Genomic DNA, 57536 nt, shown 5'->3' on the forward strand with positions numbered 1-57536 from the left:
AGTTGGAAGTTGGAAGTTGGAAGTTGGAAGTTGGAAGTTGGAAGTTGGAAGTTGGAAGTTGGAAGTTGGAAGTTGGAAGTTGGAAGTTGGAAGTTTAAAAAAATGAAAAAATCTAACAAAAATGTCATTTCAAAATGAGTTATTTTTAAACAATTGAGAAATCTCAACTAAGAAAACTTTGTACCTTTGATACTTTAAAAACTTTGCAACCACCAAACAATGCAACTATTTTATAATTCAGAAATATCTACAGAAACTTCACAAATTACTTTCGATAAAATTGAAAGTAAGCACATTGTGCGCGTTTTACGTAAAAAAGAAAACGATATTCTTAAAATTACAAATGGAAAAGGTTTTTTGTTTGATGTAAAAATTATAGTTCCAAGTGATAAAAAATGTTTAGCAGAAGTAATTCATTTTGAAGAAAAACCAAAACCTTGGAATTACTACTTACATATTGCAATTGCTCCTACAAAACTGAATGACAGATTAGAATGGTTTTTAGAAAAAGCAACAGAAATTGGTATAGATGAAATTACGCCCATTATTTGCGCTAATTCTGAACGTAGAGTTGTAAAATTAGAACGATTTGAAAAGATTATTCAATCTGCAATGAAACAATCTTTAAAGTTTACATTGCCTAAATTGAATGAACCTATAAAACTAAATCAGTTTGTCAATCAAGAATTTGAAGGGAAAGTTTGTATTGCGCATTGTGAAGAACAAGAAAAGACATTGTTACAATCTGTTGTAAAACCATCAGAGAGAACAACTGTTTTAATTGGACCTGAAGGTGATTTTTCTACTCAAGAAATTGAAAAATGTTTAGAAAAAGGGTTTACTCCAATTTCTTTAGGAGAAAGCAGATTACGTACAGAAACTGCTGCTTTAGTTGCTGTTAATACAGTTTCGTTTATCAATCAGTAAGTTTTTCTTATATTGCTTATTATTCTCTTACCAAAAACAATGAATGAAGTATAATTTATTCCTTTTTATTTCTTTTTTATTTTTTTCTGCTAACGCCCAAGATGTAGTAATTTTAAAATATAATGGTGGTGGAGATTGGTATGCAAACCCAACTGCAATACCAAATTTAATACAATTTACAAACGAGAATATTAAAACTAATATTGCTAAAAATCCGCAAACGGTTTCCGTAAATAGTGAAGAATTATTCAATTATCCAATTCTATTTATGACTGGTCATGGTAATATTTTATTTTCTGATGACGATGCTAATAATCTTAGAAATTATTTAATTTCTGGCGGATTTTTGCACATTTCAGACAATTATGGGTTTGATAAATTTATAAGAAGAGAACTTAAAAAAGTTTTTCCAGAATTAGAATTTTTAGAGATTCCAAATAATCATCCTATTTACAATCAGACTTATAAATTTGAAAATGGAATTCCTAAAATTCATGAACATGACAAAAAACCAGCACAAGGTTTTGGTCTTTTTTATGAAGGCAGATTAGTTGTTTTTTACGATTATGAAACCGATTTAAGTGATGGTTGGGAAGATGAAATTATACACAACAACCCTAAAAGTGTTAGAGAAAAAGCACTTAAAATGGGAGCAAATATTATAGAATATGCTTTTAAAAATTAGTCCGTATTTAGACATTGATGACATTAAAATAAATTTTGATACAGAAGGTCTTTGGGTTTTAAATATTGCCATTGGTATTATAATGTTTGGGGTTGCTTTGGGTATTACTATTGATGATTTTAAACGATTATTTAAAAATCCTAAAATAGTTTTTGTTGGAGTTTTGTCTCAATTTTTCTTATTACCTGCTGCAACTTTTTTAGCAATTTTAGTTTTAAAACCTCATCCTAGTTTTGCTTTAGGTATGATGATGATTGCTGCTTGTCCTGGTGGAAATGTATCTAACTTTTTTAGCAAAATGGCTGGTGGTAATGCAGCTTTATCTGTTAGTTTAACCGCTTTTGCAACCTTAATATGTATTTTTATGACTCCATTTAATTTACAGTTTTGGGGAAGTTTATACGAGCCTACCAACGAAATTTTAAAAACTGTTTCTTTAAATCCTATAGATTTATTCAAGTTAGTTTCTCTTATTTTAGGTATCCCTTTAATTTTAGGAATGTTGATTAAACATTATCACTCTGAAATGGCTGGTAAAATAGAAAAGGTTTTAAAACCTTTGTCTATGTTGGTTTTTATTGCATTAATATTCATTGCATTTTCACAAAACTTAGATGTATTTGTTAACCATATACACCATGTTTTATTTTTAGTAATATTTCATAATATTTTTGCCTTTTTCTTAGGGTTTTATACTGCTAAAGCATTTAAATTAAATCATAAAGACAGAAAAACAATTGCTATGGAAACAGGCATACAAAATGGTGGCTTAGGTTTGTTATTAATTTTTGGCTTTTTTGATGGTTTAGGTGGTATGGCTTTATTAGCAGCATTTTGGGGTATTTGGGATGTGTTTTCTGGAATGGCATTAGCTACATTTTGGGGCAATAGAGCAAAGAAAAAATTAGCAGAAAGTAATTAAGTTATGATTCAGAAAATTTGGTTTACACTAGTTTGGTCTTTTATTAAATTAGGATTGTATTTTTACAGTAATAAAATTACTGTTTTAGGCAGAAAAAACATTCCTAAAAAAGGTGCAGTTTTATTTGCTGTGAATCACCCAAATGGATTAATTGACCCATTGTTTGTTACTACAACAAACAGCAGACAAAATCATTTTTTGGTAAGAGCTGCTTCTTTTAAAAACCCTACTATTAAAAAGATTTTAGAGTCTTTGTACTTAATGCCAATTTATAGAATTAGAGATGGTATTAAACAGTTATCTAACAATCAAGAAATTTTTGAAAAGTGTTATAAAATCTTACATAAAGGTGAAACTTTAATGATTTTTCCTGAAGGAAGTCATGATAAAAAAAGAAGTATTAGACCTCTAAGTAAAGGATTTACAAGAATTGTTTTTGGTGCTTTAGAAAAACACAAAGATTTAGAAATTAAAGTTGTTCCTGTAGGTATTACATACCAACATCCTTCTGATTTCCCTACAAAAGTTACCATAAATTATGGAAAACCAATTGGTACAAGAGAAATTTTTGAAACCAATTCTGGTGCAAAATCTATTAATATTTTAAAAGCAAAAGTTAGTGAACAATTGGAAAAGTTAAGTGTTCATATTACAGATGATGATAATTATGAAACTACTTTACAAAAATTAACAGACGCTCAAGTAGATTTTACAAAAGTTAATGAAGTTAATAAAATGATTCAATCTGAATCGATACCTAATAGTAAAAATGCAAAAACAAACTTTGTAAAACCATTATTGTACCTCATCATTATAAATAGTATCATTCCGTTTTTTATATGGAAAATTGTAAGAAATAAAATTGATGAAATTGAATTTATAGATACTTTTCGTTTTGCTTTAAATTGGTTTTTATGTAGTTTCTTTTATAGCTTACAAGCATATATTGTAAGTCTTTATTTTGGTAAAACTATAGGTTTATTTTACTTTACTATTTCTGCTTTTATAGTATTAGTATATGCTAAATTAACTCCTACAAATGCAAAAAAGCATAAGGAATTCAATGAATTTGGCAAACAGATTTAGCCCTGATTAACTCTGCTTTAATATTTTTATCGAATCGTTGAATGCGAAGCATTTGAAACGGTTTGTTTGAGCTCTTTTTTATTGTCAGTTCGAGTGAATTTGTAAAGAATGAACAAATTTGTATCGAGAACTAGCAATAAAAAAAGCGAGTAGTGTAAAGTAAGAAATAGCTACTAATCTATAATAGCATCTTGTATAACTTGCTGAATTTCTGTACGCATATTACTTTTTACTAATCCGCGATTTTCCATTGTTGGATACACTCTGTTTGATAAAAACACATACACAATTCCGCTTTTTGGATCTGCCCAAGTATAAGTACCTGTAAAACCAGAATGCCCAAAACTTTCATCGGAAACACAACCACAAGTTGCTTTTACTTTTGGGTTTAATTGAGGTTTATCAAACCCTAAACCTCTTCGTACTTTTTTATCTGAAAAATAACGATGATTAAACTTATCTAAAGTGGTACTTTTTAAATAACGTTTACCTCCATAATAACCTTTTTGCAAATACATTTGCATAATTTTTGCAACATCGTTTGCATTTGCAAATAAACCTGCATGCCCACCTACACCACCTAACATTGCTGCACCCATATCATGCACATAACCTTGCAATAGTTGATTTCTATAATAATCGTCTTTTTCTGTTGGAATGATTACTTTCTTAGAAAATTTTTGAAGTGGTAAATAACTTGTTCTATTTGCTCCTAAAGATTGATAAAACTCTTCATCTACCAATGTATTTAAAGGTTTTTCGTAAGTGTTTTCTAAAGCTTTTTTAAAGATATAATATCCTAAATCGCTGTATTTATAACCATCTCTTTCTCTTTGGTCTACTTCTCTAATATATTTATAAATACTGTCTTTATAATTTTTATTTAAATACAGGTTTTTAGCAACTTTAATATTGAATTTTTTTGACTTTTTAGGTCTGTAAAATTCAGATAAATTTTTGTGTGTAATACTATCTTGAGTTTCTCTATAAAAAGGAATCCACGCTTTTAATTTACCATAATGAGACAGTATTTCTCTTACAGAAACAGTTGCTTTATTGGTACCTTTAAAACTTGGTAAAATATCTTGTAAATTAGCATTTAAAGATATTTTTTTTTCTTCTTCTGCCTTCATTATTAAAGGTAAAGAAGCTAAAATTTTAGTTAAAGAAGCTAAGTCATACACATCAGAGTTTTTAACTTTTAGTGTTTTTTTATCTGTATGATATCCATAGCTTTTATTATAAATAACCTTTCCTTTTCTGGCTACTAGTACCTGAAAACCTGGAGCCATTTTTTTTTCTAAAATTATATTTGCTAAAGAATCTATTTTTTGCAATTTTACAGAAGACATTTTTACAGCTTCTGGTATGGTATACTCAAATCTACTAAGGTTGGATGTTATAAATCCATGACCTGCAGTAAATTCATTTTTTATAGAAACTGGTAATTTTCCATTTGCCCCAAATGCTCCAAAAATTAATTGAGCAGATAATTCTTGAGCCAATTTACTATTTTGATAAGAAACAATTATTCCTTCTATATTGGTAAAAGTTTTAATTTTCAACAAACTATATGGACTTGCAAAAACATCTAAAATTACATTTTTTTCTCTTGCAATTTCTTGTAACCAAACCAAATCTTTGTTGCTAAACTTATAGCTTTTCCAAGGATGTAAATTAGATTTATGAAACCCAACTATTACCATATTATAAGGTTTTAGTTTTCTCATCATTCCATCTAAATTCTTATCAGAAACTACATCTACTTGCCCATAATTTTTTAACATTTTTACAAAATGATTTCCAGAATCATCACCTAAATTTACATATGCAATTTTGCGTTTTTCTAAATTTCTTATTGGCAAATCTCCTTTAACATCTTTAATTATTGTTAAAGAATTTTTAATTAATTCTCTGTGTAATAACTCATCTTCAATAGTATTTAAATCTTCTTGTAGGTTTTCTATTTCTATAGGTTTATAATTGTGTAAACCTGCCCAATATTTAGCTTTTAATATTTTTCTTACAGAAATATCTATTCTTTCTTCTGTTAAGGTTTTTAATTCTATTGCTTTTTTAATTAAGTTAACAGTTGCTGGTACATCTTGTGGTATTAACAACATATCATTTCCTGCTTGTATTGCTGCTAAATCTATTTCTGCAGAAGAAGAATAATTTGCTGCACCTTTCATATTTAAACCATCTGTAATTATCAATCCTAAAAAACCTAATTTTTGTTGTAATAAATTAGTTACAACATTTTTAGACAAAGAAGTTGGTAATCTTGGATCAGATTCTAAACTTGGTATGCTTAAATGCGCAGTCATAACACTTGTAATACCAGCATCAAAAACTTTTTTATAAGGATACAGTTCTATAGAATCTAAACGATTCATATCAAAATTTAAAACAGGTAATGTATGATGAGAATCTGTAGCTGTATCTCCATGACCTGGAAAATGTTTTGCATTTGCTAACACACCTTTACTTTGCATCCCTTGCGTAAATGCAATTGCTTTTTGTGTTACGTTTTCTTTCTTTTCTCCAAAAGAACGATTTCCTATAATAGGATTATCAGGATTTGTATTAATATCTACAACAGGTGCAAAATTTACATGAATTCCTAAACGATTGCAATGTTTCCCTAAATGTTCTCCAAATTGTTTTACCAAAGAATCGTTTCTAATTGCTCCCAAAGTCATGTTCCAAGGAAAACGATACGTATTTTTTAAACGCATATCTAAACCCCATTCACCATCAAAACCAATTAGCAAAGGTACTTTTGCAGTATCTTGATAAATGTTGTTTAATTCTGCTTGTTTTTCTGGAGTTCCTTGCATAAAAATTAAATTACCTACATGATATTTTGTAATCATTTCTGTAATAAAATCTTTGTGCTTTTTGTCTTTATTAGAATATGCTTGCACCATAAAAAGCTGACCAATTTTTTCATCTATGGTCATGTTTTTCATGATACTATCTACCCAAATAGTTTGCGCTTCTGCATCTTTAGTTCTTAACGGATCTACACTTTGAGCAGATAAATTAAAAACAAATCCTATTAATAAAACTACGAGTAACTCTTTCTTCATTTTTTCACTATTTTTTTGGGCGTTTTAACAGGCTTTCCATTATATCTTTTTAGTTTCTGTTCTCGATACAAATTTGTTCATTCTTCTCAAATTCACTCAAACTGACAACTAAAAAGGATGCCATTACAATCCTTAACGCAACTAATTAAAGAAGTTTAGTCAATTAAAATAAGCAACTTTTATACCAAAAAGCGCTTGTGCCAACTATCTTTAGCTTTAATTTCCCAATTATTTTCAAAATCGGCTTTTGTAGCCACCATATTATTAAAAACAATGGTTTCTGCAGTTACTTTTTGCTCTTTAGCAAATCTTTGAAAATCAGATAATTTTACTAAATTAATATTGTTATTATCTTTAAAAGTAACATTCATTTTATTCATTAAATCTAATTTCAATTCGTTTTCTATTTTTTGAATAAAACGAACAGAACTATCAATAGAACAACCAGAAACGTTGTTAAAACTCTCATCTACAGCTAAAACCAAAAATTGATTGTATTTTATTGTAAAAGATCCTTTTAAATCGTCTCCATGACGTGTCCATTGATTTATAAAATCTACTGATTTAGAAGAAATAAACTCAATTTCTTTTTCTGTAAACTCTCTATCAGATTGGTATATCCAAACACGAGATGTATTTGGTAAATTGTTATATTCTGTAAACATTTTTTTTAATTATTAGCTCATTGGATTATTAGATGATTGGAATTTTAGATTTTCTAAAAATCTAACGCAAATTAAACTTTTGTTGCAATGCTTGTAATTTTTCAGCATCAGACATTTTCTTTTTAGGAGGTGCCATTCTTTCTTTAATTTCTCTCAACACCTTTTTTGTGTATAATGGAAAATCAGCATTTTGCATCCAATTATTATAACCAGGATTTTCTTTAAAAACCTCTTCTACAGTTCTACCTTTGTATTTTCCGAAAGAAAAAATTTCTTGATCGTCTTCATTCATTAAAATAAAACCAGCAAAATCTGCTCTTTTACCATGTGTAGAATAATCGCTTAAGGCATCAACTGTATTTTCTATATCATCATATTTATCTAATTGTGCTAGTAAAATTTCATAAGTTGCATTTGTATCTGCTTCTGCTCCATGTGCGCCTTCTAATTCTTTACCACAATAAAATTGATAACCTGCACTTAACGTTCTTTGTTCTTTTTTATGAAAAATAACTTGCACGTCTATGGCTTTTCTATTTTTCATGTCAAAATCAATTCCTGCACGCATTAATTCTTCTGCTAATAACGGAATATCAAATCTATTAGAATTAAAACCCGCTAAATCAGCATCACCAATCATTTCATTTACTTTTGGAGCCAATTCTTTAAACGTTGGTTCTGTTACAACCTTTTCATTTGTAATTCCATGAACATCTATTGATTCTTGTGGTATTTCTATTTCTGGATTTACCAACCAAGTTTTACTTTCTTTATTTCCATTAGGAAATACTTTTAAAATTGATATTTCTACAATTTTATCAGTTGCTATATTAACACCAGTTGTTTCTAAATCGAAAAATACAATTGGTTTTTTTAAATCTAAATTCATTTGTTTATTCGTTATTCAATTGATTTTTAAACTCTTCTACTTGTGCCTGAATTTTAGCAGGCAATGTAGGTTCTTTAAAATTATACTTTTTTAATTCTGCTATAACAATATCTGCTAATATTAATCTTGCTGTTGGTTTATCATCTGCAGGAATTACATACCAAGGTGCATTTTCTTTAGAAGTTCTGTTTAATAAATCTTCATAACAAAACTGATATTTATCCCACAATTTACGTTCTTTTAAATCTCCTGCAGAAAATTTCCAGTTCTTTTCTGGCAAATTCAATCTACGTAAAAGTCTGTTTTTTTGTTCTTCTTTAGATAAATTTAAAAAGAATTTTAAAACAATGGTTCCACTGTCTGTTAAATGTTTTTCAAATGCGTTAATTCTATCCATTCTATTATGGTAAAAATCATCATTTAAATCTTCTAAAGTTTTTACAGACGGTATATTTTCTCCAAAAACATAATTTGGATGTACTCTAGTAACCAACACGTTTTCATAATGAGTTCTATTAAAAACACCAATTTTTCCTTTTGCTGGTAGTGCAATATAATGACGCCATAAAAAATCGTGTTTCAACTCTAATTCTGTAGGCACTTTAAAACTATGCACCTCTACTCCACGTGCATTTACATTTTTAAAAACCTCTCTAATCAAGCTATCTTTACCAGAAGTATCCATTCCTTGTAAGCAAATTAGCATACTATATTTGCCCTCTGCATACATAGTATCTTGAATTTTACTAAGTTTTTTACTTATCTTTTTTAACTTCTTTTCTGCATCATCAACAACTTCTTCTGTCTCAAAATCAGAAAGTTGAATTTTACTTTCTATTTTATATTTACCTTTACTCATCTTCATATTAAATATTTTTTAAAGATAGAAAAAAAACTTTTGGTTTACATTGATTTTCTCTTCTCATAAATAGATAATTACTATACTTTTTTAAACAGTTTTATTAATAAAAAACTGAAATTTATATCATGAAAAACAAGGTAATAATACAAGCAAGTGCAAATAGTTTTGGAAACACACATAAAATAATAAACTTTTTAAATAGTGATAATAGCTTTGATGTTATCGATTTAAAAACAAAAAATATAGGTTGTTTTGAATATGATTTTTCAAATGCTAATGATGATTTTCTTCCATTAATGGAACATATTATTAAAAACTACGATACAATTGTTTTTGCTACTCCTGTTTATTGGTATTCTATGAGCGGAATTTTAAAAGATTTTTTTGATAGAATGTCTGATTTACTTCACTTTAAAAAAGAATTGGGCAGAAAACTAAGAGGTAAAAACATGGCTATGATTAGCAATTCTGGAGAAAATGATTTAAGAAATGGTTTTGAAATGCCTTTTGTAGAAAGTGCAAAATACCTTGGTATGAATTACAAAGGAAATATACATACTTGGTTTAATGGTGATGAAATAGCTACAGAAGCAAAAGACAAAATTAGTGCTTTTAGAAAGTTGATATAGTTAAAAAACAACTACAAAGTTTTCCATACTTTTGCAATATGGTAAAAGAAATTCAGCTTCGAGTAAATTTAATTGAAGAACGTAAAGAAAATACACTTTTATACAAAGCCTCTAAACAATTAGGCATTGATAAAAATGAAATTTCTGCTGTAAAAGTTTTACGAAAATCTATTGATGCTCGTAAAAAAGACATCATTTTTAATTATAAAGTTGCTGTTTATATTAATGAAACTGTTCCAGAAAAATCTGATTATCAGTTTGAATATAAAGATGTTTCTAATGCCAAAGAAATACATATAGTTGGTTTTGGACCTGCAGGTATGTATGCTGCATTACGTTGTATAGAGTTAGGTTACAAACCCATTGTTTTAGAACGTGGTAAAAATGTACAAGACAGAAGAAGAGATTTAAAAGCCATAAATCAAGATCATTTTGTAAACGAAGATTCTAATTATTGTTTTGGAGAAGGTGGTGCAGGCACGTATTCTGATGGAAAATTGTATACCCGAAGTTTAAAACGTGGAGATGTAAGAAGAATTTTTGAAAACCTTGTTTTTCACGGAGCTACAGAGCAAATTTTAATTGATGCTCATCCTCATATTGGAACCAATAAATTGCCTAAAATCATTCAGAATATTCGTGAGAATATTATAAAATTTGGTGGTGAAGTTCATTTTGAAACTAGAGTTACCGATTTTATTGTTAAAAACAATAAACTACAAGCTATTCAATTACAAAATGGACAAGAATTGTCTGTAAATTCTGTAATTTTAGCTACAGGTCATTCTGCAAGAGATATTTATGAATTGCTAGACAAAAAGAAAATTGCTTTAAAAGCAAAGTCTTTTGCAATGGGAGTTCGTGTAGAACATCCACAAGAAATAATAGACCAAATTCAATATCATTGTTCTGGAGAAAGAGACGAATTGTTACCTGCTGCTGCTTATAGTTTAGTACACCAAGTTAATAATAGAGGTGTGTATTCTTTTTGTATGTGTCCTGGTGGATTTATTGTACCTGCAGCCACTGCAAATGGCGAAGTTGTTGTAAACGGAATGTCTCCAAGTAGAAGAAATAACAAGTTTGCTAATTCTGGAATTGTAGTAGAATTAGATATTGATAGAGACTTTAAAAAGTACGAACATTTAGGGGCTTTAAAAGGATTACAATTTCAAAAAGATTTAGAAAAAATTGCTTTTTATGCAGGTGGAAGAACGCAAACAGCACCTGCTCAAAGATTAGGCGATTTTATTGATGGAAAATTATCTACAGATTTAAATGATTGTTCATATCAACCAGGATTAAAATCTGCTCCATTACACTCTTTATTACCAAAAATAATTGGTAGTAGATTACGAAAAGGTTTTGCTGCTTTTGGGCAAAAAATGCATGGATATCATACAAACGAAGCAAATATAATTGGTGTAGAATCTAGAACCTCTTCACCTGTAAACATACCTAGAAAAGAAAACTTAGAACATATAGAAATAGAAGGTTTATTTCCTTGTGGAGAAGGTGGTGGTTATGCTGGTGGAATAGTTTCTGCTGCTATGGATGGAGAACGTTGTGCAGAAGCTGCCATTGCAAACCTGTAATAAAAACGGGTTGTTTTCTTATTGATTTTTTAGCTTAAAATTGGTAACTTCGCTAACTTAGTATACAACGAATTATAACTCGGTCATATACGAAATCACTTGGCAACAATTTAAGAAATGACGAAATACATTCGAATTTTTATAATTCTTTTGACTTTATCTGCTTGCGGACAAAAAGAAACTAAAAAGAAAACACAAGAAAATGTGAATGAAAAATCTGCGGAATCGGAACAAAAAAGTGAATCTGAAAAAGTGGAAAAATGGACTGATTCGAATGGCAACGTTTTCACCCAAAAAGGAAATGAAATTTCTATAATTCCTGCCAAATACAATAAAACTGGAAAAACATACAAAGTATTTATTTACAATGAGACTTCTGACGAAATTGGAATAATTGAAAATCTAAAAATTAATCCGAATGAGTTCCGAGTTTTTAACTTAAAAGACATTGATACACTTAAATTAGACAACGGAGTGAAATTTATGTTCGGAGAAACCTATGGTCTTGAAATTGAGGATAAGCAATCTCAAGTTAGTGGTCTTAGCGGAAAGTTTTTAGATGAATATAATGTTCCTGATGAGGCAGAATGGGCTTTTGTTATAGTTCCAGAAGGAAAAGGCGATTAAAAGGAAAAATATTACGAAAAATTTAAACTCACCAAAATTGGAAAAAACTCAAACTGACTTTATTAACAAATTAGGAATTGGAGCATTTACTTATATTTCAATTAGTGAATTTTGTGGATTAATTGAATACTTATTTGAGAACGTTTTAATAATTGCCGGAACAAAACCCATAACAACAATTTGGCTACCTGAAATAATGAGTCTCTTTCTTTTTACAATAATTGTGGTTTGGGGAATAAAAAAATACAACAGACCGATTGAAATTGACACACGAAAAACTCTGAAATCTTTAATAACTATATTCTTTGGAATTTTGATATTGCAATTTCTATTCTCTTATTTCGGAACTGACTTTTTGATGGAAAAATATTCAACGGAATTTGAAAATTATGCAAAAGCAAATAAAGGGAGTTTAATGTTGCGAGGTTACCTTTCTTTCCTTCCAATTTTACAATTCGTGATATTGGGAATAATACTATTGATTAATAAAAAAACAGTTGCCAACAACGTGTATAATTAATTGCTTTGGCAAGTGCCTATTTGGAAAATTCCTTCGGAATTTTCTCGCGTTCGTTTTTGTTTACTAAATTAGTTGCTGAAACACGCAACTAACCATACACAAAACCGTTAGCGAATATTTATGAAAAAAACACTTACTTTATTGATTATTTATTACTTATTTTTTTCTTGTACTACAAGTAAAGCCATTAGAAATACGGCTGTTAATAATGGAGATTGTAAATATATATTTAAAAATGGTTTTCAAAACATTACAGATAATAATGTATTATTAGTAATTAAAAATGACACCTTACTTTTAACAGAAATAAAATACGAATGTACTTTCCACTCTTTTTACACAGGGGGAATTATGTATAATAAATATGGGAAATGGAATAATACTTTATCTACAAATAACGGAATGGCAATGATGATTTGGAACGATATTAAATTATTTAAGAATGATACAACAAGATTTAACATAGCAACCAAAGGTACAGAAAACACAAAAACTATTAACTCTTCTATTATGGTATATGATAATAACTATAATGATCTACTATCAGAGAACTCAAAGTATAGAGAAAAATTGATTGATTATTTCTCAAAACGTATAAAGAGGTATAGAAATATTGATAAATTTTATGAAGAATACTGGAAAACAGTTGACCCAAAAAGATGGGAAACCATTCAGTTCAATAGAAAAATTAGCAAAAATATTAATAAAAAACATTAGCTAACACCTCATAAGATTTATGCTTACATTCGAACTAACATTAACGACAAACATTCAATTAACGATTTTCAATTCGTAAAAATTTTATACAAACACGTTAGCGAACTGTTAAATACTAACCTACTCTTTTATAGCTTTCTTTTTGTTGTAAAAAATATTTAGATATATTTTTTGGAGGTATTATAGTAGTCCAAGAATTATAATCAAACCAATACAATTCTCTTTTTATTGTTGCACATTTTTCTTTTTTATCATTATAAAAGTGTACTTCTACATTCATTTTTTGAGCACAATACCCCAATGTTTTAAATTCTAATTGAACAGAAAAAGTTTGAGTAAACATTAAGTTTTGATAGTGAATTATTTGATCATTATTTTTTTGCAAACCAACTTTTAATGTATTCATTTTTAAACTCGAAAACCCATTTACAAACAAAAAGGTTTCTACAATTTTTGAAGCATATTTTAGATATCCAAAATTTTGCATCACCATAAAATCGTTTACATATTCTCCTTTAACTGTATAGGTTCTTTGAAACATAGAGTAAGTTTAAATTAATTATTAGATACTAATTACATTCGTTTTACCTTCTAAAACAGAATGACTTAAATTTAAAAGTAGATTGTTTTTTTTTATTTAAGAGTGTAGTTAAAACAATCTACTTTTTGTGGTTCCTTTTAAAATATCTATTCTAAAACGTTCTTGAAATATTAAAACCAAAATGAATATCTCCTCCAAAAAAATTGCCTGTTGTTTCGGTTATAAAACTTTTTTCAATCATGGTAATAGCGTTTGATAAAATAAGTTGAAACACATGTCCCCCAGTTTCTATATCTACACCAAAAGCTAAAGAATTTCTTGCATTTATAGATTCAGATTCATCAAAAGCTAAGTAATACTCACCATTTAAAGAAACCCTTTTGCTTAATTTTATTCTAGTTCCTAAACCAAGTGCAAAAATATCATGAGGATCTGCATCTATTTTTACAGTATTTCTATGAACATAAGTTGGTGTTATTTGATAAGAAAAAGAAGGACTTACTTTTTTAGCAATTAAAACCTGACCAACATAAGATAAACTCTCTGCAAAAGTTCTTTTATCTGTAGGAGCATAATCTTTTAATGTTTTTACAGCTACACTTCCAAATAATGAAATTGCAAACGGAAAAGAATTTTTACCTGTTTTTTGTTTCAATAAACTATATTTTAAAAAACTATCATACGTTTTCTCAAAACTAGATCTACCAAAACCAATTGTTAAATTATCGTTTAAACCATATTCTAAAGAAAAACGAATATTAGATTGATCTAAACCAAAAAGCTCATCAAACCCTAAGTTTATACGTCCAAATCTATGAGAAATTATAAATTCTAATTCTTTATCTTTTCTATTTTCTATAGAATGTCCATTTAAAATTCTGGTTCCTTTAAATGTTGCTGTAACTATATTTTCGGTTTTAGGTGTTTCGTTATCTAAAACATCTAACAAATCATCTTGAGCTTTAACATTTAACCCAACAATAACGAATAAAATGGTTAGTATGTATTTTTTCATCTTTTATTTTTGGTATGGTTTATAATTAAATTGAAAAGTAACTTTTATGTCTTTTGCAATATTTTTTACTACTACTTTAGGAATTTTTATATCAAAATCTGCAACTTTTAAAAAGAATTCTCCTGTTAACAAGATACTTTCTTTTGTTTTAGTAATTGTTGCTGGCACTATAATTTCTTTGGTTTTACCATGAATAGAAATTGCTCCTTTTACCTCTACTTTTGTTTTAGATTCTGTTAAGTTATTAAAATTTAAAATATCTCCTTTAAAAATTGCTTTTGGATATTTATCTGACTCTACATAGTTTTCATTAAAATGTTCTTGCATCAATGCTTTTTCGAACATAAAAGATTTCATTAAAATAGATATAGCAATATTTCCTTTAGTAGCATCTATAATACTTAAAACTTGGTTATTGTCTGCTTTAATATCTTCCATTGGCGCAGAAGAAAAGAACGCTACTTCTCCGTTTTTGGTTAAAAAACGATCTTGTGCATTGGTTATATTTACCAATAAAAGGCAAATTAAAACTGCATATAAATTTTTCATTTTTATTGGTTTTTAGTTAATTAATTCACATTTTACCAAAATAACATCCATTAAATATCCAGTACAAATGCCTTTTACAGAAACGGTTTGTCCTTTTTTTAATGTATTTATTTTTTGAGTTGCTTCTGCAGATAAATGGCATAAAACGTTTCCAAAATCATCATTAGTTTCTAAAGAAATTATTCCTTTTTCTTTTACAATTTCGGTTTTAGAAACAGTACCAGAAACCTGAATTATTTTATCTAAATACGTAATATTTGCTTTGCTTTCATCCGTAGAAAAATCGTTTATAATTTTATTAGCTGTAAGCGTAATATCAGATTTAGAGCTTCCAACATTAACATGTGGTTTGTTATACATTTTATATGCAACAAAAACACCTATAATAGCTATAATTAAAACTGTTATTAATAATTTGTTTTTATTCATAACATTTGTTTTTAATTATCTAAAGCTCCACTATCTACCCAACATGCAATTGCATCTATTTCTTCTTGTGTTAAACTACCTCCTTGTGGCATTCTACCACTAACTACTGCTCCTTTTACACTACTTGCACTTGCACTTATTAAAGCATAAGAAGTTAAATTTGGCGAGTTTCCTCCTACTCCATGACAACCAATACAATTAGCGTCTATAATTGGTTTTACATTTGTTGCAAATGAAATATCTGCACAAGGATCTACTTCTTCTTGTTCTTCAACTATAGTTTCTTCTACGTTAGTTAAACATGAAGCAAAAAAGACAGAAATAAGAAGTATAAAAAACTCTTTTTTAATTTTTAAGTTACTTTTCATAATTGTTAGTTTAAATTGGTTTTGTATTGTAAAGTAACTAATAAAAAGGACTTTAACCAATATTAAACTGTTTGAGAAGGAAATAAAAATGGTTAAAAGGGAAAAAAAAGGCTTGAATTAGAGTGAAAAACTTTTCTTTAAATACTATATGTTAAGCCACTGTTTAAATTCGGCAGCTTTGTTTTTACTGATAATTATTTCTTCTGAAGTTTTTGATTGCAATAAAATTTTAAGTTGACTTTTTCCGTATTTAATAATTTTATCTATTGCAGTTATACTTATTATAAATTGTCTGTTTGCTCTAAAAAATAATGTTGCATCTAAGTTACTATACATATCATCTAAACTTGCATTTGTGGTAGATCTTTTACCATCAAAACAAACAACATAAGTAATTGTGTTTTCTGTATAAACGTAAGCAATATCTTTAATAGGTATGGGTACTAACTCATTTCTAACATAAGTTAAAATTCTTGTTTTTGCTATTTCTAAAGTTTCTTCTACAGGGTTTTCTTCTACTACTTTTTCTTTATACGAAACCAAATCTGTATTTAATTTAGATAAGTTTATTACCTCTGTTGCTAAGTTAGAATTCTTTAATTCTAATTGCTTTTCATAAGCACTACCAATAACTCTTACTGCTACAAAAGATAATACAATAACTAAAATACCCATAATTAGAAAAATGAGATAAAAGTTTCTTTTTAAAACACTCATTTGGGTTTGTATGCTATTTACATTTACATTAGCTGCAACAATTAAATCTGAATTTTTAATGGGTGAAATATGAATAACTTCAAAAGATATTTCTGTGTTAGATTTCGATTTTCTTTTTACTAATATATCATACAAATCGTCTGAATTATTTTTTTCTTTTAAAGATGATAATAAAGTTTGATTAGAATTTACTACTTGTCCAACCTTTGTAATATCTGGATGACAAACTTCTTTGCCTCCCCAATTAAAAACACTTATAAACCAAGTATCGCTATTAGAATCTGTAATAGTTTTTTGAATGTTTTTTATTACTTCCTCTTTTTTTATACCAGAAGATAATTGGAAATCTATAAATTTAGCAACCTCATTTGCTTCTCTTTTGCTAGACTCTACCTGTACTTCTATTAATTGGTTTGCACTAACTCTTATAAAATATTGTGATGCAATTGCAGCAATTAATAAAAAAATAACTGCTATAGATAAAAACGTTAAAAAGTATAATTTGTCTTTTTTCATGCTCTATTTAAAAATTGAAATATACTATTATTCTTTTTCTTTTTAGAATCGTTTTTTCCATTTTAAGACTTATTTTTCGGCTTTGACATATTTTTTCTCAAAATTATTGCTACAATTAGTTACTTTGAAATATCTTTCTGATTCTATTTTATGAAACATAAAAACAAACTTTTTTTAATTATAGTTATCTTTTTACTTTTGGTAAATGGCTATTTTTATGTGATTCCATATTTTAAAAGTACTCACCAAAATTTAGAATTAGTTGCTTCAGATGTTTCTATAAACTCTAATGATTTAATTAATTTATATGTAGAAAGTGAAACAGAAACCAACAAATTATATTCTGGAAAAATTATTGAAGTAAAAGGAACTGTTAAAGAAGTTACTTTTTTAAATAACAGAAATACAGTAATATTGTATGGCAATCATAAAACTTCTGGTATTATTTGCGATATCCATGAAAGTCAAATTGAAAAAATTAAAAAATTAAAAAAACATCAAAAAGTAGTTGTAAAAGGTATTTGCAAAGGTTTTTTAAAAGATGTTGTATTATTAAATTGTTATATAGATTTAAAACTGAATGAATAAAATTTTACCCTTATTTTTATTAATCACATTTTTTACTGATTTTAATTCAGAAAAAAACCAATTTATTGCAAGACAAGGACAAGTTTCTTTCTTTTCTTATGCTTCTGTAGAAAATATTGAAGCTCAAAACAATCAGGTTTTAAGCATTTTAGATATTACAAACAAAAAGATTGCAGTTAGTATGTTAATGCGAGCTTTTGTATTTAAAAAAGACTTAATGTATGAGCATTTTAATGAAAGTTATATAGAATCAGACATCTATCCTAAAGCCACTTTTGAAGGAGATATATTAGATTTTGATGCTTCTCTAAACAAACAAACTAAAATTGTTAGAGGCAAATTAACCATACATGGCATTACAAAAGAAATAGACATAAAAACAACAATAGAAAAGATAAATAACCAATATAAACTTACTGGCGAATACAATGTATTTGTAAAAGATTTTGATATTAAAATACCTCCAATTTTGGCTGGTAATATTGCAAAAATGATAACTATTAAATTTAGCTTTCAATACCAATCTTATGAAGAATAATAAAATATATCTGCTTTTTGTAATATTTGTTATAGCAAATTCTTCTATAAAAGCACAAAGCTTATTAGATAAGTTAGACAAAGAATATCCTGTAGAAACAACTTATGAAATTGCAACTTTTAAAATGACCAGAATTGGTTTAGGACATTCTATAGAAACACGTAAAAAAGGTGCTTTAGAAATTTCTTTATACAACCGCTATTGGAACATTCCTAATTTTGGTGGAGAACGTTTTTTAGCAGATAAAGTTAGCACACGTTATGGATTAGAATATGCTTTTACAGATAATTTTACAATGGGTTTTGGCTATACAAATTTTGATAAAATTTCTGAAGGATATTTAAAATACAGACTTATAAAACAGCAAAAAGGAAGCAAAAAAACACCTATTTCTGTTACATTATTACAAACTATATCTAACAGAAAAATAACAGATACAAATCTTTATGGCAAAGAAACTAAAACAAATAACTACGCTTTTACAAGTCAGGTTTTAATTGCCAGAAAATTTAATCCAAATTTATCTTTACAAATTGCACCTACTTTTATTCATAAGAATAACAATACTAATTCTAACGATCCAAACAATCAGTTTGCTATTGGTTTTGGTGGAAGACATAAAATTAGTGGACACGCTTCTGTGGTTTCAGAATATTATTATGTTTCAAATCCTTTAAAATCTGTTGAAACTTTTAATACTTTTATGGTAGGTGTTAATTGGGAGTTAAGCCATTTATTATTACAGTTTCATATAACAAATGCTCGTAATTTTGCAGAAGATACTTTTATAACGCAAACCAAACACAACTTTAATTTTAAAGATCCTAATTTAAATTTTGGATTTAATGCAACTTTTATATTGCATACAAAAAAGAAGAAACTAAAGTAATAACTAGTGTTTTTACTGTTGATTTTCTGAATCAAAAAACTTAACTTCGTTAACGTAGATTATAAGTAATTAAAACGGACGTAATAATTGTCTTAAGTTGTAAACAAGTTAATCAAAAACCTCTGAATTGAAAATAAAACAGAATTACTTAAAAGGTAAATCCATTTTCAAAGTTTCGTTACTCGTAATCGGAATTACTGTTCTGACTGTTTATCTGACTGGTATTAATTACAATCGAAGTCTGACTTCTAATCTTTATTTGTCTCTCGGAATTATTGCAATTTCACTTTTCCTGTTTATGACTTAGGACTTTATAAAGGAATAGGACTGATTGACAATTTCCCTAAATTTAGGAATTTTAAACGAGGAGATATAATCGGAAATGCTTCACCTACATTCGAGATGCCATCAATTGATGTTGGAGATGGAATTGGTGGATTAATTTTATCAATACTCTTATGGATTGGAATGACAATTTTGATAGTTGTATTATTAATTGTGTTAGAGGCTGTATTTTGGTTTTCGATTTTTATAATTTTAGCAATGTTGTATTGGATTTTTTTCAGAGCATTAAAATTCGTTTTTAACAAATCAAAAGAGACAAAAGGAGATATTAGAAATTCAGCTATTTACTCATTGACTTACACTTTACTCTACGTTGGTTGGATTTTCGGAATCGTTTATCTAACTGAAATCATCAAATAAAGCCAGAAGGCAACAATTTATATAATCCTATGCTAGGGAAAGCTTGCGTTCGGATTTTCTATCTGATTTTTATTTGCTAAATTTAGTTATAATTCACGCAAATGAAACCTACACAAATACGTTAGCAAATCAACAAAAATTAATTAGAATTAGTAAACCCTTTTATCAAAATAACCTTTTAAGAAAACTAGTTGAGCAATAATCATTAATCCAAAAAAGAAAACTGCATACAAAACAATATTTGAAACAGATAAAGATTCAAAAAAGTTTGGCATCTGAAATTTATTTAAAAAAGAAAAATCGAATTCAGGAATACTAAAACTATATTCTTTCATCTGTTTAAAAGGAACAAATATTGCTACTAATAATAAACCTATAATTAATAGCCAACCTTTTTTAGTTATTAAAGCTTTTGGTTTAAAAACATTAGTTGCATACGTATTTTCTGTCAAAATACTTTGCATTATAGAAGCTGTAAAATCTACAGACGGTTTTTCTTGCGGAATTTCTAGTACATACTTTTTAGCAAATGCATCAAGTTTTTCTATGTTTTTATTTTCTTCCATAATGATTTATAATTTCTGGTTCTACATTTTCTTCTACAATAGCTAATAATTTTTTTCTAGCTCTGTGCAACTTTACTTTTAAATTAGCTTCAGAGAAATCTGTAATTTCTGTAATTTCTTTCAAACTTAATTCATCATAATAAAACATCCAAATAATAGAACGTTCTTCTTCTGGTAATTTATCTAAACAATCGCTTAAAATAATAGAACGTTCTTTTCTTTCTATACCTTCTAAAATATTTTCTACAGATTGTATTTGATTAAAAGTAAATTCGTTAATTTCTACATTACTATTATTTTTTTTATTCTTTTTAATAGCATCTAAACTTGTATGATATGCAATTCTATACAACCAAGTAGAAAATTTAGAATCTCCTTTAAACTTACTTAAATTTTTAAATGCTTTTATAAATGTATCTTGACTAATTTCTTCTGCTTCTTCCTTATTTTTAGTCATTTTATATGCCAAACTGTAAACCATGTTCTTATACTCATCAACAAGATAAGCAAATGCATTTGTATCTCCATTGATGACTTTAGTTATATAATGTTGGTTGTTCTGGTTAGTCATTTTATCTTTGACGACGTCTAATATAAATAGGTTACACTTTTAATTAAAAATATTTTTTTTTAGTTTTTTTGTAACCTTTATTTAAAAGCAATCGTCAAAGCTACAAACACAATAAAATTAATCATTTAAAAATTTAAAAAACATAAATTATGGAAGTAGCAGTTTTGGCAGTAATATTTGGTAGCATATTTGGAGTATTTTATTTATACTTTTCTACTAGAAACAAAGAACGTTTGGCATTAATAGAAAAAGGTGCAGATGCAAGTATTTTTATGTCTAGCAAAAAAAGAAATGCTGCTCCTTTTTGGAAAGTATTAATATTAAACTTAGGTTTATTAGCAATGGGAATTGGTGTAGGTATTCTTTTAGGAACATTGTTAAGTTACCATTTTGGGTATGAAGGTTCTTGGGAAAACAGACCTCAAAATGCTATAGATTCTGGAGTTTTTTATGCAGCATCAGTATTTTTATGTGCTGGAGGAGCTTTATTAATAGGCTTTAATCAAACAAAAAAATTAGATAAAGAATAAAAAATTTGTAAACTTTATTTTAAAACCATTTCAATTAATTTTGAAGTGGTTTTTTTGTTTTTAAAAAGTCTGTATATTAGAGCTAAATAATAGTAAATGAAAAACGATTATAAAGACAATAAATTTCAGAAACTTTTAGACAAGCTTCAGCAAGAAAGTTGGCAATTAGAATTGTTAATTTCTGGTTTTGCAATTTTTGGATTAATATCATCATTAGATCCTTTAGCAAGAATGGGACAAGAAGCATATGCTTCTGAAAGTTATTCTAAATTTTTCTATTTAGTTGCAAGTATTTCTTGTAAAGTTTTAATTGTAAACTTAATAATTCACGTAGTTTTAAGAGGTTTATGGATTGGTGCCATTGGTTTACGTTATGTGTCTGGAGAAATTGATTATGATGCCCTTAATTATAAAAAGCGGTTTACAAATCATCTTAAGAAAAAAGTAGGTTCTTTTGATAAATATATAGGCACTTTAGAAAATTATTGTAGCATATTATTTGCGGTTACTTTTTTGTATTTATTTTACATTATTTCTTTTTTTCTAATCTTTTTAGTAATTTTTATAGCTGGTTCTATTTTTTTAGATTCTGGTATCTTTTCTAAGATTGTTGGAGCAACTTTATTAGGTTTTTTTAGCATCTTTTTTCTATCCTTATCTTTAATCGTTTTTATAGATTTTGCAACCCAAGGTTATTTAAAGAAAAAAGAATGGACTTCATTTTTATATTTTCCTTTGTATAAAATATTTAGTGTATTAACGTTGTCTTTTTTATACAGACCACTTGTTTACAATTTTTTAGACAACAAATTCGGAAGAAGACTATTACTTGTTTTATTACCTGTTTATGTAGCTGTTTTTTATTTAACTACAGTTAACCATGTAAGATCTAATTACATAAACAAACAAGCAAACTCATCTATTAACTACGCAAATAACAATAACTATTTAAATAGTTTAGAAGAAAACAAAAACATTACCAAAGCTGCTATACAGTCTAAAATTATTGAAAAACCTTATTTAAAAATTTTTATTCCTTTTAGACAAAAAATAGAAGACATGGTTATAAATCAGAATAAAGATTTAAAAACAGAAGATGATATTAGAGGTTATAATAGCAACTTTTTTTCTTCTAATAAAAGAACAAAAGCCAAAGATAGCTTACAAACAAAATATTTAAATGCGTTTAAAAAAGCCTATACTTTAAAAATTGATAGTTTAAAAATTCAAACAGATTTTATAATAACAGAAATAAATAATCAATTAGGTTTTGAATCTATTTATAATATTAAAGAAATAACAGAAGGAAAACATATATTAAAAATCAACAGATTTATTACTTCTAACAAAACAAACAAAATAGTAAACGAACATGTAATAGAAATACCTTTTTGGTATTTTAAACAATAACAAATGAAAAAAATAACATTCCTATTATTAATTTTTACAATTACAATTACTGCTCAAACAGACCCAAAAATTTATGATATTATAAATGAAGTTTCTGCTAACAGAATTAAATCTGATATTAAAACTCTTACAGAATTTGGAACAAGAAATACTTTTTCTGACACCATTTCTAACACCAGAGGTATTGGTGCTGCAAGACGTTGGATAAAATCTGAATTTGATAAAATTTCTAAAAATTGTAATAATTGTATCAACACTTTTTATCAAAAGGATTTTGTAACAAAAAAAGGCAACAGAAGAGTACCTCATGATGCTTGGGTAGTAAATGTTGTTGCTGTGCAAAAAGGCACAAAATACCCTAATAGATATGTTATTATGAGTGGTGACATAGATTCTAGAGCAAGTAACACAATGGATTTTACAACAGATGCACCAGGTGCAAATGACAACGCTTCTGGAATGGCAGGAACTATTGAAGCTGCAAGGGTTTTAAGTAAATATAAATTTGAAAACAGTATTATTTATGTTGGTCTTTCTGGTGAAGAACAAGGTCTTTTTGGAGGTGCAGGATTCGCAAAATATGCCAAAGAAAAAGGTTGGGAAATTATAGGAATTTTAAACAATGATATGATTGGAAATATTACTGGAGTAGATGGTGTAATAGACAATCGTAGTTTTAGAATTTTTTCTGAACCTGTTCCTGCAAATGAAACAGAAAGACAACGTAAAATGCGTCGTTTTTATGGAGGTGAAGTAGATGGAATTTCTCGTCAATTAGCAAGATATACGTACAAAACAACAAAGACATATATGCCAGAAATGAATCCGATGATGATTTATAGATTGGATAGATTTGGAAGAGGAGGACATCATAGACCTTTTAACGATTTAGGATTTGCTGGTATTAGAATTATGGAAGCTCATGAAAATTATACACAACAACATCAAGATATTAGAATTGAAAACGGCATTAAATATGGAGATACTTTTGAGCACGTAAATTTTGGTTATGCAAAAAAGCTAACTGCTGTAAATGCAATTACTATGGCAAATTTAGCTTGGGCTCCTCCAAGTCCTACAGAAGTATCTATTGGCGGAATTGTACAAGCTTCAGCTAAATTAAAATGGAACAAAGTTATAGGTGCTAAAGGGTATAAAATTTATTGGAGAGATACTACATCTCCTACTTGGGATAATTCTAGGTATGTTGAAACTACAGAATTTACTTTAGATGGAATTGTTATTGATAACTTCTTTTTTGGAGTTGCTGCAGTAGGAAAAGATGGTCATGAAAGTGTGGTAGTTTTTCCAAATAAAATTTGGAGAAAATAGATGAATCAAAAACCAGAACTTTATTTTAAAAACGATACTGATTGGCGTAATTGGTTGTCTAAAAACTACAATACTTCTAATGGAGTTTATCTTATTTTTTACAAAGTAGAAAATGAAGAAGAATCTATGCGTTGGGAAGAAGCAGTAAAAGTAGCTTTATGTTATGGTTGGATAGACTCTACTGTTAAAAGCTTAGGAAATGGAAAAAGAAGGCAATATTTCTGTAAACGAAAAACTAAAAGTATTTGGAGTGCATTAAATAAAAAATATATTTTAGAATTAACTTCAAAAAATTTAATGCACAAAAGTGGACTTGAAATTATAGAAATTGGGAAACAAAATGGTTCTTGGACTGCATTAGACAGTGTAGAAAAAGGAATTATTCCAGAAGATTTACAAATAGAATTTAACAAAAACCCAAAAGCTTTTTCTAATTTTAAAAACTTTGCTCCTAGCTACAGAAAAAATTATTTATACTGGATTAATCAAGCTAAGAGAGAAGCCACAAGAACAAAAAGAATTACTGAAATTATAGATTTATGTTCTAAAAACATAAAATCTAGAAGTAATAGGTAATTTTTTTATCATAAAATTAACAGTTTTATCAATTTTCAAAAACTAACTTGTCCTCTTTAATTTAATCAACTCTCAAATTATATGAAGACAATCTATTCAAGTAAATTTAGAATAATTTGTTCATTGTTTTTAACTCTTGCTGTTTTAGGAGTTCAAGATACAAATGCACAATTTTGGAAAAAGAAAAAAAAGGAAGTTAAAAAAGCTGTTCCAACAAAAACACTCCTCCAAAAAAGAAAGGAAAATCGATTAAAGATTTAACTAAAAGCAGTAAAAAAATAGAAGGTTTATTTACTATTTATCAAGATACTGTAACAGGTTCTATTAAATTGTTAGTAAAAAAAGAACAGTTAAATAAAGATTTTATTTACTTCTCTCAAATAGCAGATGGTGTTGTAGATGCTGGTCAATTTAGAGGTGCTTACCAAGGATCTAGCGTATTTAACCTAAAAAAATACTATAACAAATTAGAGTTTTATGTACCAAACACTTCATTTTATTTTGATAAAAAAAGCGCCCTTTCTAAATCTGCTGCAGCTAATATTAGTGATGCAGTAATTGCAAGTGGTAAAATTTTAGCTTCAGATGATAAAAAAGGAGAATATTTAATTGATGCAAATGGATTATTTTTATCAGAAACATTTACAAGAATAAAAAGACCTAGAAGACCAGGAACTTCTCCTTTTGCTTTTAGTTTAGGAAGATTTGATAAAAATAAATCTAAAATTAATGAAATTAAAAACTATCCAGAAAACACAAATGTAAAAACAGAATATGTTTATAGCAATCCTTCAGTTTTAAATGGAGGTTCTAGAGCAGTAACAGATGGTAGAAACGTTTCTATAAAAGTTTTTCATACATTTATGAATATGCCAGAAGAAGATTATTCTCCTAGATTAGATGATCCTAGAGTTGGTTATTTCTTAACAGAAACTAATGACATGACTACTACTAAAACTATTAATTATAGAGATATGATTCATAGATGGAAGTTGGTTAAAAAGAATCCTGATGCAGCTTTGTCTGAACCTGTAACTCCAATTACTTGGTGGATTGAAAATACAACTCCATTAAAATGGAGAGAAACTATTAAAGAAGGTGTTTTAGCTTGGAATGTTGCTTTTGAAAAAGCAGGTTTTAAAAATGCAATGGTAGTTAAAGTACAACCAGATGATGCAGATTGGGATGCTGGTGATGTACGTTACAATGTTTTAAGATGGACTTCTTCTCCTAATCCTCCTTTTGGTGGTTATGGACCAAGTTTTGTTAACCCAAGAACTGGAGAAATTTTAGGTGCAGATATTATGTTAGAGTTTGTGCATTTTACAAATAGAGTTTTTGCAGATAAATTATATAATGATGCTGCTTCTAATATGAAATTAGAAACTTTAGAAGAAGTAAAAAACAAGCAACTAATTGAAAAACATAACCATAAGTTTTGTTCTATGGGTCATGTTATGCACAATAATATGCAATTAGGTTCTGCTGTTTTACAAGCTACTGGAGCTTCTGACTTAGATATGGATGCTTTGAAAAAAGAAGGAATGAAATCATTAATTATGCATGAAGTAGGTCATACTTTAGGATTGAATCATAATATGAAGGCAAGTCAGTTATTTTCTCCAGCTCAATTAGAAGACGCTGCTTTTATTAAAGGAAAAGCTTTAACTGGGTCTGTAATGGATTATGCAGGAATAAACATTACAAACGATAGAAGTAAACAAGGGCAATATGCAGATATGGCTGTTGGACCTTATGATGTTTGGGCAATTCAATTTGGATACCAAGATTTTAAAAATGATGCAGAAAGAAATGCAGTATTAAGTCAATCTACAAAACCAGAATTAATTTTTGGTAATGATGCAGATGATATGCGTTCTTCTAGCAATGGAATAGATCCAAGAGTTATGATTGGAGATTTATCTAACGATCAAATTACATATTCTGTAAATAGATTTAAGTTGGTAAATTCTATGATGAAAAACTTAAAAAATCAATTTACCAATAAAGGTGAAACTTATGAAGATTTAAGAAGAGCTTATTATACATTACAAAGTCAATCTTCTATTGCAGGTGGTGTAATTTCGAGATTTATTGGTGGTGTTTATGTAGATAGATCTACTTACGGACAAGAAGGAGGTACACAACCTTATACACCTGTAAGTTTAAAAGATCAAAAAAGAGCAATGGCTGCAATGAAAAAATACATTTTTGCACCTAATGCTTTTGATGTTCCTAAAGATGTATACAATTATTTAGCAAGACAAAGAAGAGGATATAATTTCTTTGGAAGAACAGAAGACCCTAAAATTCATGAACAAATTTTAGCATATCAAACAAGAACATTATCTCATTTAATGCACCCAAATACTTTACAAAGAATTTCTAATTCTGAAGTATATGGTAATCAATATAAACTGTCTTCTTTTATGACAGATTTAAATAATATGATGTTTAAACCAGATGTTTATGGAAGTATTAACTCTTTCCGTCAAAATTTACAAGCTGTTTATACAAAAAGATTAATTGAAATGATTTCAGGTAGAACTAGTAGTAGATTTACTACAGCTGCAAAATCTATGGCAATTTACAATCTTAAAAACATTAAAACTTGGGTAAGTAATGGAACTGGTGATTTAGCAACAAAAGCTCATAAAAATCATTTAAAAACATTAATTACTAATGCAATGAAAGAGATTAAATAATCTTATAAAATAATTCTATTACAAACCGCAATCTAATTGATTGCGGTTTTTTATTTTTACAATATGTCTAAAATATTAATTACTGGAGGTACAGGTTTAGTTGGTAAAAAACTAACAGAAATGTTAGTACAAAGAAAACACGAGGTAGCTATACTAAGTAGAAACCCAAAAAATAAAAATGAATTTAAATGGGATATATCTTCTAATTATATTGATGAAAATGCGTTAAAAAATACAGATTACATTATTCATTTAGCAGGAGCTAGTATAGCAGATAAACGTTGGACAAAAAACAGAAAACAACTTATAATTGATAGTAGGGTTGAATCTGCAAACTTGTTATTTAGAAAAGTAAGAGACTTAAAAATACACTTAAAAGGTTTTATTTCTGCTTCTGCTATTGGTTTTTATGGAACCTATACATCATCTAAAATATTTATAGAAACAGATAACTCTGGTAATGATTTTTTAGCAAAAGTCTGTAAAAAATGGGAAGCAGCTGCTTTACAATTTAAAAACGACAATACTCCTACTACTATTTTAAGAACTGGAATTGTTTTAACAAAAAAAGGGGGTGCTTTAGCCAAAATGAACACACCTATTATAACACCATTAGGTAATGGAAAACAATATATTTCTTGGATTCATATTGAAGATTTATGCCTAATGTATATAAAAGCTATAGAAGATAATTTTCATGGAATTTACAATGCTATAGCTCCAGATTACCAAACCAACAGTTCTTTTTCTAAATTATTAGCCAAAAATAATAACAAAACATATTTAAGAATAGGGGTCCCTAGTATTTTATTAAAAATTATGTTTGGAAAAATGTCTATCATTCTATTAAAAGGAAGTAGAATTTCAGCAAAAAAAATCGAAAAGAATAATTATTCTTTCCGATTTTCAAAGCTCCAAAAGGCTCTAAGTAACTTAAAATAATAGATTATTCAAGTTTACTTTCCTTCATTTTCCCCAGCCAAGTTCTTCCACCTAAAGTTGATTTATAGTAAACTACATCTTTTTCAACTTTTTCTATTTTGATTTTCATTTTTGTTCCTCTTTTAAAAGGAAAGTTAGGTATTGTAAAGTCTTCAATTGTAACATATACTAAATCTTCAGAAACCCAAAAAAGTTTCGATTTAATATAATGTTGTCTGTTATTGTGGTATTCATAGTGTTCGTTTCCTTTATAAACAACTTCTACTTCTCCTCCATCATAAATGTAGGTAAAAGTTTTATTGCTAACTAAAGGCTCTCCTTCAAACTCTTTTGCATCTTTATCAATAAAGTTTAGTGCAGTTGGGTTTAAAGTCATTAAGTAGTCTTGTGCGTTTACATAAACTGCAAATAATAATACTACTGCTAAGAATAATTTGTTTGTAAAATTTTTCATTTTGTTAAAGTTTAGGGGTTTATAAAATTATGTTTAGGGACTAAATTTTGATTCTTTAAAAAATTATATTTCTTTTTTAAAAATCTGTTCCAGGATTTACGATTGAAACAGAAGATGCTTGTGCTTTTTGCGGATTTAAAATTAAATAAGTGCCTAAAGCTGTTAAGGCAGCATATTTACCATAATTTCCAATTTTTTTTATGGCTTCTTTTCTTGTAATTTCTTTATTATTTTTATTATTCATTTTTATTAAAGTTAGGGTTACTTTAAAATAATTTTCTTACTAATTTTTTCTGATTTTGATTTTATTTGTGCAATATAAATTCCTGCATTTAATTTAGGCAAAACAATTTCTTGACTTTGTTTGTTTGCTAACTTGGTTGCATACATTTCTTTTCCTAGAACTGATATCAACTTAAATACAGTATCATCACTATCAACACCCAAAATCCTTACTACACCTTTGTTTGATTGATATAAAGAAAACTGAGGTTTTGTTTCAATATTTTGTACAGTTAAAGTTTTAGATGATGTGTGAATAAAGAAACGTCCTACTCCATTTATATCTTCTTCTAACGTTATTTTATAAGAAGCATCTGTTTCATCAATTCTTTTAAACACGTTTTCTTTTTTATCTTCTAAATAAATTTTAACTCCTTTTGGTATGTTTTTAAATTCTCCTTTAAATGTAATTTCAGAATCAACTTTGGCAATTACACCAACAGGTACAACCATAGATTCAAAATTACTATTAGGTAAAGCTTGTAAAGCATATTTAGTATCATCAATAGGAGCCACTAAATGCGTATAAATATCAAAACTTGAACTGTTTGCATTAAATAAACCAGCATCATATCCTTCATCTAATCCAGTTGTAGTACCTTTAATATATTTTACATGTGTATCTTTTTTAGAAGTACCATTATTTAAGGTTAATTTGATTTCAAATCTATCAGAATTACTTTTTAAGAAATGATTTCCAGATTGATGACTTTGCATATTTTCATTCAAAGTAATGTTTCCATTTGCATTAACTTTTACAAAATAAGCTTGTCCTGGTGCTAAGAATGTAGCATCTGAAGCATTATTAATAGGTTTATAAGTATTAGAATCTGTGTCCCAATAATAAATTGCTTTATATCCTGTTTCTAAAATAGAAAAATTTGTTGCCAAGTCTAAGATATTATTAGTGTTATCAGCAGAATTATTAACACTGATAAAAGATAAATAAGTATTTCCTATTAAGTTCCAACCATTTGCACCTAAAGTTACATTTTTATTTACATTTTCCGTTTTTAAATTTCCAGTAAAATTTATACTTCCTAAAGAGTTTAGTTTTACAGAATATCCTTCTCCTAAAGTAAAATTACCAGAAGTACTAGACCCATTAATATAATAATCCCAAGTTTTAGAAACATTATTATAAGTAGCCAAACCTCTTTTTGTTCCTGATGTGGCTATATTATTATTTGCAGAAACTAAAGCATCTATATCTTGGTTTTCTACTGGAGATGAAATTAAGTACCAATTACTACTATCTGTAATAGATTTACTAAAAGTTATATTACCTGTAGAAGTTCCATTAACTATAATTGAGCCACTACTTGTAGCATCAGTTTTAACTACAGTTGTACCAGTAGTATTTATATTTCCAGATACTGTAATTGATTTTCCAGTTTTTACATTAAGTGTTCCCTCTACTGAAACATCTGTAACAGTTATATTTTCTAGGTCTAAATGTGCTATTTTTCCTGAAGGAATAGAAACATTATCATTTGATGCAGGCAACCTACCTAAACTCCAATTAGAAGTAGAAGACCATACTCCATTTGTTGCTGTAAAAGTATTTGTTACTGCACTATTATTAATTGTAACAGAAAATTCTTTTTTATAATAATCACCTACATTTAAAGCTACATATTTAACTGTATAAGTTCCAGTTGTAGAATTAGAAACATCTATTTGACCTGTAGAGGAATTAATAGATAAACCTGAAGTACTTGTAAATGTACCTCCAGATATTCCTGTAATAGTAGGTGTTGGATCTAAACCGTAAATTGAATATGCATTAGAATCATATGAGAAATTAGAAAAATCATTATAATGTATTTCTATAAAGTTCTCAAGTACTTGTGCATAATCTCTAGAAAAATAAGGTACAGTTGCACTTCTACTATCTGACCTTCCATACTCAGAAGAATATGCTGACCCTAGATCTCTAACTCTTCTATTAACTTCGGTCATTAAACCATCTATGGTACCACCACCACCATTTACAGTTCCACCTCCACCAACAACAGAGTTTGCGTAAGATGTACTTCCAGAACCATGTCTAATATTACTATAATAATCACCAGCAAAATAAGAGTTATTTCCAGGATTTGTATCATCACAAGAACCTTGATCCGAGCCTGTTTTCACATGACTCGGAACGGTTCTATACCCCACGCTTCTGCTACAACCTGCATGTCCTAATGCAGCGTATTCTGTACCACCTGTGGTTTGCATTAATCCTCCAAAACTTTGAGAACCTCTAATTAGGTCTTCGAAAGTTAAATTTTGAAGGTTATTATTTATTAAATTTTTAATTGTTACTCTTGCTAATTCTGCAACATTAGTACTCGAATTATTTAAATCTTCATCAAAAGAACTACTTGGTAAATTATAACCTGCTTCAATTCTTGGTATAGAATGACTCTGACCATGTAAGTCTATATATAAGCCTTTTCCAAACTTAGAAGATACATCTGCACTTGCATCATCAATAAACCCATGATATGCATCAAAATAAGGCTTAGCAGAAGAATTTCCACAAGTAGCTACACTCTCATTTCTATTAGGGTCTAATTTATTTCTTCTTAGATTATTTATAATGATGTATGGGTATACTCCAAATTGTTCATAGCAATTCTTTTGAATTTCTCTAATTAAAATATCTGTATTATCATCCATTTCTCCAGTACCACAACCTCTAGTAGATAACTCACTACCAGTTAAAGTACCACCATGTGGAGCAGATATAATAACAGGCATTGTACCTGGTATGTATTCTATGTATTTTTTGCTTGAATTATAATATTGAGAAACTCCTGGAAAAGCACCTAATATTTCTACTTGATCTGTATACACTTTTGTGCAACTACCAGTTGTAATATAAGAAACTGTGTAAACTCCAACCGTTGATGCAGAAACATCTATAACTCCAGTTGAAGAATTAATTGATAATCCTGTAGTTGAACTAAAAATACCACTAGCACCTGTTACAGTTGGAGATAAATCTGAACTAGATTGTGTTGCACTAGATGTTGTATATTCAAATGTTGCAACATCTCCATCAGATATTGTAACGTTAAAAGTTGCACTATTTTGATTAGGAGCAGTAGTAGTATATGTTACTACATAACTTCCTAAAGTTGATGCAGAAAGATCTATTTGACCTGAAGTAGAGTTTAAAACTAATCCAGATGTAGAAGAAAAAGTTCCTCCTGTTTCACCTGTAACATTTGGTGTAGGATCTGTTTCTACCTGACAATATCCAGATTTAGAATAACTAAAAGAAGCATCATCTAAAACAACTACTTGATTTACTGCAAAATAAACTCTTTTAGAGATTTCTCCACCAGAACCTGGAATGTTATCAAAATTACTATCATTAACCGTTAATACGTCTACACCATCTACATTTATAGTAGCATAACCACTTCCATTCCAACCATCACCATATAAATCATAAATTTTAACAGAATAACCAGCATTAGCAGATGAATTTACTGTTACACTAGTAACACTTGGAGAAGATATATTATCAAAAGCAGCATTTCCTGAACCTGTATAACCATTATCAACAGTAGCTAAGACAGTACCATTAACTGCTAAAAGTTCAATTTTATTTTCAGAGGACCAATTAGGCCAATTAACAGTAATTTTAACATCTACGTTTTGAGAAAAAGTTTGAAAACAAATTAAAGAGAATATTAAGACAATTGAATGACTTAAATTTTTAGGGGAAAAAATTTTATTCATTGGTTTTAGGGGGCCAAAAAAGTATCTATTTAATACTTAATTATTAATTTTTAGGGGTTAATTAATTTTAAATATGCTCAAATATATATATTTTTTTTTATAAAACTTATAAAAAATAAAAAAATCTAAAAAGTAGACTTAATATTAAGTGCTACATCACTCCAAGTTTTTGAAACTCCATCAGCACCTTTATGCAAATCTTTACATATAGCATTTAATGATTCTAACGCTTTAATAGCTTTCCAATTAGAAACATCCATAGTGGCATTCATAGAAAAAGTATTTCCTTTTATTGTATAAGTAAATGGAACTTTTTCTGTTACTTCATTCATTTTAATGTTTGCGAAACCTAAAGAATCATTTTCTATAATTAACTTTCCTGATAATAGTTTTGTGTTAGCCATAACTCCGAAAAAGTATTTCTTTATTTTAAAATCTCTACTAGTGTCTTTAGTAAAAATACTTTTAATTGGAATTGAAAATTCTGTTTGATTAATAGCTTCCTTTATAGTATTACCATCTCCTCCAGAAGTAATATCAACTTTTTTAAACTGTCCTCCAACTGGAACTTTATCTGTTGTTTTATATGCTGTAAAGTTAATTTCATTTGCTGCTTTTGATAAAGAATATTTTGAAGTTATTTTTTTTACCTCAACAGTATCTCCTTTACTATAATCTGCTTTTTTTTCTGATTTACAAGATGAAAAATTAAATACAACTACTAACAATAAAGATAAAACTACTATTTTTTTCATGATATTATTTTTTTTGATTTAAAACCGATTCTGCAAGTTTAATATATTCATTTTTAGCTTCTTCAGAAGACATACCGTTTAATTGCATCCATGCATTAAATTTAAAAGCACTTCTTACATTAGAACCGCTATTAAAAGAAAACTTATTACCAAAATTTGCTTGCTTATTATAAGCATAAAATTTAAGCATAATATCTGGAGCAATCGCTTTTCTTAATTTAGAAATTTTATCGAAAGCTTCTTTAAACCTAATGTCTAAATCCGATTCCATAAAAATTATTTTTCTGCAATTACTTGGATACCTCCTTTTACAACATCTCCTATTGAAACATTTAATTTTGTACCAAGAGGCAAATAAAGATCAACTCTAGATCCAAATTTTATAAAGCCAGCATCTGTACCTTGTACTACCTTATCTCCTTCTTTTGCATAATTTACAATTCGTTTTGCTAAAGCACCTGCAATTTGTCTATACAAAACATCGCCAAAGGATTTATTATTTATAACTACAGATGTTCTTTCATTATCTGTAGATGCCTTTGGGTGCCATGCAACTAAGTATTTACCTGGGTGATATTTACTGTATTTTATTATACCACTCATTGTGTATCTTGTAACATGAACATTTATTGGAGACATAAAAATAGAAACCTGTAACCTTTTATCTTTAAAATATTCTGGTTCTTCTACCTCTTCAATTACAACTACTTTACCATCAACTGGAGCAACTAATGCATGTTCATTTAAAGGAGCAACTCTTTTAGGGTTTCTAAAAAATTGTAATACAATTATTAAAAAAACAATGATTATAATTTGAATTGTTTTTACCAACCATAGAATATCTATGAATTTTTCTGCTAATAATATACCTGCAATAGATAATATTAAAGCGATAGTAATTATTTTATATCCTTCTTTGTGAAAACGAATCATACTTAAATTATAAAATTAATATACAAATATACAAATGGTGCTGCAAATAGCAGACTATCTAACCTATCTAACATTCCTCCATGACCTGGCATTATATTTCCACTGTCTTTTATGTTAGCTTGTCTTTTAAACTTAGATTCTACCAAATCTCCAATTGTACCAATTACACTAACTATAAAGGCAATAATTAACCAATTAATTAGCGTAAAATCATTATTAAACTTACTAATTATAAAAGAAGCAAGTAAAGCAAATATTAAACCTCCTATAAATCCTTCTACTGTTTTTTTGGGAGAAACAGAAACAAATAATTTTGTTTTACCAAAGTTTTTACCTACCAAAAAAGCAAAACTATCATTAACCCAAATCATAATTAAAATAGCTATAATTAAATGTGGGTTATAACCTCCATTATATATAGGTAGTAATGTTAAAAATATCATAGAAAAAATAACATACCTAAATAGCAAACCAGACTTAGCTCTATCACTAGAAAAAGTAATTTCTTTTTTAGCAAATAAAGAGTAAATAAGAAAAGCAGATGAAATTAATGTAATTCCTAAAATACCAATTACAGCAAATCCTTCTGGTCTTTTAAGTAGTAGAAATAATGTTAAACAGTAAAATATATAACCTATTAAACTCTTAAAATCAATTAATTTAGAAAATTCCCAAACACACATTAAACCAAAGAATGTAGTTAAAACTATGTACGAATCTTTAGAATAAAGAATTGCAGATATAAAAATCAATACATATATAATGCCAGAAAGACTCCTTCTTAAAAGGTTACTCATATTATAAATCTTCTAATAGCAGCAAATATAAGTTTTTTGAATTACTGTTTCCATAGTTTAAGAAATTATCATCATTTTTATTGATGTTGTAATTTTTTATGGCAGATATATTTGTTGGTAAATTTTCTTTATGATGAATTTTTATACCTGTTAAACCTTGCCCCATATCTTTAACCAACTGACTTGTAGTTGCATAAACAACAAAATTTTGAGACATTGTAGATAACTTTACACTTTTTAATTGATTTGAAGAAAATAAAATATCTCCATTATCTGCAATTAAATGCTCACATTTTAGAAAAACAGGAATTTCAGAATTGAAGTTTTTATTTATTTTAACTTCATTTTTATCTAAAAAAGGATGTAAACCTTCATCTAAAACTGTTAATTGAGTCCAATTATTCTCTTTAGAAATATTTTTTAAATTGTCTATAACTTCAGATTTCTTTAAACAATAAAGAAACTTACCTCCTTTTTCAACAAAATTATGTACAAATAAATCGTCTAAAGACAGATCTACTTCTTGTTTTTTTATTTCTTTCTCCTCTTGATCAGGAATATTAAATAACTTTTTAAAAAAATTCATTAAATTAAAGATGTTTTGTTATTCCTCAGTATTTTTTTCTACTGGGGGAATATTTTCTTTTTCTTCAATTACTTTTTCTTCAACCTCTCCAAAAGGTCTTTTTCCAAATATTTTTTCTAAATCATCTTTAAAGATAACCTCTTTTTCTAATAGTAATTCTGCAAGTGTAGTTAATTTGTCTTTATGTTCTTCTAACAAATTAATTGCTCTTATATATTGTCCTTCTATAATTTCAGAAATCTCTTTATCTATTTTCTTACCTGTATCTTCGCTATAAGGTTTTACAAAACCATCATTTCCAGAAGAATCATAGTATGTTATATTACCTACTTCTTCATTTAAACCATAAACGGTAACCATAGCTCTAGCTTGTTTGGTAACTTTTTCTAAATCACTTAAGGCTCCTGTAGAAATTTTATCAAACATCACTTTTTCTGCTGCTCTACCACCCATTGTAGCACACATTTCATCTAACATTTGTTCTGTTTGAACAATCATTCTTTCTGCAGGCAAGTACCATGCAGCTCCTAAAGATTGACCTCTAGGTACAATTGTAACTTTTACTAAAGGTGCAGCATGTTCTAGCATCCAACTAATTGTTGCATGACCAGCTTCATGAAAAGCTATAACCTTTTTTTCTTTTGGAGTAATTACTTTATTTTTCTTTTCTAAACCACCAACTATTCTATCTACAGCATCTAAAAAATCTTGATGATGAATTGCTTTTTTACCATTTCTTGCAGCAATTAAAGCAGATTCATTACACATATTAGCAATATCTGCTCCAGAAAAACCAGGAGTTTGTTGTGCTAAAAATTCAATTTTAACATCATCTGCTAATTTTAAAGGTTTAATATGAACTTCAAAAATTTCTTTTCTCTCATTAATATTTGGTAGATCTACATAAATTTGTCTATCAAAACGACCTGCACGCATTAATGCGCTATCTAATACATCTGCTCTGTTGGTTGCTGCTAAAACAATTACGTTTGTATCTGTACCAAAACCATCCATTTCTGTTAATAACTGGTTTAAAGTATTTTCACGTTCATCATTTCCTCCAGTCATACTGTTTTTACCACGAGCTCTACCAATAGCATCAATCTCATCAATAAAAATAATAGAAGGAGATTTTTGTTGAGCTTGTTTAAATAAATCTCTTACACGAGAAGCACCAACACCAACAAACATTTCTACAAAATCTGATCCTGATAAAGAGAAAAAAGGAACATCAGCTTCACCTGCAACAGCTTTAGCTAATAATGTTTTTCCTGTTCCTGGAGGTCCTACTAATAAGGCTCCTTTTGGAATTTTACCTCCTAATGAGGTATATTTTTCTGGATTTTTTAAGAAATCTACAATTTCTTGGACTTCTTCTTTTGCACCTTCTAAACCTGCAACGTTTTCAAAAGTTGTTTTTACTTTTGTGTCTTTATCAAATAATTTAGCTTTAGATTTTCCAATACTAAATATTTGACCTCCACCACCAGATCCTGCTCCACCACCAGACATTCTTCTCATAAAGAATAACCAAACAGCAATTAAAATTATAAATGGTAAAAAACCTAAAATAGTATCAAAAATACTAGTTCTATTTTCGTTTTTTAAATCGAAATCTAAACCATTAGATTGTCTTGCTTTTTCTATATTGTTTTCAAAATTTTGTAAATCACCAAAATTATATTCATACAATGAAGCTCCTTTTGTATAAAAAGTAGAGTTCACCATTTTTCTATGGCGATCTTTCTTTTGAGCCTCATCTTTAATATAAATTTGAGCTAAATTATTATTTACAACTACAATTCTAGAGATATCATTTTCATTTAAAATCTCATGGAATTCATTTTTTGAAATACTTTTAGTAGCTAAGTCTCCACTACTAAAAAATTGAACAGCTACAATTAAAATAAAAATTGCACCATAAATCCAGTACGCATTAAACTTAAATTTAGGCATATTTGAATTATTATCTTTTTTTGAATCACTCATTCTTTTTATAAAATAAAAAAATTAAACTGGATTTATTTCTGTAATTTTAGCATCACCCCAAAGACTTTCAATATCATAAAAATCTCTAACTTGCTTCTGAAATATGTGCACAACAACGTTTACATAATCCATTAAAACCCATTCAGAGTTATTCTGACCTTCTATATGCCAAGGTTTATCTTTAATTTCTTTACTTACCATTTTTTGGATAGAACCAGAAATTGCATTTACTTGTGTATTTGAATTACCAGAGCAGATTATAAAATAATCGCAAACAGTATTCTCAATTTCTCGTAAGTCTAATAACTGAATATCTTCTCCTTTTACTTCATCAATCCCTTTTATAATAACAGCAATTAATTCGTCTGTACTTACTTTATTTTTTGTCATTAACTTTTTTCTAATTTAACGCAAAGTTATTATTTTTTTGCGAGTATTTTATGTAATATTACAGTAGTTTACACTTTATTTAACACTTGAAAATAATCAAACTTAATGCCACTGATTCTACAAATTCTTTTTTAAAGGATTTGTCGCAAAATTCTACACTAGAAAATTACACAATTGTTGTTACAGAAAAACAAACTAAAGGAAGAGGTCAACTAAATAGTAATTGGGTTTCTGAGCCCTCTAAGAACCTTACATTTAGTGTGTTTATTAATTTTAACTCCCTTAAAATTATAAATAATAAGCATCTAAATTTTGCAATTTCTTTATCAATTTTTAACGTACTTAAGGCTAAAAAAATATTGAATCTTTTTATTAAATGGCCTAACGACATTCTGTCAGGAAATAAAAAAATTTGTGGAATTTTAATAGAAAACACATTTAAAGGTGACAAAATTAAGAATTCTGTAATAGGAATTGGACTAAATGTGAATCAAGAAATATTTCCAAATTTCCTAAATAAAGTAACTTCATTAAAATTAGAAACTTCTTTTGAATATAATTTAGATGAACTTTTAAAAGAAATAGTAATTGAAATTAAAAAGAATATTGAATTATTAGAATTAGAAAAATTTAAACTTTTAGAAGAAAAATATTTGGAGGTTTTGTACAAAAAAAACATCCCTACTATGTTTAAAAATAGTAAGGATGAAATTTTTATGGGTATTATTTCCGGTATTTCTATTAACGGAAATCTACAAATTCAATTAGAAGATGGTTCTATAAAAGAATTTGGAATTAAAGAAATTACTTTTCTTTAAAGGTTTCCAATATTTTCTGTAAGTGTATCTACAAATTTTGTTAAAGGCTTTTTAATCATCATTGACATCATTGGATTAAAATCTCCTTCAAAATTTAATTTTATTTCAGTTTTATTTTCAGATATTTCATTTAAATCTGCAGCTAAAGTAAATGGTAATTTACTACTTGCAGCTCCTAATGTTATATTAGAATATTCTGTTTTTTCTTTTAATACCAATCTAATTTCTGGCATTCCTGGTAATCCAAAAATAAAAGACTCTCCATCCACTTCAAATTTTTGGATGTTATCTGGCATTATTTCTTTAAAGTTCTTTAAATCTGTAAAAAAAACAAATACTTCTTTGGCAGATTTTTCTATTGTAACTGTATTTCCTTTTATATTCATATATCTGTTTTTATTGTTTCCAAACACTTGGATTTTTTCTCCAATCATTTAAAGTAATTAATTCTTTATCTGTAATGTAACTACTATCTAAAGCTTGTTCTAACAAATTTTCATAATTACTTAAAGTAGTTAAACTAACTCCTTTTTCTTCAAAATTTTTGTCTGCAACATCAAATCCGTAAGAAAAAATAGCAACCATACCTTTAACTACAGCACCAGCTTCTTTTAAAGCTTCTACTGCATTTAAGCTACTATTTCCTGTACTAATAAGATCTTCAATTACTACAACATTTTGTCCGCTTTCTAAGTGCCCTTCTATTTGGTTTTTCCTTCCATGTTTTTTTGGCTCTGGCCTTACATAAATAAAAGGAACTCCTAATTCTTGAGCTACTAAAATTCCAATAGCTATTGCTCCTGTAGCAACACCTGCAATAACATCTGGTTTACCATATTCTAATTCAACAATTTTTGCAATTTCTTCTTTTAAAAAAACACGTACTGGTGGATAAGACAAGGTAATTCTATTATCGCAATATATTGGAGATTTCCAACCTGATGCCCAATTAAATGGTTCATTAGGGCTTAATTTTATTGCTTTTACTTTCAATAAAAGTTCAGCTGTTTTTTTTGCAGTATCTTTGTTTAAAATCATAAGGCAAATGTATAAAGTTTTTGTAAATGATACCCCAATTATTATCACTTCTTCATTAAAAAATGATAATAAATTTCCAACTTACTCATTTAAAAATGTAAATTTCAATGAAATACTGTTTAAATTAAAGCATAAAGATTTTTTAGGCATTAATTTACATTCTACTAATTTAGAAAATGATTGGAAAATTTTTACTAAAAATTTAAATATAATTCCTGCAGCTGGCGGATTAGTTTTAAATGATAAAAAAGAAGTTTTATTTATTTTTAGAAATGGTACTTGGGATTTACCTAAAGGATGGATTGAAAAAGGAGAATCTATAGAAAAAGCTGCAATTAGAGAAGTTGAAGAAGAATGTGGAGTGTTTAATCTTAATTTAATTAAACCATTATTAACTACATATCATATATATGAACAAAATGGATTAAACCTAAAAGAAACACATTGGTTTTTAATGTCTTCTGATTATAAAGGTAAATTAAAACCACAAATAGAAGAAGGTATAACTAAGGTTGATTTTAAAAATGAAGAAGAAAGTAAAAATGCTTTACTTAATTCTTACGAAAACATAAAATTAGTATATGATACTTACAAAGAACAATAGTATTCTAAAAAAACCTTCTATCTTTGCCGACTTGAAAAAACTACCAATATTATGACTGAATTTATTACTAAACGTGTAAAAAACGTAAGAAATGATGTGTTATCGGGTATTACTGTTGCTTTAGCATTAGTTCCTGAAGCTGTTGCTTTTGCCTTTGTTGCTGGCGTAGATCCTTTAGTAGGATTGTATGCAGCTTTTATGATTGGATTAATTACTTCGATTTTTGGAGGTAGACCAGGAATGATTTCTGGTGCTACAGGTGCATTAGCAGTTGTAATGGTTTCTTTAGTTGCAGAAGGAAATGCTATGGGTAATCCTGATGAAAATTTAGGTCTTTACTATCTATTCTTAACTGTAATATTAATGGGTGTTATTCAAGTTTTAGCAGGAGTTTTTAAACTTGGAAAATTCGTTAGATTAATTCCTCATCCTGTAATGATGGGATTTGTAAACGGATTAGCTATTGTAATCTTCTTATCTCAACTTGGTATGTTTAAACAAACTGTTGGTGGAGAAAAAGTTTGGTTAGAAGGAAATTCTTTATGGTTTATGGTTGCTTTAGTTGGTTTAACCATGTTAATTATGTGGGGGTTGCCTAAAATAAAAGCTACTAAAAAATTACCTGAAGCATTAATTGCTATTTTAGTTGTAACAGGAATTGTAATTTTTTCTAATTTAGATGTTGCTACTGTTGGTTCTTTTATTAGAGATGGTGGTGGAGAAGGTTTAAAAGGAGGTTTTCCTGTACCTGTATTAGAAACATTTTCTAATATTCCTATGAATTTCGAAACTTTAAAATTCATTTTTCCATATGCATTAATATTAGCTGCCATTGGTTTAATTGAGTCTTTAATGACCTTAAACTTAATTGATGATTTAACAGAAACTAGAGGTAATTCTAATAGAGAATGTATGGCTCAAGGTGGAGCAAATATTTTAACTGGTTTGTTTGGTGGAATGGGTGGTTGTGCTATGATTGGACAATCAATAATTAATATTAAAGGTGGTGGACGTGGACGTTTATCTGGTATTACTGCTGCAATTTTCTTATTAATGTTTATTCTTTTTGCTTCTTCTTATATAGAACAAGTGCCAATTGCAGCTTTAGTGGGTGTAATGTTTATGGTTGTAATAGGAACATTTGCTTGGTCTAGTTTTAGAATTATGAATAAAATACCAAGAACAGACTTATTTGTTCTAATTTTAGTTTCTTCTCTAACTGTAATTTTCGATTTAGCAATTGCTGTTATATCTGGAGTAATAGTAAGTGCCTTAGTTTTTGCTTGGGAAAATGCAAGAAGAATTAGGGCTAGAAAACGTTTTAAAGAAGATGGTACTAAAATTTACGAAATTTGGGGACCACTTTTCTTTGGAAGTATCTCTGCATTCAATGAAAAATTTGATATTAAAAATGATCCAGATAAAGTAGAAATTGATTTTGTAGAAGCTCGTATTTCTGATCATTCTGCAATAGAAGCAATTTTTGCTTTAGTTGAAAAATACAAGGCAGCTGGTAAAGAAATTACGTTAAAACATTTAAGTGAAGATTGTAAATTATTACTTTACAAATCAAGTCCTATTTTTACTGATATTATAGAAGAAGACATTGATGACCCAAGATATCATTTAGCTGCAAATCCTGAAGATTTTCCAAAACCTTTAGGTGAATATAAATTTTAAAACAAAAAATCCAGCTTAAGCTGGATTTTTTGTTTTAAAAAGAATTCATTCTAACTCGTTTGATAAAATTTAAAATCATTATTTTTATCACCTAAAATTGGTTAACCAATTTAAAATCAAAAAAAAATGAAATATTCTTTTTTAACTTCTTGCATTCTATTTTTCACAATTTATAATACTAACTCACAAGTTACCTTATCTGCAGATGGAGCAGGAAATACTTACGAGTTAATAAATTCTGTTTTTGCACCAAATTACAATGTTGTAGAAGTGCCAGATTGTAACCACACTAGTTTTGGAAGACATATAGATGAAACTTTTGACACTGAATTAAACAAAAATATATTTCGTTTTTTTATACATACTGCAAATGACAATGACAGATGTAAAAATTTTGACAGACAAAGAAATGAGATTAAAGCATATGACAAGAGTCCTGATAACTTATTAGGAATAGAAGGTGAAAATGTAATTTACAAATGGAAAATGAAGATTGATGCTTCTTTTCAAGCTTCACCAAACTTTACGCATTTACATCAATTAAAATCTGTTGGTGGCGATTATTCATCAATACCAATGTATACTTTAACTGCCAGAAAAGGTACACCAGATAAATTAGAACTTAGACAAACAAGTACAAACGACCAAGAAACTTTAAAAAAAGTAGATTTATCTCTTTTAAAAGGTCATTGGGTAGAAATCACAGAAAAAATCACTTATGGAGTAAATAGTTTTTATTCAATTGAAATAAAAAGAATAGACAATGGAACTATTGTTTTTAATTATGAAAATAACAATATTGACAATTGGCAATCTGGAGCAGAATTTGTAAGACCCAAATGGGGAATTTATAGAAGTTTAATTAATGTACAAGACTTAAGAGATGAAGAAGTTTTATTTGCAGACTTTAGTGTAGAAGAAGTAAATACACTATCTGTAAATGATTTAAAATTAAATAAATTTAAACTAACACCAAACCCAGTAAGCACAGAGTTTTATTTAAATAAAGAAACTCAAAACAACTTTAATAGTATCTTAATTTATAATGTTCTTGGAAAATTAGTTGAGAAAAGAAATAACATAACTAGCAAAAAAATAAACGTTTCTAATTTAAAAAAAGGAACGTATTTCTTTATTTTTAAACAAGATGAAAAAATTGTAAGTAAAAATACAGTGCTAAAAAATTAAAATAAAATACATACTGGCATGGATACTGATGTTTCACTAACAAAATTTAATTTACCAGTTTCTGAGTTACGTTTAAATACAACAATATTATCTGTATCTTGATTTGCAACTAGCAAAAATTTTTCATCAGGAGATAAAGAAAAGTTACGAGGACTTTTTCCAAAAACAGATTCATAATCTATTGTTTTTAAATTACCATTTTCTAAATTCACTTCATAAATTACAATAGATTCATGACCTCTATTAGAAGCATATAAAAACTTACCATCTTTAGAAATATGAATGTCTGCAGCATTACTATAATTCGTAAATCTTTTTGGCAGTGTACTTATTGAAGAAGCTACATAATAAACTCCTTCTTTTTCTTTTATTAAAGAAACCGTATTATTTAATTCGTTTAAAACATAAATCCATTTGTTATTAGGATGAAAAGTTAAATGTCTTGGTCCTGATCCTTCTGCCATATCAAGAGTTTTCTGATTGGTAAAAATCAATTCATTTTTTTCTTCTTCTATTTTAGAAAACCATAATTGATTGGTACCTAAATCAACAGAAATAATTTCTTTTTTATTAGGATGAAACCAAGCTGAATGTGCATGAGGAGCTTTTTGTCTATTCGTAGTTCCTTTACCTATATGTTGCTGTACATTTAATAAAGAAGAAAGAACTCCTTTATTATTTAAAGTTAAATTGCCAACATTACCTCCTGTGTAATTAGCAACTAAGACTTGGTTTTTATCATTAATTGTAATAAAACATGGATGAGCACCTCCTGATTTTGATACACTTAATAAACTTAAAGAATCTTTTAAAATTTCGAAAGATTTTACAAAACCAGTTCCATCTTTATCTGTTTCATCAACAGACAAAAGCACTTTATTATCTTTAGATTTCGCTAAAAAAGATGGGTTTTCTGTTTTGGCTACTAAACCAATTTCTTTTAAAAAACCTTCTTTAGAAAGTTCATATTTATAGATTCCTTTTGACTCTTTTTTTGTGTAAGTACCTACATAAAAAGTAGTTCCTAATTTTTCTTTTTTTGAAGAGACTTTAGAACATCCTAAGAAAAAAATCATAATTAATAAAACCGGAAAAGTTTTCATTTTTAAAATATTTTAAAAACTGGCAACCTTAAGTGTGCAGTTTCGTAATAAGCAGAATTTTTATAAATAAAGTTTAATTGCATTCTTGGATTCTCTGCAAACTTTATATCTGATTTTAATTTTTCTTCAAAAGCTTTTTTAATTTCTAGATTTGATATTAAAATCTCTTCTGCAATATCTTCAAAAACATAAGAAGAATAACCTTCTTTTTGTTGTAAAATAGTATCGAAAAAATTCCAATTAAAAAACGAATCTGTTGCTTCAGCTTCTAACGTTTCTAGCAAATAACGAACTCCAGGTTGATTGGTTTCTATATACAAATCTCCTTTTCTAAATTTAATTTCTTTTTTTGAAGAAGACACAGTTGTATTATAGTGTAAATAGTGCCCTTCATACGCATTTGTTCGAGTTTTAAAATCTAAAATATGATTTACCTCAACAGTGATTATTGTATCATTTTTCAATTTAGAAAACTGTATGTTATTATTTTTTAATCGATCTAAAACCTTATGCCAACCTTGTTGTAAAATATATGCTTTAGGAATTTTTATAGATTTACTTTCTACAAAATTATTGTAATACTTAATTGGTTTGGTATAAGGCTTAGCAGTATCGTAAAACAATCGTTTTCCATTGGTTACTTTACTTTCTATATATTCTCCTTCAAAACCTTTAAATTGCAATTCAGTTGGATTTTCTTTATCAACTTTAAAAGCAATTGGATATGTATTTTTTGACAACACTTCTGCTACTGCATTTTTACGAAGTTCTTTAATTTTACTTGAGTTTTCTTTGGTAAAATCTAATGCAGAAAATAACAATTCATAGGTTTGTTCAACTCTAATTTTATATGGTTTTAACATGTGTGTTTCTACCATTAAACCTAAAGTATTAAACAAAGTAGTGTACCCTGTAGAATATCTTGGGGAGTCAAAAAACTGAGAAAATCCTGCTTCTGGAGTTGTACCCCAAACATTTACATAAGGTGTAATATCAATATTTTTTTTTAATAAAGATTTCTCTAAACTTGGTCGCATTTCATTTTCTAAAAAAATGCCTAACTTACCTCCTAGTTTGTTATGTTGTGTAAATAAATGAGTAATTGCATATTGATAATCTGCACCATTACTTACGTGATTATCAATAAATACATCAGGATTTACAGTATGAAAAATTTCTGCAAAAGCTGCAGCATTTTTTGTGTCTTGCTTTATAAAATCTCTATTTAAATCATAATTTCTAGCATTTCCTCTAAAACCATATTCTTTTGGTCCATTTTGATTTGCTCTTGTATGAGAATTTCTATTTAAAGCACCACCAATATTATAAACAGGAATTACACAAATAATTGAATTTTTATATTTTTCTTTTAAAGAATCGTTTTTTACAATATCTCTAATCAACATCATAGAAGCATCTATTCCATCAGATTCTCCTGGATGAATTCCGTTATTAATTAAAATTCTGTTTTTTGTAGATTTTTTTATTTCACTAACATTATAAATTTCTTCTTGACTGTAAACTACCAAGTGTAAAGGTTCTCCAGAATCTGTTTGACCAAACGAAAAAAGAGAAACTCCTGCAAATTCTTCGTCTAAATTTTTATAAAACGAAATAACTTCATTGTATTCATTAGTTTCAGTTCCATTAGATTTTTCAAAAAGTGTTGTAAAATTTTTAAGCTTATCAGTTTTATTTCCACAAGAAATTAAAGTTGAAATTGCAAATAATATTAGAATTTTTTTCATATAAATCTATTCTGTAAAACGTAAATTTAAAGAATAAGTAGAATTATAAGGTTGACCTCTTTTCTTTGCAGGTGTCCAACCATTCATCTCTGAAAGTACTCTTTTAACTTCTGTATTGTAATCTACTGTTAACCCTCTAATTATATTTACCTGCCCCACAAAACCTTCTTGAGTTACTAAAAAATTTACATATATATCTCCAGCAATTCCAGCAGTATTAGAATTAAAATTTTTATCTACATATTTTCTTACAGCACCATTGTCTTTTTTTCTATAATATGCAGATGTGTTAACTTCTTTATAAGTAAAACTATCACCTGCTGAGTTCCAACTTTTTCCATTAGATAATTTTCCTTTCTTATATGTTTCTTCATACTTTTTAACTTTTCCATCAAAAGCAGTCCACAAACCATTTTTTAAACCATTTTTATAAGTTCCTTTTTCAAAAAGACCTTCACTATTTGTAAATTGAGCAAAACCATTTCCATCAATTACTGTTTGTTGTCCTTTCTCATCCCAAAAATTCATCACTAAGTTTTCAGTTTTATCACTAAAATAACTTTCATTTGAAGTTTTTTCTTCTGATTTTTTCTTACCATTTTCATAGTAATAACTCCAAATTCCTTTTCCTTTATGGCCATTAACTGTTTTTCCTTCAGAAGCTTTGTTTCCGTTCTTGTAATAAGACACGAAATCTCCATTAGCTTTTAGCAGCTGTAACCCATTGGTTGTAAATTTAGAATCTAAAACATATTCATTTTTAGAATCGTCTAATAAAAATTTCTCAACTTTAAAAACATTACTATTTTTACCAACATTTGTTTCTTTTAAAACCACCAAAGTACTTGTTTTCACATATGTAGCTCTATTGTTTACATAAAATATTGTGTCTCCGACCTTGTAAAAAGATGATTGAGCATATCCTACAATCATCATCATCATTATGATTGCAGTAATTAAAAATTTTTTCATTTTTTGTTTTTGTTTTTGTTAATTATTTTTTTACTCTAACACTTTCTGGGACTAACTTGGTGTAATCTCCATTATTTCTAATAACATCTCTAACAATTGATGAAGAAATAAATGAAGTACTTGCAGCTGTTAGTAAAAAAACTGTTTCTATAGTTGAAAGTTCTCTATTAGTATGTGCAATTGCTTTTTCAAATTCAAAATCTGCTGGATTTCTTAATCCTCTTAAAATAAAATCGACTTCGTTTTCTCTACAAAAATCTACAGTTAAACCTTCATATGTAACAACTTTTATTTTAGGATTATCTGCAAAAGACTCTTCAATAAAACGCTTACGTTCTTCTAAAGTGAACATGTATTTTTTTGAAGAATTTACTCCAATTGCAATAATAAGTTCATCAAACAAAGTAACTCCTCTAGAAATTATATCATGATGACCTAAAGTAAATGGATCAAAAGATCCTGGAAAAATTGCTCTTTTCATATTCTAAATAATTAAGGATTCACTTTAAAATTACACTAATATACAAATCATCTATAAAAGAGCAGATTCAATTGCGTTTTCAAACAATTCTTTTAACGAAATTCCTGCTATTTGGGCTTGTTGTGGCAAAATACTTTCTTCTGTTAAACCTGGTACTGTATTCATTTCTAAAAAATGTGGTTCTCCTTTTACTAAAATATATTCTGATCTAGAAAACCCAGACATATTTAAAACCGAATAAACTTTTTTAGCAGTTTCTTCAACTTTAGTTTGCTCAACATCAGTTAATCTTGCTGGTGTAATTTCTTCTGATTTTCCTTCATATTTTGCTTCATAATCAAAGAAATCATTCTCAGTAACTATTTCTGTAATTGGTAAAACTTTTACCTTTCCTTTATATTGAATAACACCAACAGAAACTTCTGTTCCGTCTAAAAACGATTCAATTAAAATCTCTGAATCTTCTTTGTATGCTTTTTCTATTGCTGGTAAAATTTCTTCTTTTGTATGTGCTTTTGATATTCCATAACTAGAACCAGCATTATTAGGCTTTATAAAACAAGGTAAACCTACTTTATTAATAATAGCTTCTAAATTAATTGTATCACCTTTATTTAAATAAATAGAAATGGCAGTTTTAATACCATATTCTTTTACAACACTTAAAGTATCTCTTTTATTAAAAGTTAAAGCCATTTGATAAAAAGGGGCAGATGTATATTTTAACCCTATTAAATCTAAATACGCTAATAACATTCCATTTTCTCCTGGTGCTCCATGAATTGCGTTAAAAACACAATCAAAAGTGATTTTTTTATCGTTTAAATTAAAAGAAAAATCGTTTTTATTAATTACAAACTCATTGTCTTTATCATCTAAAGCAACCCATTTTTCTTCTAAAATATGTACTCTAAATGCATTGAATTTCTCTTTATCTAAATGATTATAAACTACATTTCCACTAGTAAGAGAAATATTAACTTCGGATGAATACCCACCCATAACAATTGCGATGTTCTTTTTCATTGATTCTAAAAATAATAAAACAAATTTATCAAAATAAATATAGAAATAGCAACGTTTACTTTTTATATCTTTGTACGTTCTAAAAATCAAAAAATGAGTCTTTTTCAATTTATTAAAAGTAAATCCTTCTTTTTACAAGTAACTATTGCTATAGTAGGTTTATTGGTATTTATTTTTGCCTTAAAATTTTGGTTAGGTTTTTCTACAAACCACGATCAAAAAATACAAGTACCTAACTTACATAAAATGTCTTTAGAAGAAGTAGACAGAAAGTTAAAAGAATTAAATTTAGACTATATTGTTATAGATAGCGCAAGTTATAACCCAAATTATCCAAAAAAATCTGTAATAGAACAAAGCCCAGAAACTGGTGATTTTGTAAAAGAAAAAAGAAAAATTTATTTGACTCTAAACCCATCTAAATACAGAGATGTTACCATACCAGATTTAAACGGAAAAACAAAAAGACAAGCAATTTCTCAGCTAAAATCTAAAGGATTAAATGTTGGTACTAATTATACTTTTGTTAATGATATTGGTAAAGATGTTGTAAGAGGATTACGTTACAAAGGAAAAATTATAAACTCTGGTGATAAATTACCACTAAATTCTATAATAGATTTGGTTTTAGGTGATGGAAAAGAAAACTAAATAATGCAAGAAAACCAACCCAAAGAAATAGAAAACGACGATTTATACGAACATCATAGGTTTACTGCTAGTGAAGGACAAGTGCCTTTAAGAGTAGATAAATTTTTGATGAATTTTGTAGAAAACGCAACAAGAAATAAAGTACAACAAGCTGCTAAAGCAGGAAATGTATTGGTAAATGATGTTGCTGTAAAATCGAACCATAAAGTAAAACCAAATGATGTTGTTAGAGTGGTTTTATCTTATCCACCAGCAGAAAACTTATTAGTTGCAGAAGATATTCCTATTGATATTGTATATGAAGATGATGCTGTAATTGTAGTTAACAAACCAGCAGGAATGGTTGTTCATCCTGGTCATGGAAATTACTCTGGAACTTTAGTAAATGGGTTAATTCATCATATAGAAAATTTACCAACCAATTCTAATGAAAGACCAGGTTTGGTTCATAGAATTGATAAAGATACTAGTGGTTTATTAGTAGTTGCAAAAACAGAATTTGCAATGGCACATTTGTCTAAACAATTTTTTGACAGAACTACAGAGCGTTTATATTATGCATTAGTTTGGGGAAATATTGAAGAAGATGAAGGTACAATTGAAGGTAATATTGGACGAAGTTTAAAAAATCGTTTGCAAATGGCTGTTTTTCCTGATGGTGAATTTGGAAAACATGCAGTTACTCATTTTAAAGTTTTAGAAAGATTAACATACGTAACCTTGGTACAATGTAAGTTAGAAACTGGAAGAACCCACCAAATTAGAGCTCATTTTAAACATATTGGTCATACACTTTTTAATGACGAACGTTATGGTGGAAATGACATTTTAAAAGGAACAACTTTTACCAAATACAAACAATTTGTACACAATTGTTTTAAAGTTTTACCAAGACAAGCTTTACATGCTAAAACCTTAGGTTTTACACATCCAAAAACTGGAGAGTTTATGCAATTTAACTCTAAAGTGCCAAAAGATATTACAGATTGTTTAGAAAAATGGCGCACTTATTCTGAAAACTCTAAAGACGTAGAATTAGAATAAACATTCTTTTTTATTCTTTATCAGAAGGTGTTTTTTTATGCCAATAAGATGCTAAAACAGATCCTGTAATATTCATTAAAGGGCCAAAAACTGCAGGAGCTAATCCCATTGTTGCTATTTTACCCAAAGAATTTGCAATACCTGAGGCTAAACCTCCATTTTGCATACCAACTTCAATTGCAACTGTTCTTGCATCTTTTTTACTCAACTTAAATAAACGAGCATACCAATACCCAATGGTATAACCAGATAAGTTGTGAATTAAAACCAATATTAATAAAAGACCACCAATATCTAACAAACTATCTCTTCCTTTAGATACTATAATAGCTATAATAACGCCAATACCAATCATAGAAACTAAAGGCATTATTTTATTTAAAATTTTAGCCTTGTCTTTTAAAAATCTATTAAAAAGTAAACCTGCACCAATTGGTAAAATAATCATTTTAACAATTGTCCACATCATACTAATTATATCAATTTCTATATATTCACCAGCTAACAAACTCATTAAAACTGGAGTAACAAATGGAGAAATTAATGTTGCAATAGATGTTATTGTTATTGATAATGCAACATTAGCTTTAGCTAGATAAGCAATTACGTTAGACGCTACTCCACTAGGTGATGAACCTATTAATACAATTCCTGCTGCAATTTCTGGTGGAAAACCACTTAGTTCTGCCAAGAAATAACCAATAAAAGGCATAAAACCTAATTGAGCAGAAACACCAACAAAGACAGATTTTGGCGATTTAAAAACAGCAGCAAAATCTTTTATACTCATAGAAACTCCCATTCCAAACATTATAATTTGAATTAAAGGAACTACAAGATTGGTAAATTCAAATCCTTTATACTCTATAAATAAACCTGGAAAATAAAATGCCATTACAATTCCTGCAAATAATAACGATGTAAATACATAGCCATTTAATGCTTTATATCCTTTAAATCCTATTGCTAAAAAACAGAAAAATGCAACTAAAGGGATTCCTGAATGCTCAATTTTACCAGAAAAAATAAAGACTAAACTAACTATAAATAATAGTGAAGCAATTACTAATGAAATTGAATGTAAATTGTATTTTTTCATAAATTTAAATAATACTTTTAACTTTATATTTTAGCAATAAGATTTATTTTACTAAAATTTAGTGTCTAATTTAAGTTAAAAGTTTTATGTAAAAAAAAATGTTGATTTAAAATTAAATCAACATTTTTAAAAGCTTATAATTAATATAAATTAACAGCAACCAGAACTTGGGCTACAACAAGAACTTTCTTCAGTAACTTTTTCTTCTGGAATGCCACATGCATCTATTGCTAAACAAGCGGTTGCTTTGTTTGTTAACAAAAAGTTTGTTCCATTAAAATCTAAATTATATTTACCAATTGTTTCTTTACCTTGGTATTCTACTTCAATTTCTAAATCATCAAACTTAAAAATTCTGTCAGACAATTCTATAATATGCACTAATTTTTCTGGATGTAATCTATGATCATAATCGTTAGCTTCCCATAATTGAAAATTAATAACGGTTTCACTTCTTACAACTCCACCACAATCAATAAAATCTTTGGTAATTTTACCAACTTCTGTAACATGAAAATGACTAGGAACTAATTCTCCATTTGGTAATTGAAAAGCAATTTTATCTAACTTGCTTAAATGATTTTTTATTTCTGATAATTTCATAATAAGTTATTTAATTTGTGAAAAAACATACAACATTTCAGTTGCTATTTGTAGGCTTCTTTCTGCGTACTTTTCTGTTTGTTGATCTGTACCATCAAACATTTTTGGATCATCATAAGTAATTGGAATTCTTTTTTCTGCTCCAGCAATAAAAGGACAGCCTTGATCTGCACTTGAACAAGTTAAAATGGCTGCAAATTCTGAAACAGGGTTAAACTCATCATCATATTTTTTAGAAAAACCTATAATTGGATGAGAATTGTTATTAAATTTCACAGCATAAACAGGATTATTTATTTCTGATAATTTTAAAATATTAAATCCTTGGTTTGTTAATGTTTCTGCTACTTTTGGAAACATTGCTGTTGCTTCTGTACCTCCAGAATATGTAACTACATTTTTAATATTTAAATGAGTTGCTATTGTATGCGCCCAAATTTGTGATAAATGACTTCTTCTAGAATTATGAGTACAAATAAAATTGATTGCTATTTGGTTTTCATTGTCTTTTTTACCTTGAATAAAATCAACTAAAGGTTGTAAAACTTCTTTTCTTTTTTTTGTTATTGTTGTAACATCTAATTGAGAAATAGTGTTTTCTATTTTTTGATAAACTTTTTTTTCCATTTTAATATTCTGAATTTAACAACAGTTTTCTGTTGCATTTTTGCTTAAAAATTTATTTAATTTATTTTTTATTTCTTTAAATTTATTATCATCAATACAATAACACACACTTGTACCCTCTATTGTTCCTTTAATGATTCCAACTTTTTTTAATTCTTTTAAATGTTGTGAAATTGTAGGTTGTGCCAAACCAATGTCTTTTACTAAATCTCCACAAACACAAGATTTTAATTTTATAATAAAATCTAAAATTGCAATTCTTGCAGGATGACCCAATACTTTTGCTATTGCAGCAATTTCATTTTGCTCTTCTGTAAATATTTCTGACTTTGTTAAACCCATGTTTAATTTATTTATTGCAATATTACGATTAATATTTATAAATACTATTATCAAAATGTAAAAATTTAATATTATTTACTTAAATCGAATAAATATCCAACAGAAAGATTAAAGTAACTTGTGTTGTTAAGATCACTTTCATATTCTAAAGTATTAGGTAAATTAAGGTTGTAACCCAATTCGAAATCCCAAGATTTAAAAGAAAGAGATAGAGGTATATTTATTTGGGTGTTTAACAAATCGAACACATCAAAATTAAAGGTTCTTAAAACAGTTCTGTTTGCTAACGTAACTATTCTACTAATGGTTACATTTTGTTTAGCAATAACAAAATTTAATTTGGGTCTTAATCTTAATGCAAAATTATTTGTTCTTTTTAAAGTTAAATTTAAAAAACTACTAGAAACAAACTGGTAACTTTGTTCTGTACCAAATAAATAAGATGCAGATAAATTAGTACCAATTGTTCTTTTCTTATTTCTAATTCCTAAGCTTACATCTAATGAATTTGTAAATCCATCATAACCATCAGAATAAAAATATTTAGTATAACCCAAGTTATAATTTACAATTTTCTTTTTTCCTAAGGTGTTAAAATATCCTGCAGAAACACTTGTAAAATCCCAACTTGGAGCAAAGTTTTCGTAATAAATACCAGAAAAACTAGCATTAAACCCAGAAGAATGATAATAAGATATTTGAGGAATTAAATTAAACTGATCTGTGCCAGAATCTCTTCCAGAAAAATACGTATTGTTATTATAAGAAACAGAAGTATATAAAAAATTATACGTAAAATCGCTTTCTATTAATTCATCTAAAAATTGTTGATCATTAAAAAAAAGTTCGTCTAATAAACCATCAATTTCATCATCAGTTTTTTCTTGTGCATAAGAACAAAAAGAGGTTGCCATTGTAAACAATAGCAACCCAAATACTTTTATAGCTTTTTTAATTTCCTGAAAAGGATGTATCATATTATTATTGATTACCTCTTACTCTCCATTTTTTTCCATCGTTAACATTATTCTGTCTAGGACCATCTCTTAACTCTCCCCTATCTTTAGATTTTCTAATTTTGTCTATTCGCTGTTTTAACATTTTACGTTGTTCTCCTGTTAGCGTTTTTCTAAAATTATCTCTTGTTTTTCTTAAGCGGATTTGTTGATTTCTTACCAAATCTTTTTGAGTAGCGCTAAAAGTTGCTAAAAGTTTAGTTCTAATTTCACTCTTAGAAATAGTTTTATCTTTTAAAATAGCTAATTGTTCTTTAGTAAGTGTAGCTTTAAATGCTTCTCTATTAGCTTTCATTACTTCTCTTTCTTTCTGCAATAATTCCCTTTGATCTTTTGTAAGTTCTTTGGTAATTAAATCATAATTAGAACTTTGAGCAAAAAGTGTTGTAGTATTAAAGAACATCAAACTCATAAAGCTAACTGTAAATATGATGGATTTTAATTTCATTTTAAATTTATTTTTACTCTTAAACATCTAAAGTACAAAATTACTATTTATTAATTACATGCTTCTTTTGCAGCAGCATATTCTGTTTCGTCATTAATGGTTGCTGTTGTACCATCTCTATAAGTAATATCTACAGGAAAATTTAAAACTGGTTTTACTGTATTGTCTGGGTTTGCTTTACACCATTCTCTTAACAATTTAAAGTCTTTTCTTACAGCAACATCTATTACAGATGCATCTGCCATTGTAAAACTAACTGGTAAAACTAATTTAAAACATTTTCTTTTATCTTTTCCTTTTCTACAAGAATCTTTAACAGCTTTTAACTCATCACTATCAATTAAAGTTTGTACTGTTCCATCTTCTAAAGTAACATCTACAGGATATACTAATTCTGGTCTTTCTGTAACATCAGGATTTGCTTCATACCAATCTTTCTTTAAACTCCAATCTTCTTTACTATTTAAAGTGATAGAAGTATTATCTGGCATAATTAAATCAATAGGAAAAACAAACTCAAAGCATTTGTGTCTTCTCTTTGTTCTTTTTTCGTTAGAATCTGCTAATTGTTTACCAGTTTTAGAAAAATATACATCACTATTTAATTCTTGTTTTGAAACGTCATCTGTATTTAAACCTACTTTGTACCCTAAATCTGAAGCAAAATTTACAGTTGTAATGTAACTATCTGCAAAATCATCATTTAAAACTGCAGTTGCTTCTGCAGGTAAACTACTTGCTTCTACTTTAATTGTTGATGCTTTTTCTATTTGAGTTATTAAAGTATCATCATCTGTTGCTACAGTTTCTAATCCTTCTGAATCTGAACAAGAAGTAAATAACAATGCTGATAAAATAAACGCACTAATTGATAAAAACAAAACACTTGATCTTAAAATGTTTTCTTTGGAAATTGAAGTTCTCATAATTGTAAATTTTTTAATTTTTAATTGTTTCTATTTACTTAGAACTAAGTTTTTTAAAATAGTTTGAAAATTTTATAAAATAATTGTTTCTATAAACTCATCATCTGTATAATTATCTAATAATGAATCTTCTACCATTAAAGAATTTAAAAATAAATCGTCCATTTTTTGTTCAGAAAGTTCAGCTTTTATAACAATTTCATTTATTAAAGTATTGTCTGCAAACAAATCTAATTCAGTGTCGTCTACTAATAATGAGTTAATTAAAATATCATCTGAAAATGAAAGAAGTTCTATACTTGAGTCTTCATCTAGCTTTGTATTAGAACTTTGTAACCAAATTGTTAAACTTAAAATAAACACCAAAGATGCTGCTACAGCATACCTAAACTTAGGTTGCATATAAAAAACTATTTGTTTTTTTGGAGTTGTTTTTATTTCTGATACTGATTCTTCTTTTATTTTATCTAAAATTGACATTTTAGATTTAGCAAAATATCCTTCAGGAATATCTGTTCCTAAATATTCTTTATGATGTTTAGAAATATCATTTTTAAAACCTTCTTTTAGAAAGCTTTTTTTATTGTTATTTTCTGTTGATTTTTTCATAATATATTAGTTAGACCCTACTTTTTGATAATAGTTTGGTTTTATAAAAATATTTTTTCTTCAATTGTTTTTACAGATGCATAATAAGACGATTTTAATGTACTTTCAGAAACTTCTAATATTTCAGAAATCTGTCTAAAGCTCATATCATCAAAGTATTTCATTTGAAAAATCCGTTTATTTTTTTCCTTAAATCCTTCAATTATTTTGTTTAATTTTTTTTGAATATCATCTCCATCAAAATATTCATCTTCAAACAAAACTTCTAAATGAGACTCAGAAACCTCATCAATATTATTGTAATTTATTTTTTTATTTTTTTCTAAAAAACGAATTGATTCATTGTAAGCAATTCTATACATCCATGTATGCAAACTACTTTTTTCTTGAAAATTTTGTATGCTTTTATAAATTCTAATAAATGTGTTTTGTAACACATCATCTGCATTTTCATGTGTAGCAACAATTTTTCTAATATACCAATACAAACGTTCTTGATAGACGTCAAGCAACTCACTAAAAGCTTTATCTTTTAGTGTAGGATTTTTTAACTTTTTTACAAGTTCTTTATCTTTACTCAAGTATTAGTTTGTTGGTTTCTATCTTTAGACCTAAGATAAATGATTTAGTTTGATTTTGTTTAAAAGTTTTAAAATTAAATACAATGTTCATCAGTTTTTTAAATAGTAATATAAATTTTAACTCCACTTTTTATTTGAAATCCTTTTCAATCATTTGTACATTTATACTTTGAAATTCACAATCAATTAATTTTAATTTCTTCTAATGAAAATCATTATTTCTCCAGCTAAATCTTTAGACTTTGAAAGTAAAGTGGTAACAAGTTTACACACACAACCTCGTTTTTTAGAACAATCTGAAA

The 57536-nt window shown here is 27.7% G+C and carries 65 protein-coding genes (1 of these 65 running past the window's edge); 27 read left to right on the plus strand and 38 right to left on the minus strand.

Annotation, left to right across the window (positions count from 1 at the left end; translation table 11 throughout):
- Positions 1–219 precede the first annotated feature (219 nt).
- The 4 genes from MPF13_RS12790 to MPF13_RS12805 are packed head-to-tail and all read left to right on the plus strand — an operon-like array spanning position 220 to position 3620.
- Entirely contained in the window at positions 220–927 is a 708-nt protein-coding gene (locus MPF13_RS12790) for a 16S rRNA (uracil(1498)-N(3))-methyltransferase (protein ID WP_249983089.1), read from the plus strand.
- Positions 928–970: 43 nt separating this feature from the next.
- A complete protein-coding gene (locus tag MPF13_RS12795; protein WP_249983091.1) occupies positions 971–1612 on the plus strand; it encodes a DUF4159 domain-containing protein in 642 nt (213 codons plus the stop codon).
- Positions 1596–2534, plus strand: a complete 939-nt coding sequence (locus MPF13_RS12800) for a bile acid:sodium symporter family protein (RefSeq protein ID WP_249983093.1) — start codon at positions 1596–1598, stop codon at positions 2532–2534. Before MPF13_RS12795 ends, MPF13_RS12800 begins: the two co-directional genes overlap by 17 nt.
- 3 nt (positions 2535–2537) lie before the next feature.
- Positions 2538–3620: a lysophospholipid acyltransferase family protein gene (locus MPF13_RS12805; RefSeq protein ID WP_249983129.1), complete on the plus strand. Its 1083-nt coding sequence runs from the start codon at positions 2538–2540 to the stop codon at positions 3618–3620.
- 173 nt (positions 3621–3793) lie between these two features.
- On the opposite strand, the gene MPF13_RS12810 is transcribed toward MPF13_RS12805, so the two are convergent.
- The 4 genes from MPF13_RS12810 to MPF13_RS12825 all read right to left on the minus strand — a co-directional run bounded on the left by MPF13_RS12810 (position 3794) and on the right by MPF13_RS12825 (position 9125).
- Entirely contained in the window at positions 3794–6712 is a 2919-nt protein-coding gene (locus MPF13_RS12810) for a serine hydrolase domain-containing protein (protein ID WP_249983130.1), read from the minus strand.
- 179 nt (positions 6713–6891) lie between these two features.
- Entirely contained in the window at positions 6892–7377 is a 486-nt protein-coding gene (locus MPF13_RS12815) for an ABC transporter ATPase (RefSeq protein WP_249983131.1), read from the minus strand.
- A 61-nt stretch (positions 7378–7438) separates the two neighbouring features.
- Positions 7439–8266: a 3'-5' exonuclease gene (locus MPF13_RS12820; protein ID WP_249983132.1), complete on the minus strand. Its 828-nt coding sequence runs from the start codon at positions 8264–8266 to the stop codon at positions 7439–7441.
- 4 nt (positions 8267–8270) lie between these two features.
- Positions 8271–9125: a PPK2 family polyphosphate kinase gene (locus MPF13_RS12825; protein WP_502924474.1), complete on the minus strand. Its 855-nt coding sequence runs from the start codon at positions 9123–9125 to the stop codon at positions 8271–8273.
- A gap of 128 nt (positions 9126–9253) precedes the next feature.
- Between MPF13_RS12825 and MPF13_RS12830 the strand changes: the two genes are divergently transcribed.
- From MPF13_RS12830 to MPF13_RS12850, 5 genes are all read left to right on the plus strand, one after another.
- A complete protein-coding gene (locus MPF13_RS12830; RefSeq protein ID WP_249983134.1) occupies positions 9254–9757 on the plus strand; it encodes a flavodoxin family protein in 504 nt (167 codons plus the stop codon).
- A gap of 38 nt (positions 9758–9795) precedes the next feature.
- A complete protein-coding gene (locus MPF13_RS12835; protein ID WP_249983135.1) occupies positions 9796–11352 on the plus strand; it encodes an NAD(P)/FAD-dependent oxidoreductase in 1557 nt (518 codons plus the stop codon).
- A 117-nt stretch (positions 11353–11469) separates the two neighbouring features.
- Positions 11470–11979 carry a hypothetical protein gene (locus tag MPF13_RS12840; RefSeq protein WP_249983137.1) on the plus strand — a complete coding sequence of 170 codons (510 nt, stop codon included), beginning with the start codon at positions 11470–11472 and terminating at the stop codon, positions 11977–11979.
- Between the two features lie 37 nt (positions 11980–12016).
- On the plus strand, positions 12017–12499 hold the full coding sequence (locus tag MPF13_RS12845) for a hypothetical protein (RefSeq protein WP_249983139.1): 483 nt from the start codon (positions 12017–12019) through the stop codon (positions 12497–12499).
- Positions 12500–12619: 120 nt separating this feature from the next.
- Positions 12620–13216, plus strand: a complete 597-nt coding sequence (locus MPF13_RS12850; RefSeq protein WP_249983141.1) for a hypothetical protein — start codon at positions 12620–12622, stop codon at positions 13214–13216.
- A gap of 115 nt (positions 13217–13331) precedes the next feature.
- Here MPF13_RS12850 and MPF13_RS12855 read toward each other — a convergent pair whose 3' ends face one another.
- From MPF13_RS12855 to MPF13_RS12880, 6 genes are all read right to left on the minus strand, one after another.
- Positions 13332–13757, minus strand: a complete 426-nt coding sequence (locus tag MPF13_RS12855) for a thioesterase family protein (RefSeq protein ID WP_249983143.1) — start codon at positions 13755–13757, stop codon at positions 13332–13334.
- Positions 13758–13908: 151 nt separating this feature from the next.
- A complete protein-coding gene (locus MPF13_RS12860) occupies positions 13909–14772 on the minus strand; it encodes a DUF5777 family beta-barrel protein (RefSeq protein WP_249983144.1) in 864 nt (287 codons plus the stop codon).
- 3 nt (positions 14773–14775) lie between these two features.
- The gene (locus MPF13_RS12865; RefSeq protein WP_249983146.1) at positions 14776–15321 is read right to left on the minus strand and encodes a YceI family protein; all 546 of its coding nucleotides are present in this window, start codon (positions 15319–15321) and stop codon (positions 14776–14778) included.
- A 12-nt stretch (positions 15322–15333) separates the two neighbouring features.
- Entirely contained in the window at positions 15334–15750 is a 417-nt protein-coding gene (locus MPF13_RS12870) for an OB-fold protein (RefSeq protein WP_249983148.1), read from the minus strand.
- A gap of 11 nt (positions 15751–15761) precedes the next feature.
- Positions 15762–16118, minus strand: a complete 357-nt coding sequence (locus MPF13_RS12875) for a c-type cytochrome (RefSeq protein WP_249983150.1) — start codon at positions 16116–16118, stop codon at positions 15762–15764.
- A 144-nt stretch (positions 16119–16262) separates the two neighbouring features.
- On the minus strand, positions 16263–17351 hold the full coding sequence (locus MPF13_RS12880; protein WP_249983151.1) for a LytR/AlgR family response regulator transcription factor: 1089 nt from the start codon (positions 17349–17351) through the stop codon (positions 16263–16265).
- Positions 17352–17501: 150 nt separating this feature from the next.
- On the opposite strand from MPF13_RS12880, the gene MPF13_RS12885 reads away from it, so the two are divergent.
- The 4 genes from MPF13_RS12885 (at position 17502) to MPF13_RS12900 (ending at position 20071) form a co-directional block, all read left to right on the plus strand.
- On the plus strand, positions 17502–17939 hold the full coding sequence (locus MPF13_RS12885) for an OB-fold protein (protein WP_249983153.1): 438 nt from the start codon (positions 17502–17504) through the stop codon (positions 17937–17939).
- Positions 17932–18477 (plus strand): YceI family protein, encoded by a 546-nt coding sequence (locus MPF13_RS12890; protein WP_249983162.1) that lies wholly within the window; start codon positions 17932–17934, stop codon positions 18475–18477. Before MPF13_RS12885 ends, MPF13_RS12890 begins: the two co-directional genes overlap by 8 nt.
- Entirely contained in the window at positions 18467–19366 is a 900-nt protein-coding gene (locus tag MPF13_RS12895) for a DUF5777 family beta-barrel protein (RefSeq protein WP_249983164.1), read from the plus strand. Before MPF13_RS12890 ends, MPF13_RS12895 begins: the two co-directional genes overlap by 11 nt.
- Before the next feature lie 402 nt (positions 19367–19768).
- A complete protein-coding gene (locus tag MPF13_RS12900) occupies positions 19769–20071 on the plus strand; it encodes a hypothetical protein (RefSeq protein ID WP_249983166.1) in 303 nt (100 codons plus the stop codon).
- Between the two features lie 149 nt (positions 20072–20220).
- On the opposite strand, the gene MPF13_RS12905 is transcribed toward MPF13_RS12900, so the two are convergent.
- Both MPF13_RS12905 and MPF13_RS12910 read right to left on the minus strand, forming a co-directional pair.
- Positions 20221–20637: a hypothetical protein gene (locus tag MPF13_RS12905; RefSeq protein WP_249983168.1), complete on the minus strand. Its 417-nt coding sequence runs from the start codon at positions 20635–20637 to the stop codon at positions 20221–20223.
- Positions 20624–21208 carry an RNA polymerase sigma factor gene (locus MPF13_RS12910; RefSeq protein WP_249983170.1) on the minus strand — a complete coding sequence of 195 codons (585 nt, stop codon included), beginning with the start codon at positions 21206–21208 and terminating at the stop codon, positions 20624–20626. The genes MPF13_RS12905 and MPF13_RS12910 overlap by 14 nt, the downstream gene beginning before the upstream one ends.
- A 149-nt stretch (positions 21209–21357) precedes the next feature.
- Between MPF13_RS12910 and MPF13_RS12915 the strand changes: the two genes are divergently transcribed.
- From MPF13_RS12915 to MPF13_RS12945, 7 genes are all read left to right on the plus strand, one after another.
- Positions 21358–21738 (plus strand): DUF6249 domain-containing protein, encoded by a 381-nt coding sequence (locus tag MPF13_RS12915; protein WP_249983172.1) that lies wholly within the window; start codon positions 21358–21360, stop codon positions 21736–21738.
- A gap of 96 nt (positions 21739–21834) precedes the next feature.
- A complete protein-coding gene (locus MPF13_RS12920) occupies positions 21835–23148 on the plus strand; it encodes a hypothetical protein (RefSeq protein ID WP_249983174.1) in 1314 nt (437 codons plus the stop codon).
- Positions 23149–23151: 3 nt separating this feature from the next.
- Positions 23152–24480 carry a M28 family peptidase gene (locus tag MPF13_RS12925; protein ID WP_249983176.1) on the plus strand — a complete coding sequence of 443 codons (1329 nt, stop codon included), beginning with the start codon at positions 23152–23154 and terminating at the stop codon, positions 24478–24480.
- Positions 24481–25056, plus strand: coding sequence for a YdeI/OmpD-associated family protein (locus tag MPF13_RS12930; RefSeq protein ID WP_249983177.1), 576 nt, complete (start codon positions 24481–24483; stop codon positions 25054–25056).
- Between the two features lie 81 nt (positions 25057–25137).
- Positions 25138–25317 carry a hypothetical protein gene (locus tag MPF13_RS12935; RefSeq protein WP_249983178.1) on the plus strand — a complete coding sequence of 60 codons (180 nt, stop codon included), beginning with the start codon at positions 25138–25140 and terminating at the stop codon, positions 25315–25317.
- A gap of 68 nt (positions 25318–25385) precedes the next feature.
- A complete protein-coding gene (locus MPF13_RS12940; RefSeq protein ID WP_249983179.1) occupies positions 25386–27761 on the plus strand; it encodes a zinc-dependent metalloprotease in 2376 nt (791 codons plus the stop codon).
- A 63-nt stretch (positions 27762–27824) separates the two neighbouring features.
- Complete coding sequence (locus tag MPF13_RS12945) at positions 27825–28703, plus strand: TIGR01777 family oxidoreductase (protein ID WP_249983180.1); 879 nt, start codon at positions 27825–27827, stop codon at positions 28701–28703.
- A 4-nt stretch (positions 28704–28707) separates the two neighbouring features.
- Here MPF13_RS12945 and MPF13_RS12950 read toward each other — a convergent pair whose 3' ends face one another.
- The 10 genes from MPF13_RS12950 to rsfS all read right to left on the minus strand — a co-directional run bounded on the left by MPF13_RS12950 (position 28708) and on the right by rsfS (position 38630).
- Positions 28708–29157, minus strand: coding sequence for a hypothetical protein (locus tag MPF13_RS12950; protein WP_249983181.1), 450 nt, complete (start codon positions 29155–29157; stop codon positions 28708–28710).
- Positions 29158–29233: 76 nt separating this feature from the next.
- On the minus strand, positions 29234–29401 hold the full coding sequence (locus tag MPF13_RS12955) for a hypothetical protein (protein WP_249983182.1): 168 nt from the start codon (positions 29399–29401) through the stop codon (positions 29234–29236).
- Between the two features lie 17 nt (positions 29402–29418).
- Positions 29419–33180 (minus strand): DUF8693 domain-containing protein, encoded by a 3762-nt coding sequence (locus tag MPF13_RS12960; protein WP_249983183.1) that lies wholly within the window; start codon positions 33178–33180, stop codon positions 29419–29421.
- Positions 33181–33305: 125 nt separating this feature from the next.
- Positions 33306–33935, minus strand: coding sequence for a YceI family protein (locus tag MPF13_RS12965; protein ID WP_249983184.1), 630 nt, complete (start codon positions 33933–33935; stop codon positions 33306–33308).
- Between the two features lie 4 nt (positions 33936–33939).
- Entirely contained in the window at positions 33940–34206 is a 267-nt protein-coding gene (locus tag MPF13_RS12970) for an acyl-CoA-binding protein (RefSeq protein WP_249983185.1), read from the minus strand.
- 5 nt (positions 34207–34211) lie between these two features.
- A complete protein-coding gene (locus MPF13_RS12975) occupies positions 34212–34868 on the minus strand; it encodes a phosphatidylserine decarboxylase family protein (protein ID WP_249983186.1) in 657 nt (218 codons plus the stop codon).
- A gap of 2 nt (positions 34869–34870) precedes the next feature.
- Positions 34871–35665: a phosphatidate cytidylyltransferase gene (locus MPF13_RS12980; RefSeq protein ID WP_249983187.1), complete on the minus strand. Its 795-nt coding sequence runs from the start codon at positions 35663–35665 to the stop codon at positions 34871–34873.
- A 1-nt stretch (position 35666) separates the two neighbouring features.
- Positions 35667–36251, minus strand: a complete 585-nt coding sequence (locus MPF13_RS12985; RefSeq protein ID WP_249983188.1) for a hypothetical protein — start codon at positions 36249–36251, stop codon at positions 35667–35669.
- An 18-nt stretch (positions 36252–36269) separates the two neighbouring features.
- A complete protein-coding gene (ftsH, locus tag MPF13_RS12990; RefSeq protein ID WP_249983189.1) occupies positions 36270–38240 on the minus strand; it encodes an ATP-dependent zinc metalloprotease FtsH in 1971 nt (656 codons plus the stop codon).
- Positions 38241–38261: 21 nt separating this feature from the next.
- Positions 38262–38630, minus strand: a complete 369-nt coding sequence (rsfS, locus tag MPF13_RS12995) for a ribosome silencing factor (RefSeq protein ID WP_249983190.1) — start codon at positions 38628–38630, stop codon at positions 38262–38264.
- An 86-nt stretch (positions 38631–38716) separates the two neighbouring features.
- On the opposite strand from rsfS, the gene MPF13_RS13000 reads away from it, so the two are divergent.
- Positions 38717–39448: a biotin--[acetyl-CoA-carboxylase] ligase gene (locus MPF13_RS13000; protein ID WP_249983191.1), complete on the plus strand. Its 732-nt coding sequence runs from the start codon at positions 38717–38719 to the stop codon at positions 39446–39448.
- On the opposite strand, the gene MPF13_RS13005 is transcribed toward MPF13_RS13000, so the two are convergent.
- Together MPF13_RS13005 and pyrE are read right to left on the minus strand one after the other, a co-directional pair.
- The gene (locus MPF13_RS13005) at positions 39445–39834 is read right to left on the minus strand and encodes an SRPBCC family protein (RefSeq protein WP_249983192.1); all 390 of its coding nucleotides are present in this window, start codon (positions 39832–39834) and stop codon (positions 39445–39447) included. The genes MPF13_RS13000 and MPF13_RS13005 overlap by 4 nt on opposite strands.
- A 10-nt stretch (positions 39835–39844) precedes the next feature.
- Positions 39845–40486, minus strand: a complete 642-nt coding sequence (gene pyrE, locus MPF13_RS13010) for an orotate phosphoribosyltransferase (RefSeq protein WP_249983193.1) — start codon at positions 40484–40486, stop codon at positions 39845–39847.
- Positions 40487–40493: 7 nt separating this feature from the next.
- Here pyrE and MPF13_RS13015 point away from each other — a divergent pair, with 7 nt between their 5' ends.
- The 3 genes from MPF13_RS13015 to MPF13_RS13025 all read left to right on the plus strand — a co-directional run bounded on the left by MPF13_RS13015 (position 40494) and on the right by MPF13_RS13025 (position 43958).
- Positions 40494–41090: an NUDIX hydrolase gene (locus MPF13_RS13015; protein WP_249983194.1), complete on the plus strand. Its 597-nt coding sequence runs from the start codon at positions 40494–40496 to the stop codon at positions 41088–41090.
- 51 nt (positions 41091–41141) lie between these two features.
- Positions 41142–42770: a SulP family inorganic anion transporter gene (locus MPF13_RS13020; protein WP_249983195.1), complete on the plus strand. Its 1629-nt coding sequence runs from the start codon at positions 41142–41144 to the stop codon at positions 42768–42770.
- A 126-nt stretch (positions 42771–42896) separates the two neighbouring features.
- Positions 42897–43958: a T9SS type A sorting domain-containing protein gene (locus tag MPF13_RS13025; RefSeq protein ID WP_249983196.1), complete on the plus strand. Its 1062-nt coding sequence runs from the start codon at positions 42897–42899 to the stop codon at positions 43956–43958.
- Here the strand turns inward: MPF13_RS13025 and MPF13_RS13030 are convergent.
- The 5 genes from MPF13_RS13030 to MPF13_RS13050 are packed head-to-tail and all read right to left on the minus strand — an operon-like array spanning position 43955 to position 49288.
- Entirely contained in the window at positions 43955–45061 is a 1107-nt protein-coding gene (locus tag MPF13_RS13030; protein WP_249983197.1) for a lactonase family protein, read from the minus strand. The genes MPF13_RS13025 and MPF13_RS13030 overlap by 4 nt on opposite strands.
- A gap of 2 nt (positions 45062–45063) precedes the next feature.
- Positions 45064–46809 (minus strand): M14 family metallopeptidase, encoded by a 1746-nt coding sequence (locus MPF13_RS13035; RefSeq protein WP_249983198.1) that lies wholly within the window; start codon positions 46807–46809, stop codon positions 45064–45066.
- Positions 46810–46815: 6 nt separating this feature from the next.
- Complete coding sequence (locus MPF13_RS13040; protein WP_249983199.1) at positions 46816–47781, minus strand: toxin-antitoxin system YwqK family antitoxin; 966 nt, start codon at positions 47779–47781, stop codon at positions 46816–46818.
- A gap of 22 nt (positions 47782–47803) precedes the next feature.
- A complete protein-coding gene (gene coaD, locus MPF13_RS13045) occupies positions 47804–48262 on the minus strand; it encodes a pantetheine-phosphate adenylyltransferase (protein ID WP_249983200.1) in 459 nt (152 codons plus the stop codon).
- A 51-nt stretch (positions 48263–48313) separates the two neighbouring features.
- The gene (locus MPF13_RS13050) at positions 48314–49288 is read right to left on the minus strand and encodes a D-alanine--D-alanine ligase (protein ID WP_249983201.1); all 975 of its coding nucleotides are present in this window, start codon (positions 49286–49288) and stop codon (positions 48314–48316) included.
- A 93-nt stretch (positions 49289–49381) separates the two neighbouring features.
- On the opposite strand from MPF13_RS13050, the gene MPF13_RS13055 reads away from it, so the two are divergent.
- Positions 49382–49939: a PASTA domain-containing protein gene (locus tag MPF13_RS13055; RefSeq protein ID WP_249983202.1), complete on the plus strand. Its 558-nt coding sequence runs from the start codon at positions 49382–49384 to the stop codon at positions 49937–49939.
- Between the two features lie 3 nt (positions 49940–49942).
- On the plus strand, positions 49943–50983 hold the full coding sequence (locus MPF13_RS13060) for an RluA family pseudouridine synthase (RefSeq protein WP_249983203.1): 1041 nt from the start codon (positions 49943–49945) through the stop codon (positions 50981–50983).
- 10 nt (positions 50984–50993) lie between these two features.
- Here the strand turns inward: MPF13_RS13060 and MPF13_RS13065 are convergent, their stop codons facing one another.
- From MPF13_RS13065 to MPF13_RS13105, 9 genes are all read right to left on the minus strand, one after another.
- Positions 50994–52082: a bile acid:sodium symporter family protein gene (locus MPF13_RS13065; RefSeq protein ID WP_249983204.1), complete on the minus strand. Its 1089-nt coding sequence runs from the start codon at positions 52080–52082 to the stop codon at positions 50994–50996.
- Between the two features lie 150 nt (positions 52083–52232).
- The gene (locus tag MPF13_RS13070; RefSeq protein WP_249983205.1) at positions 52233–52685 is read right to left on the minus strand and encodes a DUF6428 family protein; all 453 of its coding nucleotides are present in this window, start codon (positions 52683–52685) and stop codon (positions 52233–52235) included.
- A 6-nt stretch (positions 52686–52691) separates the two neighbouring features.
- Positions 52692–53312 (minus strand): arsenate-mycothiol transferase ArsC, encoded by a 621-nt coding sequence (locus tag MPF13_RS13075; protein ID WP_249983206.1) that lies wholly within the window; start codon positions 53310–53312, stop codon positions 52692–52694.
- 15 nt (positions 53313–53327) lie between these two features.
- On the minus strand, positions 53328–53654 hold the full coding sequence (locus MPF13_RS13080; RefSeq protein WP_249983207.1) for an ArsR/SmtB family transcription factor: 327 nt from the start codon (positions 53652–53654) through the stop codon (positions 53328–53330).
- Positions 53655–53725: 71 nt separating this feature from the next.
- Complete coding sequence (locus MPF13_RS13085) at positions 53726–54631, minus strand: hypothetical protein (RefSeq protein ID WP_249983208.1); 906 nt, start codon at positions 54629–54631, stop codon at positions 53726–53728.
- A 4-nt stretch (positions 54632–54635) separates the two neighbouring features.
- Entirely contained in the window at positions 54636–55118 is a 483-nt protein-coding gene (locus tag MPF13_RS13090) for a hypothetical protein (protein WP_249983209.1), read from the minus strand.
- 50 nt (positions 55119–55168) lie between these two features.
- A complete protein-coding gene (locus MPF13_RS13095; RefSeq protein WP_249983210.1) occupies positions 55169–56044 on the minus strand; it encodes a hypothetical protein in 876 nt (291 codons plus the stop codon).
- 72 nt (positions 56045–56116) lie between these two features.
- Entirely contained in the window at positions 56117–56653 is a 537-nt protein-coding gene (locus tag MPF13_RS13100; protein WP_249983211.1) for a hypothetical protein, read from the minus strand.
- 41 nt (positions 56654–56694) lie between these two features.
- The gene (locus MPF13_RS13105) at positions 56695–57234 is read right to left on the minus strand and encodes an RNA polymerase sigma factor (protein ID WP_249983212.1); all 540 of its coding nucleotides are present in this window, start codon (positions 57232–57234) and stop codon (positions 56695–56697) included.
- Between the two features lie 205 nt (positions 57235–57439).
- On the opposite strand from MPF13_RS13105, the gene yaaA reads away from it, so the two are divergent.
- Positions 57440–57536, plus strand: the beginning of a protein-coding gene (gene yaaA, locus MPF13_RS13110; RefSeq protein WP_249983213.1) for a peroxide stress protein YaaA. It continues 662 nt past the right edge of the window; only the first 97 of its 759 coding nucleotides appear in the window; it begins with the start codon at positions 57440–57442; its stop codon lies beyond the right edge, outside the window.

Source organism: Polaribacter sp. Z022 (genome assembly GCF_023555495.1).
GTDB lineage: Bacteria > Bacteroidota > Bacteroidia > Flavobacteriales > Flavobacteriaceae > Polaribacter.

Excerpts from the sequence above, each read along its gene's own strand:
- MPF13_RS12790 (WP_249983089.1), top strand. The coding sequence starts at position 220 with ATGCAACTATTTTATAATTCAGAAATATCTACAGAAACTTCACAAATT.
- MPF13_RS12795 (WP_249983091.1), top strand. The coding sequence starts at position 971 with ATGAAGTATAATTTATTCCTTTTTATTTCTTTTTTATTTTTTTCTGCT.
- MPF13_RS12800 (WP_249983093.1), top strand. The coding sequence starts at position 1,596 with ATGCTTTTAAAAATTAGTCCGTATTTAGACATTGATGACATTAAAATA.
- MPF13_RS12805 (WP_249983129.1), top strand. The coding sequence starts at position 2,538 with ATGATTCAGAAAATTTGGTTTACACTAGTTTGGTCTTTTATTAAATTA.
- MPF13_RS12810 (WP_249983130.1), bottom strand. The coding sequence starts at position 6,712 with ATGAAGAAAGAGTTACTCGTAGTTTTATTAATAGGATTTGTTTTTAAT.
- MPF13_RS12815 (WP_249983131.1), bottom strand. The coding sequence starts at position 7,377 with ATGTTTACAGAATATAACAATTTACCAAATACATCTCGTGTTTGGATA.
- MPF13_RS12820 (WP_249983132.1), bottom strand. The coding sequence starts at position 8,266 with ATGAATTTAGATTTAAAAAAACCAATTGTATTTTTCGATTTAGAAACA.
- MPF13_RS12825 (WP_502924474.1), bottom strand. The coding sequence starts at position 9,125 with ATGAGTAAAGGTAAATATAAAATAGAAAGTAAAATTCAACTTTCTGAT.
- MPF13_RS12830 (WP_249983134.1), top strand. The coding sequence starts at position 9,254 with ATGAAAAACAAGGTAATAATACAAGCAAGTGCAAATAGTTTTGGAAAC.
- MPF13_RS12835 (WP_249983135.1), top strand. The coding sequence starts at position 9,796 with ATGGTAAAAGAAATTCAGCTTCGAGTAAATTTAATTGAAGAACGTAAA.
- MPF13_RS12840 (WP_249983137.1), top strand. The coding sequence starts at position 11,470 with ATGACGAAATACATTCGAATTTTTATAATTCTTTTGACTTTATCTGCT.
- MPF13_RS12850 (WP_249983141.1), top strand. The coding sequence starts at position 12,620 with ATGAAAAAAACACTTACTTTATTGATTATTTATTACTTATTTTTTTCT.
- MPF13_RS12855 (WP_249983143.1), bottom strand. The coding sequence starts at position 13,757 with ATGTTTCAAAGAACCTATACAGTTAAAGGAGAATATGTAAACGATTTT.
- MPF13_RS12860 (WP_249983144.1), bottom strand. The coding sequence starts at position 14,772 with ATGAAAAAATACATACTAACCATTTTATTCGTTATTGTTGGGTTAAAT.
- MPF13_RS12865 (WP_249983146.1), bottom strand. The coding sequence starts at position 15,321 with ATGAAAAATTTATATGCAGTTTTAATTTGCCTTTTATTGGTAAATATA.
- MPF13_RS12870 (WP_249983148.1), bottom strand. The coding sequence starts at position 15,750 with ATGAATAAAAACAAATTATTAATAACAGTTTTAATTATAGCTATTATA.
- MPF13_RS12875 (WP_249983150.1), bottom strand. The coding sequence starts at position 16,118 with ATGAAAAGTAACTTAAAAATTAAAAAAGAGTTTTTTATACTTCTTATT.
- MPF13_RS12880 (WP_249983151.1), bottom strand. The coding sequence starts at position 17,351 with ATGAAAAAAGACAAATTATACTTTTTAACGTTTTTATCTATAGCAGTT.
- MPF13_RS12885 (WP_249983153.1), top strand. The coding sequence starts at position 17,502 with ATGAAACATAAAAACAAACTTTTTTTAATTATAGTTATCTTTTTACTT.
- MPF13_RS12890 (WP_249983162.1), top strand. The coding sequence starts at position 17,932 with ATGAATAAAATTTTACCCTTATTTTTATTAATCACATTTTTTACTGAT.
- MPF13_RS12895 (WP_249983164.1), top strand. The coding sequence starts at position 18,467 with ATGAAGAATAATAAAATATATCTGCTTTTTGTAATATTTGTTATAGCA.
- MPF13_RS12900 (WP_249983166.1), top strand. The coding sequence starts at position 19,769 with ATGCCATCAATTGATGTTGGAGATGGAATTGGTGGATTAATTTTATCA.
- MPF13_RS12905 (WP_249983168.1), bottom strand. The coding sequence starts at position 20,637 with ATGGAAGAAAATAAAAACATAGAAAAACTTGATGCATTTGCTAAAAAG.
- MPF13_RS12910 (WP_249983170.1), bottom strand. The coding sequence starts at position 21,208 with ATGACTAACCAGAACAACCAACATTATATAACTAAAGTCATCAATGGA.
- MPF13_RS12915 (WP_249983172.1), top strand. The coding sequence starts at position 21,358 with ATGGAAGTAGCAGTTTTGGCAGTAATATTTGGTAGCATATTTGGAGTA.
- MPF13_RS12920 (WP_249983174.1), top strand. The coding sequence starts at position 21,835 with ATGAAAAACGATTATAAAGACAATAAATTTCAGAAACTTTTAGACAAG.
- MPF13_RS12925 (WP_249983176.1), top strand. The coding sequence starts at position 23,152 with ATGAAAAAAATAACATTCCTATTATTAATTTTTACAATTACAATTACT.
- MPF13_RS12930 (WP_249983177.1), top strand. The coding sequence starts at position 24,481 with ATGAATCAAAAACCAGAACTTTATTTTAAAAACGATACTGATTGGCGT.
- MPF13_RS12935 (WP_249983178.1), top strand. The coding sequence starts at position 25,138 with ATGAAGACAATCTATTCAAGTAAATTTAGAATAATTTGTTCATTGTTT.
- MPF13_RS12945 (WP_249983180.1), top strand. The coding sequence starts at position 27,825 with ATGTCTAAAATATTAATTACTGGAGGTACAGGTTTAGTTGGTAAAAAA.
- MPF13_RS12950 (WP_249983181.1), bottom strand. The coding sequence starts at position 29,157 with ATGAAAAATTTTACAAACAAATTATTCTTAGCAGTAGTATTATTATTT.
- MPF13_RS12955 (WP_249983182.1), bottom strand. The coding sequence starts at position 29,401 with ATGAATAATAAAAATAATAAAGAAATTACAAGAAAAGAAGCCATAAAA.
- MPF13_RS12960 (WP_249983183.1), bottom strand. The coding sequence starts at position 33,180 with ATGAATAAAATTTTTTCCCCTAAAAATTTAAGTCATTCAATTGTCTTA.
- MPF13_RS12965 (WP_249983184.1), bottom strand. The coding sequence starts at position 33,935 with ATGAAAAAAATAGTAGTTTTATCTTTATTGTTAGTAGTTGTATTTAAT.
- MPF13_RS12970 (WP_249983185.1), bottom strand. The coding sequence starts at position 34,206 with ATGGAATCGGATTTAGACATTAGGTTTAAAGAAGCTTTCGATAAAATT.
- MPF13_RS12975 (WP_249983186.1), bottom strand. The coding sequence starts at position 34,868 with ATGATTCGTTTTCACAAAGAAGGATATAAAATAATTACTATCGCTTTA.
- MPF13_RS12980 (WP_249983187.1), bottom strand. The coding sequence starts at position 35,665 with ATGAGTAACCTTTTAAGAAGGAGTCTTTCTGGCATTATATATGTATTG.
- MPF13_RS12985 (WP_249983188.1), bottom strand. The coding sequence starts at position 36,251 with ATGAATTTTTTTAAAAAGTTATTTAATATTCCTGATCAAGAGGAGAAA.
- ftsH (WP_249983189.1), bottom strand. The coding sequence starts at position 38,240 with ATGAGTGATTCAAAAAAAGATAATAATTCAAATATGCCTAAATTTAAG.
- rsfS (WP_249983190.1), bottom strand. The coding sequence starts at position 38,630 with ATGACAAAAAATAAAGTAAGTACAGACGAATTAATTGCTGTTATTATA.
- MPF13_RS13005 (WP_249983192.1), bottom strand. The coding sequence starts at position 39,834 with ATGAATATAAAAGGAAATACAGTTACAATAGAAAAATCTGCCAAAGAA.
- pyrE (WP_249983193.1), bottom strand. The coding sequence starts at position 40,486 with ATGATTTTAAACAAAGATACTGCAAAAAAAACAGCTGAACTTTTATTG.
- MPF13_RS13015 (WP_249983194.1), top strand. The coding sequence starts at position 40,494 with ATGTATAAAGTTTTTGTAAATGATACCCCAATTATTATCACTTCTTCA.
- MPF13_RS13020 (WP_249983195.1), top strand. The coding sequence starts at position 41,142 with ATGACTGAATTTATTACTAAACGTGTAAAAAACGTAAGAAATGATGTG.
- MPF13_RS13025 (WP_249983196.1), top strand. The coding sequence starts at position 42,897 with ATGAAATATTCTTTTTTAACTTCTTGCATTCTATTTTTCACAATTTAT.
- MPF13_RS13030 (WP_249983197.1), bottom strand. The coding sequence starts at position 45,061 with ATGAAAACTTTTCCGGTTTTATTAATTATGATTTTTTTCTTAGGATGT.
- MPF13_RS13035 (WP_249983198.1), bottom strand. The coding sequence starts at position 46,809 with ATGAAAAAAATTCTAATATTATTTGCAATTTCAACTTTAATTTCTTGT.
- MPF13_RS13040 (WP_249983199.1), bottom strand. The coding sequence starts at position 47,781 with ATGAAAAAATTTTTAATTACTGCAATCATAATGATGATGATGATTGTA.
- coaD (WP_249983200.1), bottom strand. The coding sequence starts at position 48,262 with ATGAAAAGAGCAATTTTTCCAGGATCTTTTGATCCATTTACTTTAGGT.
- MPF13_RS13050 (WP_249983201.1), bottom strand. The coding sequence starts at position 49,288 with ATGAAAAAGAACATCGCAATTGTTATGGGTGGGTATTCATCCGAAGTT.
- MPF13_RS13055 (WP_249983202.1), top strand. The coding sequence starts at position 49,382 with ATGAGTCTTTTTCAATTTATTAAAAGTAAATCCTTCTTTTTACAAGTA.
- MPF13_RS13060 (WP_249983203.1), top strand. The coding sequence starts at position 49,943 with ATGCAAGAAAACCAACCCAAAGAAATAGAAAACGACGATTTATACGAA.
- MPF13_RS13065 (WP_249983204.1), bottom strand. The coding sequence starts at position 52,082 with ATGAAAAAATACAATTTACATTCAATTTCATTAGTAATTGCTTCACTA.
- MPF13_RS13070 (WP_249983205.1), bottom strand. The coding sequence starts at position 52,685 with ATGAAATTATCAGAAATAAAAAATCATTTAAGCAAGTTAGATAAAATT.
- MPF13_RS13075 (WP_249983206.1), bottom strand. The coding sequence starts at position 53,312 with ATGGAAAAAAAAGTTTATCAAAAAATAGAAAACACTATTTCTCAATTA.
- MPF13_RS13080 (WP_249983207.1), bottom strand. The coding sequence starts at position 53,654 with ATGGGTTTAACAAAGTCAGAAATATTTACAGAAGAGCAAAATGAAATT.
- MPF13_RS13085 (WP_249983208.1), bottom strand. The coding sequence starts at position 54,631 with ATGATACATCCTTTTCAGGAAATTAAAAAAGCTATAAAAGTATTTGGG.
- MPF13_RS13090 (WP_249983209.1), bottom strand. The coding sequence starts at position 55,118 with ATGAAATTAAAATCCATCATATTTACAGTTAGCTTTATGAGTTTGATG.
- MPF13_RS13095 (WP_249983210.1), bottom strand. The coding sequence starts at position 56,044 with ATGAGAACTTCAATTTCCAAAGAAAACATTTTAAGATCAAGTGTTTTG.
- MPF13_RS13100 (WP_249983211.1), bottom strand. The coding sequence starts at position 56,653 with ATGAAAAAATCAACAGAAAATAACAATAAAAAAAGCTTTCTAAAAGAA.